Here is a 57,671-nt window from a genome sequence, read left to right on the forward strand (position 1 = left end):
TCTATAATTATAATCTAAAAAGCGGAGTGAAGCTTAATCTAAAATCTACAATCTGAAATGGCTCATACAGTCCACCTCTATACCGATGGCGCAGCAAAAGGAAATCCAGGCCCGGGTGGCTACGGCGTTGTGCTGGAGCAGGTAGGTACCGGCTACCGCAAGGAATTCTACGAAGGCTTCCGCCTGACAACCAATAACCGCATGGAACTGCTGGCCGTTATCGTTGGCCTTGAGAAGCTGACAAAGCCCGGTACCAGTGTACTGGTTGTATCCGACTCGAAATATGTAGTCGACTCCGTGCAAAAAAACTGGGTGCTGGGCTGGGAAAAGAAAGGCTTTGTAGGCAAAAAGAACCCCGACCTTTGGAAGCGTTACCTGAAGATCGCCCGCCAGCATAAAGTCGACTTCCAATGGGTAAAAGGCCACAACAGCCACCCGCAAAACGAGCGCTGCGACCAGCTTGCCGTAATGGCATCAACACTGCCAAAGCTGAATGTGGATGCGTTTTATGAGGAAGAGGGGAAGAAGATGGATTTTTGATTCTGAAAATTAGTAGAGGAAGGGAGTCGAATGTGTCACGTTTTTGAATAAAATAGTATCGACCAATTCTTTTTTCAAAACATTTCCCGCTACTGTTTTACAAAATTATGGTGATTCATTTTCCTCTTGCTATCACTATAGTTGTTGTTGTAAAAGTAAAAATTGGCATTAAAAACCTTGTTATAAAGAGCTCTGTTAAAACGGTCGTATGAAAGCGCGGAACATGTGTTGAGTTGTTTAAAGACTTCCATGATTTTTGGAAACACTTTAGGTTCATCGTCAATATTCAGCCTAAAGCCCAGAAAAAACATATCGTTTTGGTCATCCTCAGATTTTTCTAAGTCAAAATAAGAGAATACGTTCCGGTCTTTTTCGGAGTGAAAAACTTCTGTATCATTGCTGGAATAATATTTTTGGACAATGGTATTTTTATCGAAAGGAATTTCTAAAATATCCAGGATTGCTGAAATTTCAGAACCATCTAAATTAGTTTCCCATGAACTGCCTTCGTCCGGGAAAACTTCATAAAAACAGCAGCTAAAATAAACTTCAATATAACTAAGGGGTTTATTGGTCATAAACGAACACTGTTAGCAGATTAATAGGAACAGGATATTAAAAATCCCACGAGAAAGACCCGAATATAATAGCGGTAAATACAATGAGCACCACAACCTCGGCTGTAATATAACGGCCAACAGGCAGCTGCTTTTTACGGCGGGAAACGAACCTGAAGATATTAAGGAGGGTAGGGGGAATCAGTATCAGGGCGAGATAAATGTAAAAGTTGGTATCGCTGAACATAAAGCTCCCTTTCCCGGCACCCCACATTTCCATTGAGAATACCGGATAAAGATGATGCACAATGAATATCCAGGCTACCTCCAGCAGGAGGATGCCCCATCCGCCCATATAATCAGTTTTGGCTACAGGTTTCTTTTGTTCAGTTTCTTCCGGATTTTCCATTTCCACGTAATGTTTCCCCAAAAATAAGCAAAAAGCGGCTGACAAGCTTTGTAACCCTGCGACTTTAAAATTTTGACTTTGCCACTACGCCACTTGGGACTTTAAGACTTTAAAACTTTGCCGCACTGCCACTTTGTAACTTTGCAACTTATACACTATCTTTGCACCTTCAAAATCAAAACCCCTTATGAATAAATTACTGATCGTTGGTACTGTGGCTTATGATGCTATCGAATCGCCTTTTGGCAAAACCGATAAAATACTCGGCGGCGCAGCTACCTATATTGGCCTTTCGGCTTCGTTTTTCAAAGTGCAGTCGGCCATCGTATCTGTAATAGGTGAAGATTTTGAGCAGGAGCATATCGACCTGCTAAAAAGCAAAAACATCGACCTTACCGGCCTTGAAACCGTTAAGGGTGGCAAAACGTTCTTTTGGAGCGGCCGTTACCATAACGACCTTAACTCGCGGGATACGCTGGTGACCGAACTGAATGTACTTGCTGATTTTAATCCTGTGGTTCCGCAGCATTTTAAAGATGCCGACGTGGTGATGCTGGGCAACCTGCACCCGATCGTACAGTCTGGTGTATTGGACCAGATGGAGGTAAAGCCAAAACTTGTTGTATTGGATACCATGAATTTCTGGATGGACTGCGCACTGCCGGAACTGCTTGACGTAATGAAGCGTGTAGATGTAATAACTATTAATGATGAAGAGGCGCGCCAGCTTTCGGGAGAATACTCGCTGGTTAAGGCAGCCGCCAAAATACACACTATGGGGCCGCAGTATGTGGTGATCAAAAAAGGGGAGCATGGTGCCTTGCTTTTCAACAACAAGCAGGTATTCTTTGCACCGGCATTGCCGCTTGAAGAGGTATTCGATCCAACAGGGGCAGGAGATACTTTTGCGGGAGGTTTTGCAGGTTACCTTGCCCAGAGCGAGAACGTTTCTTTCGAGAATATGAAGAATGCTATAATTTACGGTTCCAACATGGCATCGTTCTGTGTGGAGAAATTCGGTACAGAGCGAATGGCAGCGCTCACAAAAGAAGAGGTGCGGGAACGCCTGCAACAGTTCAGGTCGCTAACGCAGTTTGACATTGCGCTTGAAGAAGAATAAACAACACTAAGGCCTCATTGCGGGGCTTTTTTTAATTATAAACAGCAACGACTACAACACAACAACAACTATGAGTGACGCTTTGAAACACGAATGCGGCATCGCACTATTAAGGTTACTTAAACCTTTGGAATACTACAAGGAAAAATACGGCTCGGCTTTTTATGGTATACAGAAAATGTACCTCCTGATGGAAAAGCAGCACAACCGCGGGCAGGACGGCGCAGGGTTTGCCAGCATCAAGATGGATGTGAAGCCGGGGCAGCGCTACATCAGTCGTGTACGTTCCAACCAGCAGCAGCCCGTACAGGACATATTTGCCCAGATAAACGACAGGATCAACGAGGAGCTTACCCTTCACCCGGAATATAACGACAGCGCTGCATTGCAAAAAGAGCATATACCTTATATAGGTGAACTGTTCCTTGGGCACCTGCGCTACGGCACTTTCGGAAAGAACAGCATTGAGAGTGTACACCCATTCCTGAGGCAGAACAACTGGATGCACCGTAACCTTATTGTGGCCGGTAATTTCAACATGACGAATGTTACCCAGCTGTTTGCCAACCTTGTTGAGCTTGGCCAGCACCCGAAAGAATTGGCCGATACCGTGACCATCATGGAGAACATCGGGCATTTTCTTGACGATGAAGTATCCGAACTGTACCAGGCCTGCAAGAACGAAGGCTATACCAAGCAGGAAGCATCGGCAGTAATTTCCGAAAGGTTGAACATTGCCCGCATACTGAAACGCGCCTCCAAACAATGGGACGGCGGCTATGCCATGGCGGGGCTGTTAGGGCATGGCGACAGCTTTGTATTCCGCGACCCGGCAGGGATACGCCCGGCCTACTATTACCAGGACGACGAAATTGCCGTTGTAGCTTCAGAAAGGCCTGCAATACAAACGGTATTTAATGTACCGTTCGAAAAAGTACAGGAACTTGATCCCGGTCATGCGATCATCATTAAGAAGAATGGAAAAGTATCTGTCGAGGAGATTATTCCACCAGTAACGAAGAAGGCATGCTCATTCGAACGCATTTATTTCTCAAGGGGAAGCGATGCCGAAATATATAAAGAGCGTAAAGAGCTTGGAAGGCTGGTGTTGCCACAAGTGCTTGAGGCGATTGATGCCGATACTGACAATACGGTATTCTCTTATATCCCGAATACCGCAGAAACCTCCTTCTACGGAATGGTAGAAGCTGCGCAGGACTTCCTGAACCAACGTAAGAACAACCACATACTGGAAAACAGGCATACCCTTACGGCAGAAACGCTGGAAGAACTGCTGAAAGTAAAGATACGTACCGAGAAGATAGCGATTAAAGACGCCAAGCTGCGCACCTTCATTACCGAAGACAGCAGCCGCGACGACCTCGTAGCGCACGTATATGATGTAACCTACGGTGTGATACAGCCGGAAGATAACCTGGTTATAATTGATGACTCCATAGTTAGGGGAACCACACTCAAGAAAAGCATCATCAAGATGATGGACAGGCTTAACCCTAAGAGCATTGTGATCGTGTCCTCGGCGCCGCAGATACGCTATCCTGACTGCTACGGGATCGATATGGCCAAGCTGGAAGGCCTTGTGGCTTTCAGGGCAGCGCTGGAACTGCTTCAGGAAAGAGGGTTACAGCATATTGTGGATGAGGTGTATCAAAAGTCGAAAGCGCAGGAAGACCTGCCCGACAGTGAAGTGATCAACCACGTGAAAGAGTTCTATGCACCGTTTACCGACCAGGAGATATCGGATAAGATTGCGCAGATGCTAAGTTCTGAGGATACTAAAGCAGCTGTGAAGATCATATTCCAGACAGTGGATAACCTGCACAAAGCCTGCCCTAAGAATCTGGGCGACTGGTATTTTACAGGCGATTACCCTACGCCGGGCGGCAACAGGGTGGTAAACCGGGCCTTTATCAATTTCTATGAAGGGAATGACGCAAGGGCATACTAGTGTTAAATAGTTACTATAAAGTGTAGTTTAACGGGTTTAGTACACAGTTCATCTAAAATAATTGCGGCATACAAATAACCGCCTTATGTTTGTACCAGAAAATAGCATTAGTAAATTTAATTTTACGGTATTTTTGGGGGCAAAAAAAGGGAAAACCAAATCGTTTTCCCTTTTTTATTTTATATATTTCCCTAAACACTTATCAAAAAAATCCAGTCTGACTTTTTATTAAAAAAGTTAAAATATAATACTATGCGTGCATTTCAACGAGTTTAAGTTGCATTTCATCAGATTTATTTTGCAGTAACAATAATCTGTATTATGTTTGTCTCAGAAAATAGCATTAGTAAATTTAATTTTACGGTATTTTTGGGGGCAAAAAAAGGGAAAACCAATCGTTTTCCCTTTTTTATTTTTTATCCAATTACATTCTATCTTAGATGCGTTCGAACGTCAATCCAACATTCCCGAATTGCGTTTTGAACGTATTACCGTTATAACCCAACACCGGCCTTTTGAAAGAGAGCTCAAAACTTTCATTCACCTGATAATGATGAAGGAGATAGCCATTTTGTAATGTGACATACGTTTGGCGCACGGCGATCTCCAGCTCCTCTTTCGACACATAGTCATACACCTTTGCCAGGCAGGTGAATTTATGGAACAGCTCGTCATGTTTGGTGATCAGCAGCCGTATCCGCGTACCAAGCGGGGTGAAGTCGGTCATGTTATAATTGATCCTGAGCTGTTCGGTCTCGAACGTTGATATCCATTCGCCTGCCAGCTCCTCGATCCCAATGTCGGCAGGATCATAGAGCGAACGCTGCTTCAGTGCTTGCTGCAATAGTTCAAAATGTGTCCTGAGGTCAGAGGCATCATCGAAAGAAATATTATCCGAAAAGAATCTTTGTACGGTCTCCTCTTTAAAAGGTTTCAAAGCCTCACTGGCTGATACCATTGCGTTAATTTCATCCCTCAACATCGAATGCCTGCTAAGCATATCGGCAATGATGGCCGAGAACCGGTCTGTATTTTCATCGTTAAGAAAACTATCGAGGTTGAACCCGTCGCCTTCCAGTCCGCCACCACCGATGTGATACTCCCGAAAATAGTAATGTGCAATGTGGTCATAGGCTTCGGGGAATGCTTCCCTGAAAGCGCTATCCGACAGCAGGTAGAACTTCATCCAGACTATGATGTTGGCCGGGGTAAAATATACTTGGTCCTTAAAGGTAATAATTTCGTTTTTTGCCATACTATATGTGCTTGTCTTGTTGGCCTCCATAGCCAAGTGAAATAAAAAACGGGCGCCTTCCGGAACCCGTCTTATATTGTAATATCGAAATATTATTTCTCTACTGCAAAACGCCTTGCAACTTCTTCCCAGTTCACCAGGTTGAAGAAAGCCTCGATATAGTCGGGCCTCCTGTTCTGGTAGTTCAGGTAGTAGGCATGTTCCCACACGTCAAGGCCAAGTATCGGTGTACCGCCGCAGCCTACTTCCGGCATCAATGGGTTGTCCTGGTTAGGTGTTGCACAAATGTCAAGCTTGCCGCCCTTTTGCACACAAAGCCATGCCCATCCGGAACCAAACTGCGTAGCCGCCGCTTTCGCGAACGCTGCTTTAAATTCTTCAAAAGAACCGAAAGCTTTGTCGATAGCCGCCTCTAGCTCACCGGTAGGTTCGCCGCCGCCCTTTGGCGAAAGTATGGTCCAGAAAAGGTTGTGGTTATAGTAACCACCGCCGTTATTCCTCACAGGCTTATTAGACATGTCGAGGTTGATAAGGATATTCTCTATGGTTTTGCCTTCAAGATCGGTACCGGCAATCGCTGCATTCAGATTGGTTGTATAAGCATTGTGGTGCTTGGTATGGTGAATTTCCATGGTGCGGGCATCAATGTGCGGCTCCAGGGCATCGTATGCGTAAGGAAGTTTTGGTAATTCAAATGCCATAAGATGGGTATATTTAAAAGATTAGTACTAATTTTAAATCCAAATTTACAGATTTATAGCTTCATAAAAAATAAGATTTTAGAATAATTTAGATAATCAAATTGTAATCCCTTCATTTTAAGTGGCAAAAACTGCTTTTTCAATATACAACGCCTCTGCCGGCTCGGGCAAAACCTATATGCTGGTAAAAGAATACCTGAGCATATTGCTACAGGCGCCAACAGATGATGCCTACCGGAAGATACTTGCCATAACGTTTACCAATAAAGCGGTTGAGGAGATGAAAGGGCGAATCATCCTGAACCTTTCCGATTTCGCAAAAGACGAACCCGGTGAAAGGGCTGAAGCGCTGATGAAAGAGCTTTCAAAAGAAACAGGGCTGTCTCTTGCTACGATAAAGGATAAGGCAAGGGCCATTATCAAGAATATTATTCACAACTATGCCTCGTTCGACATTTCGACTATCGACAGGTTTACCCATAAAGTGATACGTGCCTTCGCGCACGACCTGAACCTCTCGGTTTCATTTGATGTGTCACTAGAAACCGACATCCTCCTGCAGGAAGCCGTAGATGCCATTATTGCAAAAGCGGGCGAGAACGAGGTGCTTACACAATTGCTGGTCGACTTCTCCTTAGATAAGACCGACAACGACAAAAGTTGGGACGTTACCCACGAACTTTTCGAGACCGGAAGGTTGCTCATAGATGAAAACAACCGCAACGAGCTGCACCAGTTCAAGGACAAGTCTATCGAGGAATTTCTTTTTATCAGGGAAAAGCTGAAAGAGACTATTGCAGTATTGGAACAGGAGTGCAAAGCACTGGGGCATGAGATGCACGGAATACTGGAAAGCAGTGGCATTGACCCAGCATCCTTTTCTAGGGGGACATTCCCAAACCACATTAATTATATAAAGGAAGGGACACTCAACAATACCCACAAAAAATATTACGCACCTGAGGATGTCCAGATAAATAAAACAGCAAAAGACAGGGCTCTTATTGATGGCCTGCTCCCGCAAATGCTTACACTTCTCGATAAGTCGTATAAGAATTATGAGAAGCGTAATTTTTACCAGGCGTTCCTTAAGAACATAACGCCGTTATCGCTTCTTAATTCGATAGGGCAGGAACTGGAGCGCATCCAGAAAGAACAAAATGTGCTTTCGATATCCGAATTCAATGCCATTATCCATAAAGAGATACAGAACCAGCCGGCTCCGTTTATTTACGAAAGGTTGGGCGAACGCTACCGTCATTTTTTCATCGATGAGTTTCAGGACACTTCGCAAATGCAATGGCAGAACCTTATCCCGCTTATTGATAACTCACTCGCTTCTGAAGATTTGCAAGGTGTAAAAGGATCACTAATGATCGTGGGCGACCCCAAGCAGTCCATTTACCGCTGGCGGGGCGGGAAGGCGGAGCAGTTCATTGAACTGGGTAAAGGGCACAACCCGTTCTCCAACCCGGACTGGGGTAAGATTGAATTAGGGACCAATTACAGGAGCTACAGTGAGGTTATTAATTTCAACAACGATTTCTTTTCCTTCCTTTCGGGCGAATTTGAAAATGAAGATTACAAAGCCATGTATGCCGGGAGCACACAGGATCATAATACCAAGAAAGGCGGCTATGTGAATATTTCCTTCCTGCCGGAGATACAACAGGATCCCGAAGAAGAGATCGATAAGAATGAGCTGTACCTAAAGGCAACGCTGGCAACCATAGAAAAACTTCGCGCGCAGGGTTTTCAATATAAAGACATTGTACTGCTTACGCGAAGGAGGCAGCCGGGTATCCTTTTGGCAAATTACCTTACGGAGAATGCGATACCGATCCTTTCATCAGAAACACTACTGATAGAAAATGCTACCGAGGTAAAGCTCATCATCTGCCTGTTGCGCTACCTGAAAAGCAACAGCAACATTGAGGCGAAAGCCCACTTCCTGTATTTTGCCTCGACCACACAAAGCCATAGCCTGGGTGTACACGACTTTATCGCCGAAGGCATGCAGCAACCCGATGAGGAAATCCTCGAAACCTGGCTCGGTGCGCACGGCATACATATATCGTTTAAAAATTGCAGGAAACGGTCGCTGTATGAAGCCGTGGAAACCATTGTGGATGCCTTCATCAAAGAAAAGAGCAACCAAAGTTATGTGCAGTATTTCCTCGACCTGGTTTTAGAAAGAGACATCCGCACACAATCGGGCATTGCCGATTTTCTCGAGTATTGGGATAATAACGGCTCCAAGTTTAGCATACCATCGCCTGAAGGAAACGATGCCGTGCGCATTATGACCATACACAAATCCAAAGGGCTGGAATTCCCGGTGGTTATATTTCCGTTTGCAGAGGAGGACTATGCCAGGGCTCGCCGCGACAAGCTGTGGCTGGAACTGGACGATGATACCTTTGAATTCCAAAAGGCGCTTATCGACAGTAGCCGTGCCGTAGCAGAATATGGCGAAAAGGCCGCCGAAATGTATATGATAAAGTCGCAGGAAGAGTTGCTCGATAACATTAATATATTATATGTGGCGCTCACCCGTGCCGAGGAGCAGCTTTATATCATTTCTAACAGGAACTTTACATCAAGAGGCGAACTGACGAACAATATGTCGTCTTACTTTATAAAATACCTTACCGATAAAGGCGTGTTCGATAACACAGTCGCTGAATACGCCTTTGGTGCACCTGAAAAATTATCAAAAGAAGAAGATTATTCCGAACCACAACAAACCATAAAGGTAGTGCAGGAGCGCTTCAACCCCCGGGCGGTAAAGATAGCGCAGCGCGAATCGCTGATGTGGGGCACAACACAACTGATGGCTATTGAATTTGGTAACGTAATGCACGAAATATTATCCTTTGTAAAAACCGGCAATGATATTCCGCTCGCGGTTATGAAGGCCGTAGAGGAGGGCCTAATCGTCCATTCGCAGTCGGACGATGTGGCAACAATGCTAAAGGAGGTTATTTATCACCCGGAGCTCGCAGACTTTTTCGCAGAAGGCACTGTGATTTTCAGTGAGCAGAGCATCATCAGTAAAGGCGCGCAAACCATAAAACCCGACAGGGTAACGGTACGCGACGGCAAGGCGTGGCTACTGGATTATAAAACGGGTGTGCACCTTCCCAAATATGAAAGGCAGCTGGCCGATTACCAAAGAGCGCTTGAAGCAATGGGTTTACAGGTGGTAAAAAAGGCATTGGTATATATAGGAAGCCCCCTAGCCCCCGAAGGGGGAACGAGCTTCACTCATGCAGCCCAAACAAATAATGAAATACTTTATATACATTTGCAATCTCCATCTGGTGAAACTCGTCCCAGTGAGAACTATCGGCATGAGTGAAGTTCCTTCCCCCTCTCCTTTGTAGAGGGGGCCGGGGGGTGAGGACTAACCGCCAAGTGAAGCTCGTTACCACTTCGGGGGTTAGGGGGCTTCCGGCAGGGGGCTTGGAAACTAAACAACAAACAAACTATAAAATGTACGGAAAAATCAAAGAACACTTAACAGCCGAGCTTGAGAGTATCAAAGAGAACGGCCTTTACAAAAAAGAAAGAATAATCGCTTCCCCGCAGGGCGCAGAGATAACCCTCGATAGCGGGCAGAAAGTTTTAAACTTCTGCGCGAATAACTACCTGGGGCTTTCATCGCACCCCGAAGTTATACAGGCAGCCAAAGACGCAATGGATACCCACGGTTTCGGGATGTCCTCAGTGCGGTTCATTTGCGGCACGCAGGACATTCACAAAGACCTTGAAAAAGCCATTGCCGATTTTTACGGCACCGAAGACACTATATTATATGCAGCTGCTTTTGATGCCAATGGCGGTGTATTCGAGCCATTGCTTGGCGAAGAAGATGCTATTATCTCTGACAGCCTTAACCATGCGTCTATTATAGACGGCGTTCGTTTATGCAAAGCGGCGCGTTACCGCTATGAGAACAGCAATATGCAGGAACTTGAGGAGCAACTGATAAAAGCCAATGAAGAAGGCAGGCGCTTCAAGATCATTGTTACCGATGGCGTATTCTCTATGGATGGCCTTGTGGCTCCGTTAGATAAAATATGCGACCTTGCCGATAAATATGATGCCATGGTAATGGTAGACGAGTGTCATGCCGCCGGATTTATAGGCGCTACAGGCAAAGGTACGCTGGAAGCCAAAGGTGTTATGGGGCGGGTAGACATTATTACCGGTACCCTTGGCAAAGCGCTTGGAGGAGCTATGGGCGGGTATACAACAGGTAAAAAAGAGATTATCGAATTGTTAAGGCAACGGTCACGCCCTTATTTGTTCTCCAATTCGCTTGCACCGGCTATTGTAGGCGCCTCTATAAAGGTGTTCGAATTGCTGAAGAAGGACACGTCACTGCGCGACAAACTGGAGTGGAATACGAATTACTTCAAGGAAGGCATGAAAAAAGCAGGCCTTGATATTATAGATGGCGATTCGGCTATCGTGCCCGTAATGCTTTATGACGCTAAGCTCTCTCAAACCATGGCAGATGAGCTTCTGAAAAAAGGTATTTACGTTATAGGATTTTTCTTCCCGGTAGTTCCAAAAGGTAAAGCAAGAATAAGGGTACAGCTTTCGGCGGCTCATACACAGGAACATTTGGATAAAGCTATAGCGGCCTTTACCGAAGTTGGCAAAGCTTTAACACTGATTTAACTACATTTTAGGCGTATTAGTAGGATAATTAGTAATAAAACGTTTTGCTGTTATGGTTTAACACTGTAAATTTGTCCCATATAACCTTTCGTAATTAAAACAAAAAAAAGTATGAGACATCTTAACAAACTATTCGTAGCTGCACTGCTAGCTTTGGGGTTGAACGCCCAGGCGCAGGACGAAGACAACCCATGGGCAATCTCATTCGGTGTCAATGCGGTAAGTACGCGCTTCGGTGCAGCTTCAAAATTTGAAGACCAGTTCACCCACTATTTCAAATTCAAGGAAAGCTGGAACATTTTGCCATCGGTATCGTACATTAATGTGTCAAGGCACATTGGCGATGGATTTTCAATCGGTCTTACCGGTTCGGTAAACAAAATCGACAAAGTAGTTACCCGTACGCCAGGTACACAGGATTATATGGTAACTAACCCGGGCGATCTTACGTACTACGGAGCAGATGCTACAATCAAATATGGCTTTTTGAACAAAAGCTGGTTTAACCCATACCTGCACTTAGGCGGAGGTTACACATGGTTGGACAACAATGGTAATGGTACGGTAAACGGTGGTGTTGGTGTTAACTTCTGGTTTACAGAAAATGTTGCACTTACAGTACAGTCTACTTACAAACACACATTCGAAGACCAGGCAACAGCTAATGTTCCAAGGCACATACAGCACTTTGCAGGTCTTACCTTCAAATTTGGCGGTAAAGATACTGACGGTGACGGAATATATGACAAAGATGACCAGTGTCCTACAGAAGCAGGTCCTAAAGAATTTATGGGATGTCCTGACCGTGATGGCGACGGAATTCCTGACAAAGATGACTTATGTCCGGATGAAGTTGGTGTAGCTGAGTTCCAGGGATGTCCTGATACAGATGGCGACGGTATACCAAACAAAGATGACTCTTGTCCGGATGTTGCAGGTCCTAAAGAATTTATGGGATGTCCTGATACTGACGGTGACGGCATAGCTGATAAAGATGACAACTGTCCTCAGGTTGCAGGTCCAAAAGAAAACAGGGGATGCCCATGGCCGGATACTGACGGCGACGGTGTACTTGACAAAGATGATCTTTGCCCTAACGTAAAAGGTACTTCTGCAAACCGTGGATGTCCTGAAGTTACTGAAGAAGTGATCAAACGTCTTAACGAGTTCGCAAGGACTATCCTTTTCAACAGTGGTAAAGCTACATTTAAAGAAGAAACAATGCCGGTATTGGCTTCAATGCTTGCAATCTTCAAAGAATATCCAAATGCTGACTTTAGCATAGAAGGACACACTGACAGCGATGGTAGCAATGCGCTTAACCAGACACTATCTGAAAACAGGGCTGCAGCCGTAAGGAACTTCCTTGTAGAGAATGGTATCGCTGCTGACAGGTTAACATCGACAGGTTTTGGTGAAACTAAACCGATCGCTACCAACAAAACTGCTGCTGGTAAAGCACAGAACAGAAGGGTAGAAGTTAAACTTGTAAAAAGAGGATAATTTCTGAATCCAGAAAATAATTAAGGAAACGCCCCCGATATGTCGGGGGCGTTTTTTATTTGAACCCATCCCTGGTTTTTTGATTGCAGCGAAAAATAAAGATTTTTATTCCAAATTTTAGCTTTTTTGCACGCTATAGCAATGCTACAGCGTAAAAAAAAGATGAAATTTGGGGCAAAAAGAGTATTTTGCAGCCAATCTAAAAAACCCGGGATGGGTTCTTATATACCATGGCAGACATGACTTTCTTAGACCGGCTTAGCAGTGAATTAGTGACGAATTATGGGAATTCGCTATCCGGGATCACTATTGTGCTGCCCAATAAGCGGGCGAAGGTGTTTTTGATAGAAGCGCTGAAAAAGCAATTGGATGCCACGATCTTTGCACCTGAGATCATCAGCATTGAAGATTTTATACAGGATGTTGCCGGCATACGCTCTATAGATGCTATCGAACTCCTGTTTGAGTTTTATACTATTTACCTGGAACTTACGCCAAAAGAAAAGCAGCAACCCTTTGAAACATTTGCGAACTGGGGCAAGACGCTCCTTCAGGATTTCAATGAGATAGACCGCTACCTGCTTGACCCGAGGCATGTACTTACCTATCTCGAGAACATCCAGGAAATAGAGCACTGGGCGGTAGATGTGGATAAGCGGACTACCATGATCGAGAATTACCTCGAATTCTGGAAGCTATTGCCGTTGTATTACAATACGCTTTATAATCACCTGCTCAATAAAGGTGCCGGATACCAGGGGCTCATTTATCGTGAAGCCGTAAATAACATCAACCATTTTTCTAACGCTTTCAAAAAAGAGCAGCTCATCTTTGCAGGATTCAATGCGCTCAATGCCGCCGAGGAAAAGATCATACAGCACCTGTTGTCGGTAGGGCAGGCAAGAATCTACTGGGACATCGACCAGGCTTTCCTGAACGACCCATATCATGATTCAGGGCTCTTCATACGACGATTCAAAAAAGAATGGAAACAATACACCTCGCATCCGTTTGAATGGATCGTGGACGAATTCAGCCTTCAAAAAAACATCAGGATAATAGGCACACCAAAAACAGTGGGGCAGGCAAAGATCGCAGGAGAAATAATAGAGCAGCTGCAAAAAGATGGCCATAGCCTCGATAAGACCGCATTGGTTTTGGGCGAAGAAAACCTCCTGATACCAATACTGTACAGCCTTCCTGCCAGTGTGGGAAGCCTGAACATTACTATGGGCTACAGCAGCCGCAACAATCCGGCACAGATACTGGTCCAAAAACTGTTCAAGCTGCATACAAATGCCATAGGGCGTAATGAAAAGAGCTACACGTTGTATTACCGCGAGGTGCTGGACATACTGACCCACCCTTTGGTAGAGCCTTATGCAGGCGCCTCCTATCTGGTCGAGGTCATCAACCGCAACAACTTTACCTTCTTTTCGTTAAGCAAATTGTTTGAGATACATGGCGAGGCTTCGCCGTTTTTCAGGCTGCTTTTCGAAAGATGGGAGAATAATGCGGGACAGATATTGGGCAGGTTGTCGGAAATATTGCTGTCGCTGAAGTCCTTTCTCAGTAATGATGATGAAGAGGACAAGATAACCAAGGCATTTTTGTACTCGATATTTAAGGTCATCAACAAGCTCATAAATTATTATGAAGTGCATCCGCAGATGGATAACATCACAGTGCTTCATACCATTTACAAACAGGTGATCGAACTCGCTGAGGTATCGTTTGAAGGGGAGCCGCTGTCCGGGCTGCAGATCATGGGCGTACTGGAAAGCCGCGTGCTCGATTTTGAGAATGTGATCATCACCTCTATGAACGAGGGCAAATTCCCCGCCGGGAAAACCCAGAATTCATTCATACCCTACGATGTAAAAAAAGAACTTGGGCTGCCGACATACAAAGAAAAAGATGCCATCTACAGCTACCACTTTTACCACTTGTTATTAAGGGCTAAAAATGTGTACCTGCTCTATAATACCGAAAGCGAAGGCCTTGATGCAGGGGAGCGAAGCCGTTTCCTTACCCAGCTCGAAATAGAAAAGAAGCCTGCACACAACCTCGAAAGCGGCATATACAATGCCTTCCTGCCCGATAAAGCCTACGAACCCATGACGGTCCCCAAAACCCAAAAGGTAATGGATCGCCTCAAGGAGATCGCTACGGGTAAAGGTTTTTCGCCATCGGCATTAACGGGCTATATCCGTAACCCGATACAGTTTTATTATCAAAGGGTACTGCGCATCCGAGAGGCTGAAGAAGTAGAGGAGAGCATCGCGCTAAACACCTTGGGAACCATTATCCACGGAGCGCTGGAAAACCTTTACACACCTTACATAGGTAAATTTCTTGCCACACACGATGTAGATAATATGGCTGCCCTTGTTGATGATGAGGTAATGCGGCAGTTCGTACTGGTATACAAAGAAGGCGAGATACGCAAAGGGCGTAACCTTTTGGCTTTTGAGGTGGCAAAGCGTAATGTACATAACTTCCTGAAGCAGGAAAAGCAGGGCCTTACAGCAGGGGATGCCGTAAAACTACTCGCGCTCGAACAGCGGTACGAACGCTGGCTGGAAGATGACAGGCTGCCTTATCCTGTGCTTATATCCGGGAATATCGATCGTATCGAACAACGTAATGGCAGGCTCCGCATCATGGACTATAAAACAGGCAAGGTAGAAAAGCGCGACCTTGTGCTTAAAACATGGGAAGGGCTTTCGGGCGATATAAAGAACGAAAAGATTATACAGCTGCTCACGTATGTTTTCATGTACGAACAGCAGGCAGGGAGCCTGGAAACCGAGGCAGGCATCATCTCCTTCAAGAACATGAAAAACGGGTTTATGAGTTTTAGTTATAAAGACAGTTTTGGTAAAAGCGACCCGGCAAGGGATATTGTTGACAGCGAACTGCTTGAGGAATTCAAAACGCAGTTGATCATCCTTATTAATGAGATATTGAATGAGGGAGTTCCGTTTGTGGAGAAGATTTAGTTTTACCCTGTGTCATTCTGAGCGTAGCACAGCGGAGTCGAAGAATCTCAATTAACGTGGGATCCTTCCTTCGTCAGGATGACAAAAAGATACTGGAATATGTCCGTGGTCATCTGTCTAATCAGTTCTATCCGTGTTCCCTCAACAGCCTTTAAAAAACTCCAAAACCTCCTTCAGTAATTTATCCCGGCTTTCAATATGGCTCATGTGCCCGTAGGGGTAAGTAACCAGCTTTTTATCGGTGCCCTCGATCTGGTCGGCGTGCTCATCATAAATAAGGCTTTGGTCTTTTTTGCCCAAAACCAAGAGAACAGGATAGGGCGCAAAATGCAATATCACCTCACGGTCTTTACGGACTTTCATTCCCTCCAGCGCTGCAACAATTCCCTGCAATGGGGTCTTGAGCGCTTCATTACGCAATGCATCAATTTCAACGGCAAATTTCTCCCTGTTCTCTTCGCTGAAAAGATTGGCTATAGACAGGCGTACAAACCCCTCATAATTCTGCTTAACGGCTTTAATTGCACGTGTCCGGTTGGCTTTGCGTTCCTCGCTGTCAGCCCGTGAAGTTGAGTTTTGCAACACTATCCCCTTAACCATTTCCGGGTACAATTCGGCGAAAGCTAAAGCTACATACCCACCCATCGAATGCCCCATGAATATCGCCTTACGGATGCGCAGCTCATGCAGCACGAATTGAACGGCATCTGCCATATCTTCCATCGTGTGGATGTATCCAAGACACTCCGTCTGCCCATGCCCAAGCAGGTCGATAGTAATAACGCGATACTTTTTGGCAAACTCACCCGCAAAGAAATCCCACATGGTGCTGTTCTCCAAAAAACCATGCAGCAGCACAATAGCGGTGCCCTTCCCGGTATCGGAATAGGTGAGATTTATATTCTTGTAGTTTAAAAGTTTCAAGTTTAAGGTTTAAAGTTGCTCACTCTTGAAGCAGGACGATGTCGATGGTACAAAAATAAAGGTTATTAAAGAAATTCCGTGTTATAATAAACAAAAAAACAGTCCGCAAATGCACGGACTGTAATGTTATCAGCAGGAGTAGGCAACTTTAAACCTTAAACTCTAAACTTTCGAACTAGGCGTTCATCAACTCTTCAATCTCCTCCACTTCAATAGGAATATTTCGCATCAGGTTGAACGGCTCGCCACTGGCTTGTACCACAACATTATCCTCAAGACGGATACCAAAACCTTCCGCAGGGATGTAGATGCCCGGTTCTACGGTAAACACCATATTGGCCTGCATCGTCTCAGCTAAAAGTCCGTAGTCGTGCGTGTCCAGCCCTAGGTGGTGTGATGTGCCGTGCATGAAATATTTTTTATACGCCGGCCAAGCAGGGTCTTCGTTCTGCACATCGGCTTTGTCGATCAGGCCAAGGCCCAGCAGCTCGGAGGTCATTACTTTACCAACTTCTACATGGTATTGTTTCCAAAGCGTTCCCGGCACCAGCATTTTGGTTGCCTCGTTCTTTACGCGGAGCACAGCGTTATAAACGTCCTTCTGCCTTTGCGTATAGCGCCCCGAAACCGGTATGGTACGGCTGAGGTCGGAAGAGTAATTGGCATATTCGGCGGCAACATCAAGAAGGATCAGTTCGCCGTCCTTGCATTGCTGGTTGTTTTCGATATAATGCAGCACATTAGCATTTTTACCCGAAGCGATGATTGGCGTATAGGCAAACCCTTTAGAGCGGTTACGCACAAATTCGTGTATCAGCTCGGCCTCGATCTCGTATTCCCAAACGCCCGGCTTAACAAAGCCCAACAGGCGGCGGAAGCCTTTCTCGGTAATGTTGCAAGCATTCTGAATCAAATCCAGTTCTTCCTGTTCTTTAACTGAGCGCAGCCTTTGCAGTATCGGGTTGCTTTTGGCTACCTGGTGCGCAGGGTATTTATCCTTCCACCATTTAATAAAACGGTCCTCGCGCGTTTGCGTTTCCACGGCAGAGCGATAATGCTCATTTGTATTGATGTACATGGTGTCGCAGTAGGTCATTACCTCAAAAAGCGTTTTTTCAAAGTCCTTTAGCCATACAATATTTTTGATCCCGGATACTTCGGTAGCGCGCGCCTTGGTCAGTTTCTCGCCTTCCCAAATGGCAATATGCTCGTTAGTTTCCCGAAGGAACAATATCTCACGCAGGTGCTCATAAGGCGCATCAGGGCACAGCAGCAATATGCTTTCCTCCTGGTCGGCGCCGCTCAGGTAAAAGATATCGCGGTGCTGCTGGAACGGTATAGTACTGTCGGCGCTTATAGGGTAAATGTCATTGGAATTGAATACGGCAACGCTTTTCGGCTTCATTTCGGCCATGAACTTTTTACGGTTCTTAATGAAAAGGGTGCTGTCTATCTGGTGGTATTTCATGATATAGCTTTTTGTTTGGACATCAAAAATAGGAAGATTATTGGGAAAATGTCCTCTACTGGATGTTGGTTATTTGATTATTTTTATAGAAAATAAATAGTCGATGAGATGTTTAGTTATAATGATATTATTCCCAGTAATGCTTTTTGCCCAGGAGAGCATTTATAAAACCAATTTACAAACCTTTGATAATTGCCCAACTTGCCGTCCGAAAGAGAAGATAGAAGGCCCGATAACAGAATGGATGGACAAGGATATTCGGCATATTCACCAAATGTTGAACAAGGTCCCGGGACTTTTGCCGACAATAGATAGTTATCGTGAAATATTTCCTTCATTGCTTTCGGCTAATGGAAATGTGAGTACTGAAAGGATACCGCTTCCAGATCAGCTTGAATATATAAGGCATCAGGTTTACGGTGGCTATGGGAGTATTTATGCCAACGTCTTGGTCTTTCACGACAATATAATATATTCTGAAGTTTCCATTGTTGCGAACAATGATCTTTTCAGGGATTATTACCTGAAAGAAATAACTGTTCCCCTACAATGTTCAGGCGATACGATGTGGTGGGACCGTATCTATGATGATAATGTATCGCTTTATAGGAACGTGCATCCGGATTTCTTATGGGAATTGGAAAATAATAAGCGATATGAGCCCCGCGAACTGACGATTTTTTATAATATGAATACGCCACAATATCTTAGTAAAGAAGGTACTATATATCATGTAGATGGGGATTATATTTATTTTGCTGAATTGAACCTGAAGTACCTTTTAGAAGAGAAGAAGTATAATATCATTGAGAAGCTATTGTTCTCGGTAAATCCGGTTGGAAGGATGTATGCTTGTGCTGCGCTGGATTCCGTTGTACTACATAAAGGTTATAAGCCAGATAGTAAGATACAAACGCAAATGGCCATTATACGTGAGGGCGGGATGCGATTTGATTCAGGGATCATAAGCTGTTGGGTCAACAAGTTTGAATATGACCATTTTGATCTGGTAAAGAATAATCCGTTTATGTAATTATGATTTCCTTTATCTTTATATGTCAATAATTTACAAATGAAACGCATAGCAATATTACTTCTGGCAACACTTACCCTCACGAGTTGTTCCTTAATGCGCAGGGAAGACCGTATGGCCCGCAGTGGCGATGTCCTCAACCGCTTTTCGCGCACTGTGCTTGTTGCGGAGCGATCCGAAAAAATGGCGCTGTACAAGCTCAAGCTCAGGAAAAATGGGACTTTTGTGTTTCGGGAGAATTTTCTCGGAGTTAACGCCTCCTACTATTGCGGCCGCTACTACCTTGAAGGGAATGTGCTGCTGCTCGAATTTGCCGAAGGCCGCCAGCCTGCCGAAGTAGACCGGGTGATGCTGGTTACCGCCAAAAACGGCATGCCTTATTTTAAAGGAGTCCATAATGGTATGTACATAAAAACAACCAATGACCTTAATGATGCGGTAAAGTCGATTAAAGAAGAATTAAGCTTTAATCCACCCACTCATAATATCGCGCCCCAAGCAAATTCGGGTTTTGCTTTTCAATATGATGAAGCACCCATTCGTTTTTAGCGTGAAGTATGCTCTTCTTCAACCCCTTTTTATGCAGTTGCAGATAAGTTTCAAAACCGATCTCATGGCTTTCGCCTAATATTTCAAAGAGCTGCGTTTTATCAACAGCTTCTTTCCAGCCCGGCTGAATTGTCCCTTCGAAAACTTTCGACTTCGAGCCGCTGCCATATGCCAGGAACCCTAATTTCTTACCGGAAATATCATTGCCGTTTTTCGAAAATTGGCTTAAAGCCGAAAGCAGCCCCATAAAGATAGAGCCCGTGTATAAATTCCCGATCAGCGATGATGCTGTCTCGGCCATCTGCAATTGTTGGTTTACAAAATCCCTGTATGCTTCCGATTTGGCGATCTCCTTTACTTTATTCTGATGATCCGAAGATTCCTCATTGTCGGTAAGCAGGGGAGTAGTAGCATCAAGCGCGAAAATTTCCGCAAACATCCTGCGTCCCTGGAAGGCGTAGGGAAGATGCAGGAGTATGGCTTCCCAGTTTTCATATAATGATCCTTCCGTTTTCGTCATTTCCTTAAACCGGAAATAGGCCTCTCTCGTCCTGTCAGTATAGCATTGGTTGGAATATTGCCCATCAAAAACAGGCTGGTCTTTATGGATCTCTATTTCTGCTTCTAATACATCATGCCACGGCTCATTTTCGGTAGTTCCGGTTATATCGCTTTTCGAAAAAGAACGATAGGGTTTGAAAAAATCGAACACGCCTTTGGTGCTTACCGCAAATTCGCCTGAAAAGGAGATGATGCGCGGATCGACAGTAACCAGCATTGCCAATGCCCCTGCGCCCTGTGTGTATTCGCCCGTCGATTCCAAATCGTACTTTGCAATATCGGTAGTCACAACAATAGCTTTCTTTTCAGGATTTAGCCTGACGAAATCCAGGCAATTGTGCAGCGCATCCACCCCGCCAATACAGGCGAACGTAATATCGAGCGTGTCGCAATGTGATAATATACCCTCGCCAAATTTTTGTTCCATGAGCGAGACCAGGAACGACCCGATAGGCTTTGAGCTGTCGATGCCGCTCTCGGTGCCGACATATATCCGGTCGATCGCTGTAAGGTCAATATCATTTTGGATGATAAGCTTTGTCAATGCGTTAGCGCCAAGTGTCACCACATCCTGATGCACATCCGGCAGGGTCATTTTAAATAGTCCCAATCCCTTTTCGAGTTTTTCAGGGTCAATGCCGCGGGCATTCGCCAAAGTGGTTATAGGGAGGTGCAGTTTAGTAACATCAAAAGCGATGGCATCAATTCCAAAAGTCATGGTAAAGTTGTTTTGAAAGGTAAAATTATAAAGCTTCAACGGTAAAAAGCCAAACAACTTTCAGGCAGAATGAATTTTTAGGAATTATAAAGAAAAGAGACACTAAAATTTCCGATTTCTCAAATTTACAATACGTAAATTACACCCCAAGGACACATTCCGGCAGAGTGGGGCTGGTCCCCTCTCCTTTGCTTCGCCAATTCGGTCTTCAGCCCCGTGTGGAGAGGGGTTGGGGGTGAGGCCAGAAATCCTTACTTTTACCCCGCAAATCAACATCCCAATGAAACTCCACATACTCCTTACTACGCTTTTCATATCCGCATTATCCCTGGCCCAGGAGGGTCAGCCCTACCAGCTTTATACCAAAGAAGGCAAAAAAACCACCTATAAAAAACTCCTGAAAGCTGCCGGAGATACGGAGGTTGTGCTGTTTGGCGAACACCATGACAATTCCCTTATCCACTGGCTCGAACTGGAACTGGCAAAAGGGCTGTCGGAAACCAAACCGCTGGTGCTTGGTGCCGAAATGATCGAAGCGGACAACCAGAAACAGCTTGACCAATACCTGCGCGGGGAGATCGACCAAAAGGCATTCGACACGCTGGCGCGCCTTTGGCCTAACCACAAGACCGACTACAAGCCATTAGTGGATTTTGCTAAAGAAAAGAACTATCCGTTTGTGGCGGCCAATGTTCCGCGCCGCTTTGCCAGTAAAGTTTATAAAGGCGGATTCGAAGCGCTTGACGGGCTTACAGCCGAGGAAAAATTCTGGGTAGCGCCATTACCCATTGCCTATGATGCCACGCTGCCCGGCTATGTAAAGATGATTGAAATGTCGGGCGGCCACGGCGGCGACAACCTCCCGAAGGCACAGGCAGTAAAAGATGCCACGATGGCGTATTTCATTGTAAAGAACCTGAAGCCCGGCACCATATTCATTCATTACAACGGCACCTACCACAGCGATAATTTCGAAGGCATCGGCTGGTACCTCAAAAAAGCGAAACCCGGCGTAAAGGTCATTACCATTGCTGCGGTATCCCAAAAAGATATTTCCAAATTGGAAAAGGAAAACCAGAACCTTGCTGATTTTATACTGGTAGTAGATGAGGATATGACGAAGACGTATTAGCAAGTTTTCAGTCACAGTCGCAGTTTTCAGGCATGCAGGTTCTGAATTTACGACAATGGACACAGAGTTTTTTCACACGGTTCACACAGCTTTGTGTCCATTGTGCAGGTCTTAGTGAACCTTGTGGTTAAATTTTCGGCAGTCGCAAGAAAATCCGTGGTCATCCGCCTAATCCGTGTCATCCGCGTTCCATTTCTCGTAGAAATTATCGTAATTTGGGTTTTCCAAAAGATCATCAACCAAAAAATTCTATTATGTTTCAAATCAGGACAAAAGCAGCAGCCGGGATAGCGGTATTACTACTAGCAGGGCTTGCGATAGGCTGCGGTTCCGCATCCAAAACAAAAACACCCGATGCGGGATTATGGGTAACCATGCCCGACAGATCAGCGATGCTCCAACAGCAACCCGTAACCAATGACCCGGCCACAAGCCATATCCGGCTTACCATAAACCCTGAAGTGAAATACCAGGAAATGGATGGTTTCGGCTTTACCCTGACGGGCGGCAGCGCTATGCATATTTCCAAAATGGACAAACAGTCGAGGGCAGAACTTTTGAAAGAACTTTTTGGTACCGGCGCAAATGATATCGGCGTGAGCTACCTGCGCATCAGCGTTGGTGCATCCGACCTTGACGAACTATTGTTTTCCTATAACGATCTGCCTAAAGGAGAAACCGACGAGAACATAGACCGCTTTTACCTTGGTTACGACAAAAAATACCTTATCCCGGTGCTACAGCAAATACTGGCAATAAGCCCGAAGATAAAGATCCTCGGTTCTCCATGGTCACCACCCGTATGGATGAAAACCAATGGCGATACCCGCGGCGGCAGCCTGAAACCGGAATACTATCCGGCTTATGCCAAATACCTCGTGAAGTACATTCAGGAAATGAAGGAGTATGGCATTACCATTGATGCGCTCACCGTGCAGAATGAGCCGCTGCATCCCGGCAACAACCCAAGCCTGCTGATGGAGGCCGCCGACCAGAAAGTATTTGTGCGGGATCATTTGGGGCCTGCCTTCAAAAAGAATAACATAAACACCAAGATCATCATCTACGACCACAATGCCGACAGGCCCGACTATCCTATATCTATCCTGGACGACAAAGAAGCGGCTAAATACATAGATGGATCAGCATTCCACCTGTATGGCGGGACGGTAGATGCCATATCGAAAGTGCATACGGCGCACCCCGACAAGAATTTATATTTTACTGAGCAATGGGTAGGCGCACCCGGTGATTTTGCCAAAGAGCTTACCTGGCATACCGAGAACCTGAGTATCGGCGCGCCGCGTAACTGGTGCAAAACTGTATTAGAATGGAACCTTGCCGCCGATGAAAAGCAGGAACCGCATACCGACAGGGGTGGATGCGACCGCTGCCTTGGCGCTGTAACTATAACAGGAAACAAAGTGACCCGCGAACCCGCCTATTACATCATTGCGCATTCGTCCAAATTTGTGAGGCCGGGATCGGTGAGGGTAGAATCGAATATAGTGGAAGGCCTTCCTAATGTAGCCTACAAAACCCCTGGCGGTAAAATCGCAGTGCTGGTTCAGAACACCTCTGAATCGGACAAAACAATTGATGTTGCTGCCGGCAAAAAGAAAACGACCATAACGCTAAAAGCCGGGATGGTGGCTACGCTGGTGATGGAGTAGATATACGGTTTATTAATTCCCTACGGGAAATTAAGAGCCGGTGTGGAAACTTTGGCTACCGAAATTAGTTCCCTACTGGGAAGTATTCCTATCGCGTAGCGATTTAATTTCGGTAGAAGAATGCGTGTTTGCGTTGGTTTCCCATAGGGAATTAATGAACCACCCACAATGATAAAATTCGTGAAATTTGTGTAATTCGTGGCAAAAGAATCTATGAAAATATCTCTCATTCAAACCTCCCTTACCTGGGAAGACCCGCAGGCCAACCGCGCCAATTTCGAAAGGCTCATCAACAGTATCGGGCAAACCGACCTTATCCTGCTCCCCGAAATGTTCGCAACGGGGTTTACCATGAAGCCGCAAGCTGTGGCAGAAACCATGGACGGAGAAACTATTGCATGGATGAAGGAAATGGCCGCTGCTAAGGATTGTGCCATTACGGGAAGCCTCGTTATTGAAGAGAATGGCAGGTATTACAACCGCCTTGTTTTTGTGTTCCCGGGCGGTGATATACAAACGTATGATAAGCGCCACCTGTTCACACTGGCGGGCGAAGACAAAGCCTATACCGCCGGGACCGAAAAACTGATCGTGGAATATAAAGGCTGGAAAATATGCCCTTTAGTGTGCTATGACCTGCGCTTCCCGGTCTTTGCAAGGAATGTTGAGCAATACGACCTGCTGCTGTATGTTGCCAACTGGCCTTCGCCAAGGGTATTTGCGTGGGATACGCTGCTAAAGGCACGTGCCATAGAGAATATGTGCTATGTAGCGGGACTTAACCGGATTGGTCACGATGAGAACGGGCATGCCTATCCCGGGCATTCTCAGGTATTGGATTGCCTTGGCGGAATTATAACTGATGCTTCGGGTAATGAAGGTGTTTTTACGGCGGTGCTTGATAAGGAAAGCCTGCTGGAGACCCGTAAAAAGTTTGGGTTTTTAAACGACAGGGATAGCTTTACCCTCCGAGATTAAAGGGTTGCTCTACGTCCCAGTTCTCCCGTACATCTACTTCTTTCGGGAAATAGATCACCTCTTCGGGCTGGCGCCTGTCAGGATAATAGCCACTGTCCCACTCGCGGTTCTTATTATTGTCGTAAATAACCCGTAAAAGGTATTTATCGGGGAGTATAGCATCGAAATTAATCTGCGTTTCCCCCTCTGAATAATAGGAAGCCTGAACCTCTCCTTTGACATTGGTGATTTCCAGTAGTAACGGGAATCGGTTTACATTTTGCAGTTGTATTCGCAGGTTGCCATATTCGGCATACGTTTTTGTAACGATGGTGTATTTTAAGGAATCGTTCTGCGTACCGTAATAATCTATAAGGGCCCCCGGCAACATCCTGAAACTATATCTCTGGCTCTCTTCTTTTACAAAATCGAACTCCAGTTCCTGCTTAAATTCGTCATACGCATAAGTAAACGGTACAGCCAGTGAGTCTTTGTTGATAAGGGTTATCTTGCTATTGTCAATAGTAACAAGCGGTGTCGACGGCTTCAGTGTGAATTTTTCCCGGAAATGGAGCCCGCCTTTCTGCACCGCCTCGATTTTTAGGGAATCGGCGGTTTTGAGCTCTTTAAATTTCATGACAAAATCCTTTACCGAGTCACGGTGGGTTACCTGCACCTGAAGCGAGTCGGCTTTAATGCCCCGCGGTATCCATACATTCACCGAATCTTTGTCGGGTACTTTTGTGACCAGTGACCGGATATCTTCGGCACCGTTCTTCACCTTTACTTTTATCCCTCTCGCATCGCCCTCATAGCCCACAAAGAATCTGTTGGATGTCTCAAGTGATGGCTTGAAAGGCCTGAATGGTGGCGTTTCCTGGAAAAGTTCCAGCTGGTAGCCGGCAATAAGGCTGTCCGGGACATTTACTATATCATTCAGAAATGCTATCTTGTCGGTCTTAGGGTCGTATTTGTAATTATTGTTCTTATCCTTCAGTGCAAAAAGGTGGTATTTACCCTCTTTAATATTTTCCAGTGAAAAACTAACCATACTGTCAAGCGTGTTGGTCACATACCTTGGGCGCTCTTTGTAAATCGTAGAATCGTTAAAGGTTTCATTGGCCTCATACATCATAATCGTTACAAAATTGTCTGTTTCCAGAGCGTAAGCATCTTTTATAGTCCCTTTTAGCGAAAGTGAGTCGATGTATGCACCTGTAGAAAATATGAATTTGAACTGCGAATACGGATTGCCTTCGTTATTGTCGGTAATACTTTGCCCGAAGTTAAAACTGTACGTCGTGTTTTCCTGTAGCGTATCCTTGATCTTTATATTGATGAATTTACTGGCGCTCCCGGCAGGTACTATTTCCGGCGTGTACTTCATCGGCGGAGAAATGATCAGCTGTTTGTTGATGTCTTTTATCTTGATGTACTCGTTAAAGTCGATATGAATCTCTTTGCCTTTAAAATCGGTGCTCATGTTGCGTGGTGAGCTTCCTGTAATGGTAGGGGGTATCGTGTCTTTTGCCCCGCCGGTGATGCTGCCGCGTTTGGCACATCCGGTAAGGGAAAGTGAAATGAGCACTATATAAAGGAAAAATCTACTTTTCAGCATATTGAATTCTTTGACAGCACAAAATAACAATTATAATTGATGTTATTGAAATGTTTATTCAAGAAATTCTATATAACGATTAGTAAGGACATCTCATAAGCATTTCTTTAAGGCGATTTCTTAATTTAATACTGCCCATACAATCTAATATGCTTAAATTATCTAATGCTGGTATTTTTTGAAATATTATTTGATTGCAATAGGCGTCGCCATAAATTCCAACAACGGTTGCTGAAATATCAGTTTCGTTATTTAGTTGTTTTAATAAAATTTGCTGTGACGGTGAATTAGTCCAGTCATTCATATATAAGGCTGAAAACATTCTCCACGCTTCTTCTGTATAATATTGCTCTAAATTATGCATTTACTAGGAGTATTTATGAATGCGCATAAGCCATAGTCACAATGCTGACCTTAGCGCCGGGGATTTTCAGCAGTTCCCGCCCGCAGGCTTCCAACGTCGACCCTGTAGTGATAACGTCATCGATGAGTAAAAAGTGTTTTTCTGCATCTGCATCCGTATAATTGATATCGAAAGCGTTGGCTATGGCGGCACGTGCAGCAAGGTTCTTTTTTGTCTGGGTTTGGGTATGCACTTTCTTTACCAAAATAGCCTCATTGTAGTTTTTGCCCAGCCCTTCGGCTAAAGCTTTCCCGAATTCCGTTACCTGGTTGTAGCCGCGCTGGCGTAATTTTTTCGGGTGCATCGGTACCGGAATAATGTCGGTAACATCTTTAAGCGCTTCCACGGTTTTAAGGTCTTCGGCATACAATTGCCCTAAAAAGCGGCCTACATCCTGCTGCCTGCGGTACTTCAGGTTGTGTATCATCTGCTGCACCATGCCTTCTTTATGGAAATACACAAATGCCGAAGCATGTTCCAGCGGCAGCCTCCCGTAGAACTTTTTGAAGGTCTCATTCTCCGGGTTCAGGTGGTGTAGCGTAAAAGGCATATCGTGGCGGCATGCGGTACAGATAACATCTTCACTTTCCAGCAACAGTCCGTCACAGCCATTACAGGCTTTCGGGAAGAGGAGGTTGAAGAGGGAGCGGAGCATTATATTGCTTTTTGGATAAAGATATAAAACTTTTTATTTCTGTAACACCAGCCTGATTTTCTGTATAAATTACTGCGCTTATATAGTTAGGTTTTATATTTTTGCACCACTATGGCAAAACAAGAAGATCAATTTAAGAATGTTATTTCGCACGCTAAGGAGTATGGGTTCATTTTCCAGTCCAGCGAAATATACGATGGTTTAAGCGCGGTGTACGACTACGGGCAGAACGGCGCAGAGTTAAAGAAGAACATCAGGGAATACTGGTGGAAGAGCATGGTGCAGATGCATGAGAACATTGTGGGGATTGATGCCGCGATATTCATGCACCCTACCACATGGAAGGCTTCGGGGCACGTGGATGCGTTCAACGACCCTTTGATAGACAACAAGGATTCCAAAAAAAGATACAGGGCGGACACGCTTATTGAAGATTATGCCGAAAAGCTGAACCAGAAAGCCCAAAAGGAAATAGAAAAAGCACGCGCGCGTTTTGGCGATGCCTTCAATGAGGAGGAATTTGTTACGACCAATGCCCGTGTGATGGAATATAAAGCAAAGCAACGCCAGATACTGGAGCGTATGGCTGCATCATTGGGCAGCGAGAACCTGGCCGATGTAAAAGCCCTAATCGAGGAATTGGAGATCGCCGACCCGGAAACGGGTTCGCGTAACTGGACCGAAGTAAGGCAGTTCAACCTGATGTTCGGTACCAAGCTGGGCGCGGAGGCTGCCAACGCAATGGATCTGTACCTTCGCCCCGAAACGGCGCAGGGTATCTTCGTGAACTTCCTGAACGTGCAGAAAACCGGACGTATGAAAATACCTTTCGGTATCGCGCAGACGGGCAAGGCTTTCCGTAACGAGATCGTAGCCAGGCAGTTCATCTTCCGTATGCGCGAATTTGAGCAGATGGAAATGCAGTTCTTTGTGCGCCCGGGTGAAGAAATGAAATACTATGAGTACTGGAAAGATACCAGGCTGAAATGGCACCTGTCACTTGGCCTTGGCAGGGAAAATTATCGTTTCCACGACCATGAGAAGCTGGCGCATTATGCCAATGCCGCTGCCGATATCGAGTTCAACTTCCCGTTTGGGTTTAAAGAACTTGAGGGAATCCACTCCCGTACCGACTTCGACCTTAAGGCACACGAGGAGCATTCAGGCAAGAAACTCCAATATTTCGATACCGAACTTAATGAGAACTATGTGCCGTATGTAGTGGAAACCTCTGTCGGGCTTGACAGGATGTTCCTTGCGGTATTCTCCACAGCATTAAAAGAAGAAACTTTGGAAGATGGCTCTGTACGTACGGTACTAAGCCTTCCATCGGTACTGGCACCTACAAAAGCTGCGGTACTGCCATTGGTTAAGAAAGACGGCCTCCCGGACGTGGCACGCAAGATAATAGAAGACCTTAAATGGGACTTTAACGTGGCGTATGATGAGAAGGATGCCGTTGGCCGCCGCTACAGGAGGCAGGATGCACTGGGCACGCCTTTCTGCATCACGGTAGACCACCAGACGCTCGAAGATGAGACCGTGACCATCCGCCACCGCGACAGCATGAAGCAGGACAGGGTAAAAATATCTGACTTGAGAAGCATCATCAACGAAGAAGTTTCGGTACGGAACTGGCTGATGAAGATGTAATATAATAACGCCTCCGGAAGGGGGCGTTTTGTTTTAACGGCAGATATGAAAAAAATAATTTTCTTTGTTGCAGTTTTATTCTTCACATGCTTTTCTGTTATAGCACAGGACGGCAGTATCCTATTTTGTAGAGATGGCAACAAAACTGTTCGCCTTGAATTCGAAACGGGATTTCCCTATCTGAAAAGAAATAAGCCCACAAGACTTAAAATTTATGTTGAGAATATCGATCTTAAAGAGTCTGCAGTCGTTGGCAAAGGTATAAGGCCTTTAGGTAATAGCCATAAGGATGAATTCTTTTTATGCTCAGTAACCGTTAATAGGGAAAGCGTAGTAGATGGTAAATTTTGAGATACGATTCAGGTATCTTTTTGCTGAGGATGATTATAGGGTATGCACATTTTTAATTCCTGTAAAGCAGTAATGGTACCTGTAATATTTGCAGTAAAACTGTAATGTTTAGGGATAATTTCATAAAAACATTCCTGCCGAATGCTTTTTTTGTGTCAAAAATTTACCCTTAATTAGCGTCCTCAAAAAAAACCAATTAGCTTTTATGAAAAACAAATTCCTATCCGCCCTTTGCCTGACGGCAGTGCTTGCTTTTACAAGCTGCAGCGATGATTCGTCAGATGATTACAACAATGCCAATAACGGCGAAAAAAAATACATTACCCATGTAAGCGTGATCCCGTCCAGCAGCGATGAAGTTGCATCCTCTTTAACCGTGGTCTATGATGCCAACGGAAGGGTGACCAGCGCTACTGACGGTGAGGAAACCAGCATGTTCGCTTATGAGAATGGCGGTCTTGCCAACATTAGCGGAAGCAACGATGTACTTACTACCAGCGACCTTTTTGTTGACGCGTACGATGGTTACGAATTTGGCGAAGTGCTTGACTATGACACCCACGGCAACCCGATTAAGCTTAGGCTTTTTGAAAGGGATTATGACGGGACGGTCATGGCAGAATATACTGCCGATATTACGTACGACCAAAAACCAAACCCGTTCTTCGCTACGCTTGAGGCGGCAGGAATAATTGAAGTGCTGGACAATATCGACCTTAACTTCAGCGCTACGCCACAGGCAGAAGAGCTTATAAAAGCCAAATTGCTGCTTCCTGTAAACAACCCGAAAAAAGTGGTTATAAAAAATGAGGCCGGTGAAGTACAAAGCCAGGTGGTTGCAGATTATGTATATAACAGTGCAAACTATCCTACAACGGCTACGTTTACAAAAACAGGAGGTGAGGATGGGACTCACATTTATGCTGCTACGTATACATACAAATAGTAATTTCTACAAGATCCAAAAGAAAGTCCCGGCGCGAGTCAGGACTTTTTTTATGTTTTTATAAGGCGTATGCGTAACTTCAGGAGCAATGCCAGGCACAGCAGGAAGTCAACGGCATAATAAGGCAGTACGATATAATCGAAGAATACCCTTGGATCCTTTAAAATTAATGGGAGCAGCAACAGCCCAAAAAGCAATGCTTCCAGTATAAGGGTCATTTTGCGCGGAAAAGGCTTTTTCAATATAAGTCCGGCAATCAATAAAGCCCCGAGCCAAAGCGGCATGTGCAGGATAAACCCGTGAACATAAGAACTGACCTTACTGTAAGAACCCATGGGTTGACTATAGGCCATTGCCGAGACGAAAAACAGCGAATAGGCCAGTACCGCTGTTAAAAAGACCAGGAGGCAAAACGTAAGGAAGTTTTTATTTTCAGGTTTCATGCTATAAATATAGGAATTTACACAATATAAATACAAAACATCAAATCCTTGCACTTTCTATATAGTATCTTGTACTACAGTATCCTGTGAGTATTATCTTATACTTTTAAAAAAGGTTGGTTATTCTTTTGTAAAGAGGTTTTCACAATAGAAATTAATTCTATCTTTGAAAAAATTTAACATTTAAGTATGCTGTTCAATTCTTACGAATTCGCGCTGTTCCTGCCCATAGTGTTTGTGCTGTATTGGTTTGTCGCCAATAAGAACCTGAAGCTTCAAAACGCTTTACTCGTTGTAGTAAGTTATGTTTTTTATTGCTGGTGGGACTGGAGGTTTGGCTTCCTTTTGGCATTTTCAACATTATTGGATTTTTATTCAGGTCAGGCTATCGAAAGGAGCACGTCAAAGGCAAATAAGAAACTTTGGCTTATTATCAGCGTAGGGATCAACCTGGGCTTTTTATGCTTCTTTAAATACTACAACTTTTTTGCCGAATCTTTTGCCGAAATGCTGGAAATGATGGGCTTCACCGTCCACATGAGCACTTTGAATATTATATTGCCGGTTGGTATCTCCTTCTATACATTCCACGGATTATCCTACGTTTTTGATATATACAACGACAAAGCCAAACCGGTTGATGACCTTGTTACCTATGCGGTTTTTGTAAGTTTCTTCCCCCTCCTTGTCGCCGGGCCTATAGAACGTGCATCGCACCTTTTGCCGCAATTTATGGTAAAGAGGAACCTTGATTACAACCGTGTTATTGACGGCAGCTTCCAGATCGTATGGGGGCTTTTCAAAAAGATAGTTATTGCCGACAGTGCAGCTTCCCTCGTAGACGGCATCTTTGGCGATGAGGTGGCTTCAGGCAGTATCAGGGCGCTTGGCGCGGTGTTGTTTGCCTTCCAGATCTATTGCGATTTCTCAGGATACAGCGACGTTGCACTGGGTGTGGCGAAGTTTTTCGGCATAAGCCTCATGACCAACTTCAAATACCCTTATTTTTCCAGGGATATTGCTGAGTTTTGGAGAAGGTGGCACATATCGCTCTCTACATGGTTCAGGGATTACCTGTATATACCTTTAGGTGGCAGCAAAGGCGGTACGTGGATGAAAGTAAGGAATACCTTTATAATATTCCTTGTGAGCGGTTTTTGGCACGGGGCCAACTGGACATTTGTATTCTGGGGATTCCTTAATGCACTGTACTTTTTACCATTGCTCCTCACCAACCGTAACAGGAATAACCTGGAAGTTGTAGCGGCCAATAGCGCCCTGCCAAGCGTAAGGGAGTTTTTTGGTATCCTGATCACATTTATACTAACGGTATTCGCCTGGATATTCTTCAGGGCCGCATCGATGAAAGCTGCCTTTACTTATATTGGCCAGATGCTGCAGCCGTCACTCCTGAAATTCCCGAAACTGAAGGGTGCCGACAATACAACGCTCCTTATTGTTGTACTGATGATCATCATAATGCTTTCTGTAGAATGGCTATACCGCAGGAGAGAATATGCTTTTAACGGCATATACCTTAAAAAGCTTCCGTTGCAGCTGTTCATCATTATGGCGCTTGTATCCCTTATCTACCTATTTGGTGGAGAGCAGGCAAGTTTTATTTATTTCCAATTCTAAAAATACCTCCCGATGAAAACAACTATTGTCCGCCTGCTTACCTTTTGCTTTGCAGCTTTTGCTACAGTAGTGGTGCTTACCTATGCCCAGCCTTTTTTTTACAGGAAATTCAACAGCAGCGATAAGCGTTTCCTTACCCTGCTGGATAACGTTCATAAAAAGGATGATAATATACTGGTATTTGGCGACAGCCGTACGGTGCTGGGCGTCGATACAAAAAGGGTTAAGGCAAAGCTGGGCACGCCGGCTGAAATATACAATGTAGGGAACTTTAGCCAGGACATGTACCAATCCGGCTATTTCTACGGAATGGTAGGGGACAACACAAGGATGGTGGTTCAGTGTACCACAACGGCATTTTTCTCTAAAGACAAGCCGGTTGATATCCCTGATGCCAAAACAATACCAATGTTCCTTAGCGGCTACAAGCTCAACGACGCTACAAGGTCGGTAATGGGTAACACTAAAAGCTTTTTCGATAATTCCGACTTTGAGAATAATTTGAAATCGAGGGTGTATTTCGAGAACTATATCACGACTGCCATCAGGCCTTTACTGGATAATGAGAAATATGACGAAGGCAGGATCATGGACCCGTATTTCCCGCATATCTATGTGGAACAGCGCTCTCCTAACTACCCGGTTCAGCCTATCGGGTGCGATAAGTACAAGCCGCAATCGAAGCCGGTTTCGCAGCTGGCCTTCCTGAAAAGGGCACGCGATTATTTTAAAAGCAAAAACATTAAATATGTAATGGTACTGATGCCTATCAATCCGGACGATTGCGATAATGCCGCGGGATACAGCGCGGAGTTTGCAAAAATGATCCGCAGCGAAGTAGGGATCGATGTGATCGACCTTACCACACTCGTTAAAGTCCCTGATTTTTATGATGCGGTACACCCCAACCACAAAGGGGCCGAAATAGTTTCTGATGCTTTTGCAGCGCAGTTAAAACAACTGGTTCCGGAAAAGAAATAGTTAGAAAGTAAAAAGAATGAAAATGCCGCATTGAGCTTAGTCTAAATGCGGCATTTTTATTTTTGAGTATTCAGGTGTTGAGTATCCGTTACAATTGGCAACCCGAAACCCACAACTCCAAACCCGGAACTAAATAACTATTCCTCTTCCTGTAATGCATTCCATCCCCTTGCTTTCAAAGGGATCTTGGTATTGGCACGTGTTACGAGGTGGATGCCTTCGCTTTCCTGTGTCATGTGACCAATGATCGAGAAATTTGGGTTGCCCTTTATCTTTTCGAAATCCTCCATACGGATGGTAAATAGCAGTTCGTAATCTTCGCCGCCGTTGATAGCCACCGTAGTGCTGTCGATATTGAACTCCTCACACACATTGATCAGCTGCGGATCGAGCGGCAATTTGTCCTCATACAGATTACACCCTACGCCCGATTGCTTGCACAGATGGATGATCTCTGACGATAGCCCGTCCGATACATCGATCATCGAAGTAGGTTTTATCTCCAGCGCTTTCAGCAGTTCCTTCACGTCCATACGGGCTTCCGGTTTCAGCTGGCGTTCTATTAAGTAGGTATAGGCATCAAGGTCGGGCTGGTTGTCCGGGTTCACCTGGAACACCTGCTTTTCCCTTTCGAGCACCTGCAGCCCCATATAGGCCGAACCCACATCGCCGGTAAGTACCAGCAGGTCGGTATCCGTTGCGCCCACGCGGTAGGTAATATCATCCTCGTCAGCTTCGCCAATGGCGGTAATGCTCAGGATCATCCCTTTTTGAGACGATGTTGTGTCGCCCCCGATGATGTCTATGCCATATACTTTGGCAGCATGCTTAATGCCGTCATACAGCTCGTCTAAAGCCTCTACGGGGAAACGGTTGGATACTGCTATCGAAACCGTGATCTGCGTTGGTTTGGCGTTCATGGCACAAATGTCGGATACATTCACCACAACGGCTTTGTAGCCGAGGTGCTTTAGCGGCATATAGGCCAGGTCAAAGTGTACGCCTTCAATAAGCAGGTCGGTCGATACCACCACTTTCTTATCCTTAAAATCGAGCACGGCCCCATCGTCCCCAATGCCTTTTATAGTCGTTGGCTGGTTGATCTCGATATTTTGGGTAAGGTGCTCTATAAGTCCGAATTCGCCCAGGTTAGAAAGGCTGGTGCGCTGCTGGTTTTTATCTTCTATCATTTCTTTTGAGTTGCAAAGTTTAAAGTTGCAAAGTTACAAAGTTTAAAAGTAGGAGCAGGGGAAAGTTTATGATAACGCGATAGTAGATACACATTGAATGTGTATCGCATAGTTCATGGAATTTTATATTAATATATTAGACACATTAAATGCGTGTCTCAACTTTTACAGTCTTTTTACGACTTCATCCCAATCTAAAAGGCGTTCAGGATTTTTTTTAGCATTAGCAATCCTGTCTAATACTAACCGCTGATGTTCAGGAGGTATTGGGTTTTCTTTTTTCATTATGCTTTGAATTTACGGAAAGCTTGGACAAAAAATAAGAGGCCATTGGCCTCTTATTCATCTCTTTTTATTAAAGAAGATATTTCTTGTACCATCTTATTAATTTCAAATTGTTTCAAATTAATAACATAAGTTGGTTGTAATGATTCGATATATTGTTGGCAAGTGACTTTTTCACTACAGCAATTGCAGCTGTAACTAATAGAATGCGAAGGTTTTACCTGCGCATCCAATTTAATAACTTTGATATTTTTTTCAGTATTGTGGCTCATTGGTTTGACGATCTATTATCCTTTGGGCTGCTTGTGTTTCTAGAAAAATTAGTGCCTGCAAAGATATATTATTAATTGGGTTCAGTTTCGTTTTGTCAAAATTGTTTACCAGACTTTTTCCTAATCTTTTTCTGTTTCTATTTTGATTAAAAAAAGTTAAATACCTACGTGGCGCAACACCATCAAACACTAGTAATTGTACTTTATTGTTTACCTTTTCATTCTCAGTAATTGAATCATCGTGTAATTCTGGAGCTTTACTTTTTATATAAGGCTCAATATAAATGACTTTTTTTATTCCAGCAGCAATAATGTGTCTTGCACAATTATGGCAGGGATAAGTTGTACAATATAATACGCCGCCTTTAATTTTATTCCCGTCCAAATTTCCTGCATTTATTATAGCATGCATTTCCGCATGTACAGATCTAGAAAACTCTATTAGATTTCTAATGCCAGATTTATCTAATCTTTCTTTTATAAAATTAGATAAATTTTGTATTATACCAAAATATTTTGAAGAATCAATTTCGCTAGTACCCTGTAAAATTTTTTCCAAATCAATTGTATTTTTGAAGTCTTCAATAATATAATTGACTAAAGAACTTTTATTAAAATCATTATGACACTGCCCTGTAACAAAACATCTATTATCATTAGGGGATTCACTAGTATATAAATTTCCGCCATATTTTGGAACGTCATTCCAGCCTGTTGAAAGTAAATTGCCTTCACTGCAAGTTATAGCTGCTCCAACCTGACGAGATAAACAAGCAGAATTAACTGAAGCCGATTTTGCTTCATACATCGCTCGTTCATGTGTTGTTGGAGATTCTAATCCATAGCCAAATAATAAATTGATGTATCTTCTTGTTTTTTTATGAATATCTTTTTCGGTATTTTGATCCACCCTAAGAAAAAAATCCGCATTTACAAATACTTCCCTCACTTGTTGTCCATAAGGATTTTCTTCATATTGATCCTTATGTATCAGGGTTTCTGCCTCTTCTCGGCTTAAGGAGGGTATAGATAAATTGTTAATTCGTTCTTCTATAGGAGTATAAATACTCATCAAATAGAAGATGTCTCTATATACATCTTTAAATGTGTTTAGTTCCTCAGTGTGTTTGATAGAGTCAATTATATAACATATGCGTCTAGATTTTATCTTACTAAAGTCTTTTTCATCTTCTACCAGATAATGTTTTTTCTTTTCATGCGCAATCTGAGTGATTGCTAAATTAGCCAAATAATCTTCTCCAAAATTTTCTCTAAGCTCATTTCCAGTATCAATTTTAGAAATTAAATTAGTAAACCTTTCTGTCTTGCCGACTTGAGGTGCTGAAGAAGTCTGTTGGTTAGTAATAAAATCACTCAGCTTAATGATCTTCACAATATAATTAAATTCTTTAAGATATTTTTCTATACTGCTTATCACTAAATCCTTTTTTGCACCAATTTGAGAGCAAATCCCGATAACAATCTCATCTGTTAAAGTTTCTTTGACTCTTTGAGAAGTACTTCTGTTATAATTTACATTTTTATTTTCGTTATTTGCTAATTTACGCGCTTCCATATTTTAATTGGTTATTTGTCAAATATATAATTTTTTTGTTAAATACTTAATATTAACAAAAAAACCCGCAACACCTCTGCTACGGGTCTCTCATCTAAAATCTCTCATCTAAAATCTATTCGTCTTTCTCATGCTTGTTCTTCATTATCCAGTAGAAGAAGTTGGGGAATATCAGCAGGGTAAACAGCGTTGCGGTAACCAGTCCGCCGATGATGGCAACGGCAAGCGGTTTTTGCGATTCGGAGCCGATACCTGTTGAGATCGCAGCCGGCATAAGGCCTATCGCTGCCATAAGCGCCGTCATGACCACGGGGCGGGTACGGCTTTTTACGCCCTCAATGACAGAGGAGGCCAGGCTCATTTTCTTTCGCAGGTTGGAATGGAACTCTGAGACGAGTATCACGCCGTTCTGGATACAAATGCCCAGCAGCGCAATAAAGCCCACCCCAGCCGAAATGCCAAAGTTAATACCCGTGATCTGTAAGGCCAGTATACCGCCGATGATGGCAAACGGGACATTGACAAGCACCAGCAGCGAATCTTTTATATTGCCGAACATGATGAACAGCAGCACAAATATCAGCACCAGCGAAATCGGTACTACCTGGGCGAGCTTGGCGCTGGCACGTATCTGGTTCTCGAACTCGCCTGTCCAGCCTATGGTGTAGCCCTGGGGCAGTTTCATGCCTTTTACACGGGCCTGGGCATCGGCAATGGTACTGCCCAAATCACGGTCACGCACCGAGAATTTCACCCCGATGAACCTCTTGGTATTGTCGCGGTATATAAACGCCGGCCCGGTAGCGGTATTCAGCGATGCGATCTCCTTGAGCGGAACTTTGGTGCCTCGCAGGGTAGGGACCATAAGGTTCATGATGTCTTCTTCATCCTTGCGGTAGTCCTGCCTGTAACGCAGCCTGACATCAAATTTTTTCTCGCCTTCATATTTCTGTGTCGCGGTTTTGCCGCCTATCGCCATTTCTATAATGCTCTGGGCATCGCTTTTCTGCACGCCGTAGAGCGCCATTTTTTCTTCGTCGAAACGGATGCTTATCTCCGGCTGCCCTACGTTGCGCAGGATGCCAATATCCTTAATGCCATCTACGTGCCCTATTTTAGCGATCACCTCATTGGCAAGTTTATCGAGCGTTTTCAGGTCGTCCCCATAAATTTTCACTGCGTTGCTGGCATTCATACCCGCCACGGCTTCGGCTACGTTATCAATAATAGGCTGCGAATAATTGAAGTTGATCCCCTGGAAGTTTTTCAGCTTTTTGTCCATTTCTTCCACCAGCCCGTCCATCGTAATCTTGCGCTTCCATTCTTCTTTCGGCTTCAGGTTCACTTGCATCTGCACATAATAGAAACCGCTTGGGTCGGTACCGTCGTTGCTGCGGCCCGTTTGCGAAAGCACGCCGTTTACTTCGGGAAAGGTTCGCAGTACTGTACGCAGTTCGGCCACGCGGTCTACGGTTTCGGTAAGCGACTGGCTCATAGGGAATTTGGCCTCCACCCAAAGCGCACCTTCATTCAGCGGCGGCAGGAATTCGGTACCCATAAACTTTGCCGACACCAACGTAAGCCCCAGGATAACCAACGACACAATGAACGAAACCTTTTTATGCCTAAACGTAAAGCCCAAACCTTTGGCTACCGAATTATTGAAAAACTCCACGAATATGTTGTGCTTTTCCTTTACATTTTTATTTAAAAGGATGGAGCACAATACCGGTACCAGCGTAAGCGTGAAGATAAGCGCGCCAAGCAGTGCAAAGCCCAGTGTCCAGGCAAGCGGCGAGAACATTTTGCCTTCCACTTTTTCAAAAGAGAAAATAGGGAGCAGGGCAGAGATGATAATCAGCTTGCTGAAAAAGATAGCCACTCCCAACTTGGAACCGGTTTTACGTATAAGCCCCAGTTTGGCCAGCTTGTTGAAGCGCTTTTCGCCCACGTTATGCTGCAGTTGGTCGAGTGCGACAAAGAGCCCCTCGACCATGACGACGGCACCGTCTATGATGATGCCGAAGTCTACTGCACCAAGGGAAAGCAGGTTGGCGCTCATGCCCTTGAGCCTGAGGCACAGGAAGGCAAACAGCAGCGCCAAAGGTATAATGATCGACACGATGACCGTGGTACGCCAGTCGGCCATGAACAGGAATACGATCAGGGTAACGAGCACGATCCCTTCGACAAGGTTGTGCGTTACCGTATGGGTACAGTATTCCATGAGGTTGTCACGGTCGTAAAAGGTAACCATCTTTACATCCTTAGGCAGCACATTGTCCTGCACATAGGCGATCTTTTCTTTAAGGGCAGTGAGTACTATCGACGGGTTCTCGTTCTTCCGCATCACTACAATGCCCTCAACCACATCGTCATTGTCGTCAAGCCCTACCTGGCCCACGCGTGGCACATTGCTTTCCACCACTTTTCCAATATTCTTGATGAGGATGGGGTTGCCGTTGTATTGGGCGACAATGGTATTCTCTATATCACTGATGCTTTCCAGAAGCCCGACACCGCGCACCACATAGGCCTGGCCGTTCTTCTCGATAACATCGCCTCCCACATTAACGTTGGCTTTGCTAATGGCATCATAAACCTGCGGCGAACTGAGTTCGTATTTTTGGAGCAGGATAGGGTCTATCTCTACTTCGTAGGTTTTTTCGCGCCCACCAAAGGCCACCACATCGGCCACGCCGGGCACGGAGCGCAGCTGGCGGTCGATCACCCAGTTTTGCAGGGTAAGCAGGTCGCGGGTATTTTTATCCTTGCTTTGCAGCGTATACCGGAATATCTCTCCGGTGGGCCCGTAAGGAGGCTGCACATCGGGCTCTATGCCTTCGGGCAACTCTACATTGCGCAGCTGGTTGTTCACCTGCTGGCGCGCAAAGAAGTCGTCTACATCATCGTCGAAAATAATTTTTATTATCGAAAGCCCGAACATCGTGATACTGCGCACATTGGTTTTCTTTTGTACGGAGTTCATCGAGATTTCTATAGGAGAGGTTACAAAGCGCTCCACTTCCTCGGCACTGCGGCCTTCCCATTGCGTTACAATGATTATCTGGGTATTGGTAACATCGGGAAATGCTTCAACCGGTATATTTTTATAACTGATAACACCTGCTATCACTACAATAGCTACCCAAAAAAAGGTAAATAGCCTATTGCGAAGGGAAAACCCTATTATATTCCTTATCATTTTTATCATGGCTGCTGCAATTAATCGTTAATGGCATCATAGATGAGCAGGTTGTTCTTTACAATAACCTTCTCACCCGCCTTAAGCCCCGATGAGATGTAAGTTTTATCGTCAAGTGCACGGTATACCGTAACCTCCCTGGTCTCAACATTATCCTTTGCATTGAACACCATGACGAAGTTCTTGCTTTTATCAAAAACCACGGCCTCGCTTGGTATGGCTACGAATTTCTTGTCGTCCGGAAAATGTACGGTAACGGTGGCATTCATTTCCGGCTTAAGCGCAACATCGCTATTCGGTACGCTTATGAGGGCTTTTGCCGCCCTGGTATCGGGATCGATTACATTGAATATCTTGTCTATTTTGCCTTTAATGTCTTTGTCAGGATAGGCTATGGTATGGATGTCTACTGCCTGGCCTGTCTTTATCTTGTCGAGGTCGCTCTCGTTTACATTGGCAAGCACCCACACACGGTCCAATTTTGCAATTGTAAATACCGCACTCTCGCGGTTGCTGCTCAGCATTTCGTTAGGGCTGATGTCCTTGGCTACAATGTACCCGCTTATAGGTGCGTACATATTGTACACCGACCCACTTTTCAACCTGTATATCTGGTTCACTTCTCTCATCCTGCGTTGCTCCGCCTTGGCCTTATCAAGCTCTTTCTGGGCCATTACCAGTTCTTTTTCGCTGGCGAGCTTTCCTTCATACATGTCCTTCGCGCTTTGCAGGTTGCGTTCGGCAATGCTCACATCTGCATCTGCGTCGCTTGCCTGGCTCTGGAAGCCTGCGATCTCGGTACTGCGCACACTGGCCAGCAACTGTCCCTGTTTTACATAGTCGCCCAGCTCGGCTTTTATTTCTATCACGCTGCCCCCCACGGCCGGGAATACCTGGCTCATGTTATTGTTCTCTGCGCTTACTTTGCCAAAAAGGCGTATTTCGTTCTGCGCATATTCTTCATCGGCGGTGGCAAAAGTGCTCCCCTTGTACATCGTGTCGGTCATCACAAATTTTTGCGGTGCCTCCTCTTCGTGGTTCTCTTGTTTTTTAGAGCAGCCCGTCATCATTATTATCACGGCTGCGCTCATCAATACTATATAGCCCGGTGTTTTCATTTTTTAAAAGTTGTTAGTGCCTGTTACAAAGTTTATCCCTGCAGCGGCGATTGCAAGTTGTTTTTTAACTCTTTCCACTTCAGTCTGCGCTTCGTTGTATGCCTCAAAAAAATCGGCAAACTCGATCATTGATACATTGCCTTTCTGGAAATTGGAATTGATACCGTTGAATACTGTATCAAAATCCTGGTTGATAAGCGAATTAATGCGTTTGTATTCCTCAACGCTACGGGTAAAGTTCTGGTAAGCGGCGAGAACCTCGTTGGTAACTTCCAGTTCTTTGTAGCTTACATTTTTTCCCGCTTCAAGCTGTCCTGTCTTAGCTTTTTGGATATTACCCTGGTTTCGGTCAAAGAACGGCAGCGATATCGCGAGCCCCATATTGTACTGGTTCCTGAAGGCATCACCCTGCTGGTTGTAGCCACCGCGGAGCGTTACATCAGGAATGGCCAGGCTGCGCTGCAGCTTAAGGTTAAGCGTCGCCGATTCGGTGGCGATCCTTGCCTGGTTGAGGTCGGCCCTGTTTTTCAGGGACTGGCTCAGTATTTCATCGTAAACAAAACTTTTGGCAGCAAAGCCTTTGGCATCGTCAGAGCTGTATCTTGTTTTTATAGTAGCTGTGGTGCCTAGCAAAATATTCAGTTTTTGCTGTTCCTCAATTAGCACCTGGCTTTCTTCCGACTTGTCGTTATTAATCTTTACATAAACCGACTTCAGGCGCACCAGGTCCTTTAGAGCTACATTGTTTTTGGTTACCTGTACCTCATAGCTGCTAATGAGTTCCTGTAGCTTTTGCAGGAGCATGTCATATTTTTTTATGATCTTTTCCTGGTTGTGCAATGTGTAGAAAGATTGCCATATCTGGTATTGCAGGTTGCGGGTCAGGTCGGTCAGGTCGGCTTCAGCCATTTCTTTATCCTTTTTAGCTAGTTCGATACCGGCTTTGCGTTTACCTCCAAGTATAATTAGCTGTTCGATGCCTGCGGCAAAGTTGCCACGATTGCCTGTAGGGAAGTAAAGATTGTTCTGACCTTGGTAGGCAATCATATCGGCGCTTACCTCCGGATTTGGGTACACTTTACTCTGTATTATGGCCGCATCGGCTTTGTCAATACCATACTGGCCGGCAAGCAGTAAAAAGTTATTTTTAAAGAAAAGCTCTTCAGCCTGCTTTATGGTAAGGTCTAGATTTTGAGGGTTTTGCGCAGCCATATTGGCCCAGCATAGCGCTATTGCCATGCAGGACATTATCTTTTTTAATGTCATGTCGATTATTTTAATACTATTTATTTAGACTGGTTTGTATACAGATACAAGCCGTGCCGGGAGCATAGGTAAAACCCATGCGAATAACATTACACTGCCAATAAAGGCAATGCTCCGGATTTTAAAAATGTAAATAGTATTAAGCCTCGGGAGGAGGAGAGAATACGGCCAGATAGGGCGAATAATATAATGAATGGCGATAAAATGTATCGGGAAGCACCACCCTGAAGTTCGGCTGGTGAACAGATTCAAAAACGAGATCTTCCTGTTGCTGCGGGAAGATCCATGTGGTTTTTTTAAGGTTTAATTTGTGGCCAACGGGAGATTTTGTATGGTGCTCGGGAATCGCGTTTTCAATATGGATCACATTTTCAAGTACAAGCTCTACTACACTATCCACCTCTTCAAAATCCTCATCAACAACATCACTGTCACGAAGGGTATGGGGGTTGTCAATACTGAAATTGAGTATATGGAGCGCTATAAGCGCCCATAAGATCCGTTGATAAATATGTACTTTGTTTGTTTTCACAACATTTCAATTCCGTCAATGCAAATGTATAGTTTTTTCTGTAACATAAACCTTGCCAATTTAACATTACTAATGCTGAAAATTACTACATCGTTTGATGCTGTAGCTTAATGGCTATGACATTTCTTATAGTATTGCAGCAAGATTGATTTTATTAAAAAACCCGTAACATCGCTGCTACGGGCCTCAATTCTAATATCTCAATTCTCAATACAGAGGAAAACTTAGTCATTCAGTTTCAACACCGCCATAAAGGCCTCCTGCGGTATCTCTACGTTGCCCACCTGGCGCATACGTTTCTTACCTTTCTTCTGCTTTTCGAGAAGTTTACGCTTACGCGAAATATCCCCGCCATAACACTTGGCAGTAACGTCTTTACGCAGGGCTTTTATGGTCTCGCGAGAAATTACTTTCACACCGATGGCTGCCTGGATAGGGATATCAAACTGCTGCCTTGGGATAAGTTCCTTTAGTTTTTCGCACATTTTCTTGCCGATGTTGTAAGCATTATCCGCATGGATAAGCGCCGACAGTGCATCCACGATCTGGGCGTTTAATAGTATGTCTACTTTTACAAGGTTCGACGTACGCATACCGATAGGGGAGTAGTCAAACGACGCATAGCCTTTAGATACCGTTTTCAGCCTGTCATAGAAGTCAAATACGATCTCTGCCAGCGGCATGTCGAAGTTCAGCTCCACACGCTCTGTGGTCAGGTACGTCTGGTTGGTAATGATACCACGCTTTTCGATACAAAGGCTCATTACGTTCCCCACGAAATCCGACTTTGTAATAATAGTCGCTTTGATATAGGGTTCCTCCACGTGGTCCAGCCTTGACGGTTCCGGAAGGTCGCTCGGGTTGTTTACGATCAGTGGGGTAGTAGGGTCTTTTTTAGTATAGGCCAGGTAAGATACGTTGGGCACCGTAGTGATCACCGTCATGTTAAACTCGCGTTCCAGGCGTTCCTGTATGATCTCCATGTGGAGCATTCCCAGGAACCCGCATCGGAATCCAAAGCCAAGTGCCGCCGAGCTTTCCGGTACAAATACCAGTGAGGCATCGTTCAGTTGGAGCTTCTCCATAGAGTTGCGCAGCTCCTCATAATCTTCGGTGTCTACCGGGTAAATACCGGCAAAAACCATTGGTTTTACGTCCTCGAAACCGCTCACCATATTCTGGGTTGGGTTTTTGGCATCGGTAAGTGTATCACCAACTTTTACCTCTTTGGCTTCTTTTATACCCGATATAAGGTAACCCACATCGCCCGCACCAATACTGGTCTTGGGCACCTGGTTCAGTTTCAGGGTGCCTACTTCATCTGCAAAATATTCGTTGCCGGTGGCCATGAATTTTATCTTCTGCCCCTTGGTTATCTTACCATTTATAACCCTGAATATAACCTCGATCCCACGGAACGGATTATATACCGAGTCAAATATCAGTGCCTGCAATGGCTCATCCGGATTACCTTTTGGGGCCGGTATGCGCTCAATGATGGCAGCAAGTATCTCTTCCACACCCAAGCCGGTTTTGCCGCTGGCCGGGATAATGTCTTCCAGCTTGCAGCCTAGCAGGTCTACAATATCGTCGCTTACCTCTTCAGGATTCGCGCTCGGAAGGTCAATCTTATTTAGTATAGGGATTATCTCAAGGTCGTTCTCCAGTGCCAGGTACAGGTTGGAGATAGTTTGTGCCTGTATGCTCTGGGCCGCATCCACGATAAGCAGGGCTCCTTCGCAAGCGGCAATGGAACGGGAAACCTCGTAGGAGAAATCCACGTGGCCGGGAGTATCAATAAGGTTCAGGATATATTCCTCTCCTTTATAGGTGTACTCCATCTGTATTGCATGACTTTTTATGGTAATGCCGCGTTCGCGTTCCAGGTCCATGTTGTCCAGCAATTGTGCCTGCGATTCGCGTTTTGTAACGGTTTGTGTGGCATCAAGCAGGCGGTCGGCAAGGGTACTCTTTCCGTGGTCAATATGTGCAATAATGCAAAAATTCCTTATATGCTTCATCTTCGTCAATTATCAATTTTCTATGTATTTCGCCCCAAAATAAGGAGGATAACGGCGCTTACCTGTAAAGGTAGCGTTTAATCGGCAAATATAGACAAAGTTAGCGAGTTGCAAAGGGATAATTACGCAATGCAAAAAACGATTTTGTTTAAAAAAGAAACAGTGCATAAAGGGGGCTTTATGCACTGTTTTAAATAGCTTTGTATTTTACGGAATATTGCTGCTGCTATCAACCAGGAGACAGTTATAGATAGCATAAAATATTTCTTAAACTATTAAGCAAAAGAACAAATTTATTTGAAATCTGATCATTGCACAAATGTTAAAATTATGATGATTCTTTTCAATTTAACACTACAACGTTGTAGAATTTGAGTTATCCTTAAGAATACGCGTTTTAGCTAGTGATATTATATATTTATTGAATAAAAATATTTAATAAATAACTAGATATATACCTGTCTATAATACAAAACGGGGACTTTATGGCCCCGTTTTGTTTACTATTGGATGCTAAATCTTTTTATGAAAGTTTTGCCTCACGTTTTATCATGAGATATCCCAATACACATCCTGTAACCAGCGCTATGGAAACATAACCGTCTATAGGCGCTTCGTCATTTACATCGTCGCCACCGCCATCACCCTCATCAAATTCCTGGGCTGTTGCAAGCAAAGGCATCATAAAGAAGAAAAACAGTAACAGGGATTTATATGTATTTTTTATAATTGAATTGTTCATAGCACTTTTTATTTTATAATTAATTTTTTTGTCACCGTTTTTTGGCCATTGTTTATCGTTAGTGTATAAACACCTTCGCTCAAAACAGTTACAGGAATAACCTTTACAACATTGCCTGATTCTGTGCTTACGGATGCGCCTACCTCCTGCCTAACGATATTATACAGGGCCACAGTTGTCTTTTCTGCTGTTGAAGGCATCTCTATGAAAAATGCACCGCCTGTTGAAGGGTTAGGGTATACTTTAAATGAAGCCGAATCAAAATTATTATTGCCCAGCACGGTTGCCTGGAAAACAATATCAAATCGGTTTTCTGCTATGCTTAGAGGGTTCGTGTCGTCAATATTAAAATTGTATAAGGTCTGTCCTTCATTCTCCAGTTCAGTCATCGTATCATTAAGCTTGTCATGCAGGTAAGCTGTCAGTCCATTCGCCATCCCGGTAACATCTATAGCGTATTTATAGGCCGTTTTCCTGTACTGGTTGTTGAACAGGCGGATAACATCAGTAAGTACCGGGTTGGCCCTGCGCACTACACTGTATCGGTCTGTGCCTTCAAGTATTGCTACGTTTTCATCCTGGTTGCCCATCTTCGGGGCGTCCATAGCGTCTATGTCATTAGAATAGTCTGAACCAAAGTCGATAATAAGCCCGTCAGATGGTGTATCGTTCTGGCCGAATGATGCCTGGTCATACATTTTGAGCATTATCCTTGTGTCATTGCTCTCATCTATACCGTAAACATGCGGTGTAACATTGGTAAGCAGCGATTTGTAGCTTTCCTTAAAGGTTAAGGAGGCTGACCCACTGGTTAGCGTTTGCACAAAGAATGCCTGGTTTGCCTGTATGTATTTTGTAGCCGCTGATCCCGAAGTATTGATGCCGTTTGGTAAAAGTACCGTCACATAGGCACCCCTTCCACCAGGCTGGCCTACTGTTGGTGTCCCGCCAAGTGTAGGATCCCAAAAGTAATAGAATCCGGTATTAAGGTTGGTCGAGCCGGCCATTACCGCGCTCATATCTACAGGCGCCTGGTACGGGTTGCCCACAAAACTGTATTTTCCTGCTTCCTGGCTAAGGCTTGTAACCGTCACATCGCCTGTTTTTATAGTCCCTGTAGACCTGAGTGTCGTATTCGTGGGAGCAGAAGCATTCAGTGCCTGGTTGATGGTCCTGTCGCCCCTTATCAGCATACGCATTGGCTGCCCTGCAATCAGGTTGTTTGTAAGTGTGCTTGTAACTGCATTCCATGAAGTGCCCCCTGAATTATCAAAAGTGAATAGCGAAGGGTTGTTGCTGCCCGATGCGTCAAATCCGTTTGCGCCAGGGTTAGCGCCGGTAATATCGGTACCCCATCCAACGATTTCTGCGCCGTTTTCCTGCCAGTTGGCGCGTATAGACCCGCCATTTACAGGGGAGCTTATCAGCCTGAATGCCCTGCGTGCCGGTATGTAACGCTCAATGGTCATTGTACCGCTGACGCTTCCTGTTACCGGAGCTACCATAGCGGTAGTTACAGCATTGCTTTTCAGTGTAAGATTGTTCCCTGTAACGAACTGTCCTGCAACCGGGTTCAGTATTCCGGTAAGGTTAAGCGCATCCGTTAACGTAACTCCCGAAGCATTATTGATAGTAAGGTTCCTGACATAATTGTTGAAGAACGAATTGCCGGAAACAGTTTGTGCTCCTGTTGTCCCTATAAATAATACAGTACCGTCCTGTGCATCAAATTTACCACTGTTGCTCAGCGATCCTGCAATACGGATTGTACCTGCACTATTATTATTCATGGTTACACTCGCGCCATTGTCAATGGTCAGGTTAAGGCAGTCTGCCAGTCCGTCGGTACCGGCTATTATTGGGTAGCGATTGGATGCTACAACAGGTATGCGTGCGTTCAGCACCAGGGTAGGTACGATACCGCAGGCCCAGTTGCCGGGGGTATTCCACATAGTGCTTACAGCGCCAGTCCATACATTTGTAGTGGTAACGGTTATAACTATTACCGTGCTTGTTGCTGTGCTGCATATCCCATTCGTCACTTTCGCCCTGTAATAGGTTGTCGTTGTTAGCGCCGGGGTTGTATAAGTGGCTGCAGTAGCGCCGCTTATTTCAGTCCACGCTGTATTATTGGGAGAAGATTCCCATTGTATTGTTCCGGTATATCCGCTTATGCTTATACTCGCTGTACTGCCCGAGCACAAGGTCTGATTTTCTGATACCGTACCCGCATTTGAAGATGCTGTAACGGTTACAGGGATTATTGCCGATGTTGCCGGTGCACATGAATATCCGTTAGGGTAGGCCCTCACCAGATAGTTTTTTGTGCCCGCCGCTGTTACCGGCGGCTGGTAGGTAACACCTGTTGCACCCGAAATTGCAGTAGCGCCCGACGTAGAAGTTGAGGTGCCATCGTTTGCAGTGAGGTACCATTGGTACTGGGGCACATTTCCTTCGGCAGATGCGGTAAGTGTGGTTGCAACATTCTGGCATGTTGCGGCGCTTGCAGTATAGGTAAGAAACACTGAGTTCAGGTAGGCACTGTTACTGAAAGCCGCTCCTGCACTGTTGGTTACAACACAACGGTAAATGCCATAATTCCCTGTAGCTACAGGCGAAACGGTAAGGGTAGCCGTAGTAACGCCGCTGTAATTTCCGGTATTGGTAAGGGCTATACCATTGCGTTCCCATTGGTAGGTAGGCTGTTCTGTTCCTGATCCTGTAACAGCGACCGAAACTGTAAATGTAGCACTCCCGTTCGGGCATACCGCCTGGCTTACAGGTTGTGTCGTGATCTCCGGGGCCGGTATCTGGAAACTGTCCCTGTTATAGGCCATAAATGCCATGTCATCAGCGCCGCTTGGCATTACTATAAATTTTGTAACTCCGGCCTTGTTGTCTTCGGTAATGCCAAAATCAGACAGTTTATAGGCAACAAGCCTGATATCACGCGTAGGGCCGCCTGGATTTCCGGTGCCATTAACAACAGCAGCATTCAAAGTTGTGTTATTCAGCGTAAAAAAATCGCTTTTATAGGTGCCTACCTTAGTAACGCTGGATGTTGTTACCCTTACAGGCTTGCCCACGATGTTGCCTGCACTGTCAGTAAAATAATAAAGGGAATAGGATCCTCCGTCGGGGTCCGCCACCTGGGTCACAAGGATATCGGGTTTTTCATCTCCCGGTGTATACTGTACGATGTTGCTTGCCTGGAAAGTAAGCACATTTGTGGCAGGAAAGTTGGTAAATCCTGTGCCAAGTCCAAGGCCGCGTGTGCCGTCAATAAGTACGTCGCGGCAGCCCAGTCCTACTACAGATGGTGCGGTATATACCGAAGTTGTTGCACTCCCGTCTATAAGAGATCCTAATACAATATATTGAGATGAGCCTGAAGTAATATTACCCGTCAGGTTGTTGATAGGCAGCGCCCTCCAGTTTGCCTGGGTATACTGGCCTGCAGAAGACCCGAGGCCGCTGGTGTAACCCGATGTTGACAACGCATTCATGAGCGAAGTATCTCCGGCAGCGTTATTCCCGGTGCTGTATAAAACACCGCCGTACCTGAAAGCAGCAAGGGAGTGCTGGGTATCCGGCTGAACAGTACTGGTGGGGTAGGTGCCGCCGGAACCTGTATTCCAGGCGCCATTATAGTTGGTAATGATCTGGTTTACATAAGAAGCACTGCTGGTAGAAGCCGGGGATGCGTAGCTATATGATGCTTCAGGGCTATATGCTACAGGAGGGCCTGACTTTACCACACGAAGATATTTGGTTGTAACGCCCTGGTCTGCAGCAAGGACTGCTGGAACTACAACTGTAAGGGATGTAGCGCTTACAAAAGTAACTGATGTGCCGGGAACGTAGGCAGCAGAGCCGGTCGAAAAATCAGATCCTGTGTAGAACCTTACGGACATTTGGCCGGAAACGAATCCGGTACCGTTAATTGTAATGGTCATTCTTTCTGTAAACGAAGAGGGTGAAATGGAAGTGACCGTTTGCGCCGACAATCCTGAAGCTACAAGCAGCAGCATCGCGATTATTGGGCTTTTTAAAAGTAATTTGGTAATCATAAATTGAATATTAAATGGGGTTTTATGTTCGGTTACAAAGATAATTTTAACAAAATGTTGTGAATTATCATCCTCAATTAAATATTTATGACGTGATTGATTTTTCTTATTATAGATATAAAAGATTGATTTTAAGCTGTCTATAATTTATAATTTTTAGAAATCAAGTTGTTAGTACTATGTTTAAATCCTCCAAAACGTCTTAACTGTTAATATCTTTATAAAATTTAACAATCGAATTCTGACCGGCATCGACGACGCTATGGTACAAACGCAAAAAGCCCGCATACTGAAAAGTATGCGGGCTTTTATACGGAGTCTATTGTTTCTAAATTGAGTGCTTCTTTTTACGGATTACCTGATAAGCTAATATCGAACCACCGATAAAGCCGATTATCAGCAGCTGATTTATAGGCGCCTCTGCGGGTTCATCCTCTACGTCGTCATCAAATCCTGTTTGCGACCACGCCGGTACAGCAAAACATACATATAATAGTGCGGCATATAGCCACGTTTTTGCAGATAATATCTTTTTCATAGCAAGTTTATTTTACGATTAATTTTTTCACAGCGGTTTTTCCTCCATTTTCTACCTGTACCATATAAATCCCTGTTCCCATTTGGGCAGTTGGCGTCACGGTAAGTATATTGCCATATGCATTTGTTTTGCAGGCTACCTGCTGTCCCAGCTGGTTGTATACAGTTACAGAAGGATTATTAGCAGAGGAAAGCTGTACGGTAAATTCATTTCCTGAAGCAGGATTAGGATATACGCTGAATGCGGTCCCTTTAAGTTCACTAGTGCCAAGTGTTTCAGCAAAGACAAGGTTAAAACGGTTTTGCGCCGTACTGGCTTCAACGGCAGGGTCAACAGTAAAGTTGTATAGTGTTTCGCCATTATTTGCCAGTTCGGTACTTGTTTCGGTATAGCTGTCCTGTAGGTAGGCGGCAACATTATCAAGTTCGCTTACAGTTACTTTATAAGTGTAAGAGGTCCCTCTGTAAGTTGTATTTGCCAATGGGATTACATCGGCCGCTGTTGGAATCTGCCTGCTTTCCACGCTGAGTATTTTCCCTGAATTCATTAGTCCTACGCCTTCATCCTGGTTGGTTGGCTTAACCGCATCTTTATTATTCACATCATTGCTGTAAGCATCATTGAAACGTACCAACAATCCATCCATTGCCACACCGTCGGTGGTATCGGCATTGTACATAGCAAGTTTTATCTGTGCTTCGGCAGCATCGGCAGCTTCGTTGTATAAATTTGGCGTTGCATTCGAAAAAACAAATTTATGTGCCTCGGTAAATGTTATATATGTGGGTAAGAACGATGCTGCGGTCTGAACAAATACGGCCTGGTTGGGCTGCAGGTACCTGTTCGCCTGGGAGCCTGGCGTTGTGTTCGAGTTGGTCGCAATAACCACTGTTGTATAGCCACCCCTTGCGTTCAGCGTTGGATCCCATACATAATAAAAGTCGGTGTTCAGGTTATTGGCATCAGCCAGTACAGCACCCATATCAACAGTTGCCTGGTAAGGGTTGCCTATCATGCTAAAATCTCCCGCATCCATACCGAGATCGGTAAAGATCACATTTCCTGTAGATAGTGTGCCTGTAGTGCGGAGTGTAGTTGCTGTAGCCGGTGCAGTATTCGACCCAAGGTTAATAGTCCTGTCTCCGCGTACCAGCAGCCTGTATGGTTTGCCGGCTGTAAGCGTACCGGTGGTAGTGCTTGTTACAGCCGCCCACGTAGCAGTAGAACTAGTATGGGTAAATAGCGAAGCGTTGTTGGTAGTTGTAGGGTCAAAGCCGTTCGTGCTTCCGCCTGTGCCGGTAATATCGGTTCCGAAACCTGCTGCTTCGGACCCGCCTTCCTGCCAGTTGCTGTTTATCGTGCCACCGGTTGTCGATGGTGTGATGAGCCTGAAAGCTCTTTTTGCGGGAATGTAGCGTTCAACAGTCACCTCTCCAATGATAGCTGCCATTAGGCCCTCTACTTTATCTACCAATGCGGTCGACGAAGCAGTGCTTTTCAGTGTAAGGAAACCGCCTGTGTAAAACGGGCCGCCACTCAGTTTAAGTACCCCTGTAAGATTAAGTGTCCCTCCCAGGGTTGTAGACCCTAATGCCCCTGTATGGTAAATCGTAAGGTTACGTATCGTATTATTTAAAAATGTACTGGAAGGAATAGTCTGCGGCGTATTGCCGGCCATGATAAGGCTACCATCTGTAATATCCAGTATACCGCTATTGGAGATACCGCCGTAAACGCGCAATTTTCCGTTGCCGTTATTATTTACGAGCACAGTAGCGCCCTGATTTATTGTAAGATTGGCACAGTCAGCAATACCGTCAAAGCCCATTATTTCGGGGTAACGTGCAGCGTTTCCTGGAATAACCACATTAGTTGCCTGTGTTGGTGCCGCCATTGGCGTCCAGTTCCCCGGTGTATTCCAATTGGTGTTCACAGCTCCTGTCCATACGGATTGGGCATTGCCATAAAGGCTTCCCATAAGCAGGATAAAAACCACAAATTGTTTTTTAAGCGTAAAGATTCGGATCATATAGTAAGTTATAAAGTGATTGCTATTATTTAAATAGTAACTGCAAATGAAGTTGTTTAAAAAAAATAAATCTCCTTATCAATCGTTAATTATTGCTCTTGCGTTGTTAATTCGATATTAAAACACGGGTATTTGCCTGAAAAATTGTGAAAAATATTATGTTAATGCGGTTTAACTAATATTATACTACAGAATTGTTCATTATTAAAACACACTGAAATTGTATAATATACTGTTCAGCTAAAAAGATGTAATTTTGCACAAAATGAAGAAGATGGTTAAAATCGGTAACATAGAACTCCCTGACTTCCCACTATTGCTTGCGCCAATGGAAGATGTAAGCGACCCGCCTTTCCGCAGGCTGTGCAAAACCCATGGCGCAGACCTTATGTTCAGTGAGTTCATCTCGTCCGAGGGGCTCATTCGCGATGCGATGAAAAGCAGACAGAAACTTGATATATTCGATTATGAGCGCCCTGTCGGCATACAGATATTCGGGGGCGATGAAGAGGCGATGGCATTATCGGCACGAATTGTAGAGGCTGTAAATCCGGATATTGTGGATATCAACTTTGGGTGCCCTGTTAAAAAAGTAGTATGCAAAGGCGCCGGAGCAGGTGTACTAAAAGACATCGACCTGATGGTGCGCCTCACAAAAGCCGTGGTAAACAGTACGCACCTTCCGGTTACTGTAAAAACCCGTCTGGGATGGGACGAAAATTCCATCAATATAGATGAGGTGGCCGAACGCCTTCAGGATGTAGGGATAAAAGCATTAAGCATACACGGTCGCACCCGTGCACAGATGTATAAAGGCGAAGCTGACTGGAGCCATATTGCCCGCGTTAAGAACAACCCGCGCATACAGATACCCATTTTTGGCAACGGCGACATCGACAGCCCCGAAAAGGCCTTAGAATATAAGAACCGTTACGGCATCGATGGTATTATGATAGGCCGTGCCGCTATTGGCTACCCGTGGATATTCAATGAGATAAAGCATTTTATGGAAACGGGCGAGCACCTTGCTGCGCCTACACTCGAAGACAGGGTAGAGGCCGCAACAAATCATTTAAAATGGGCCATAGAATGGAAAGGCGAGCGTGTAGGTGTATTTGAAACCCGCAGGCATTACACCAATTACTTTAAGGGCATTCCTAACTTTAAGGAATACCGACAGCGCATGGTTACCCACGACGATGCTGCCGATGTATATGCCGTACTGGATGAGGTGCGGGAGAAATTCGGCCCCCTAACCCCCAAAGGGGGAATTCCCATCAGGATGTAATTCAAATTTATAACATAGAAAATGGGGTTGTCTTAAAAAGATAACCCCATTTTATTTATAGCTCTAGTTCCACCTTCGGGGATTAGGGGGCTCACTACACCTCCACTTTCTTCCATCTTCCCCTTTTGAACAGGATAAAGCTGGCTATCGTCATGGCAGTCTCTGCAATGGGGATAGCCCAAAATACCCCTGTAGGACCCATGTCTAATCCTTTGGCAAGCACATAGGCAAGTGGTATCTGCAACATCCAAAATCCAAAAAAGTTGACCCACGTAGGGGTTTTGGTATCGCCGGAACCATTGAAGACATTGAGCAGCACCATTCCCAGGCCATAGAATACATAACCCGCGCTCAATATCCGTATGGCTTTCACGGCGATCTCGTGTACGTGCGGGTTTTTGGTAAAGAACGACATCATGGGTTCAGCCGCCAAAAGTGTGATCGCCATAATGGCCCCCATATAAGCCATGTTGAATTTTGCCGTTACAATAACCGACTGCTCTGCCCGTTCCGGCTGTTTGGCGCCTAGATTTTGGCCTACCAGTGTAGCCGCAGCCCCGCTCATTCCCCACGCCGGGAGCATAAAGAACATCATGATACGGAGTGCGCTCTGATAGCCCGCCGAGCCTTCGTCCCCGCCCGTAGTGGCTACCAACTGTGCCAGGAACATCCAGCTGCACGACCCTATGACGAATTGCAATATGCCCGGTGCGGCTACTTTTACAAGCGCTTTTATCTGTTCCATATCAGGGATGAAGTAGGAGGCAACCACCTTCAGCATACCTTTGCCGTTGAACAGGTTGTATAATTGGTAAAGCACCCCTGTACTACGGCCTATTGTTGTTGCTATCGCTGCACCTGTAAGTCCGAAGGCAGGTATCGGGCCAAACCCGTTAATGAATATCGGGCAGAGGATGATGTTGGCAATATTGGCTATCCAAAGGCTCTTCATGGCAATAGCGGCATTACCCGCCCCACGGAAGATACCATTGAAAAGGAATAGCAGCATAATGACAAAGCTGCCGCCCATCATGATACGGATAAAGTCGGTGCCAAACACTGCCGACTCCCGTGACGAACCCATGAGCACCAGTATGTCGGTGGCATAAATAAACCCGAGTATGGCAATGACCACATTAACGGCTACGGCCACAACTATGGCCTGCATACCGGCTTTGGCTGCTGCTACCGGATCTTTTTCGCCAATGCGGCGCGCTACGACGGCTGTTGCTGCCATGCTCATCCCGATGGCAATGGAGTAAATAATAGTCAGTACCGATTCGGTTAACCCAACCGTCTGTACGGCAAAACTGCTGTTCTCAAGATGTCCGACGAAATAAAGGTCAACGAGTGCGAACACTGATTCCATGGCCATTTCGAGCATCATGGGTATGGCAAGCAATAGTACGGCACGGCGAATGCTGCCTTGCGTAAAGTCTATGTTTTCTCCGTTGAGGGATTGTTTTAATAATGTAAAAAAGCGTGACAGGGCACCAGAGGAATTTCCTTTTTGTGTCATGATATTGTATGTGATAAAATTAATAATAGGGTAGCGGCATTAGGAATAAATGCCATTATGATCTGCCGGGAAGAGGTGTCCTTGTTAGCGGGTGCGGACAGCAAACACTATCATATGTTTTGAATAAAGCACAAATATAAAAGGAAAATTTTATGAAAATGCTAAAACTCAAGAATTTTCGAGCAGCTTTTTGTTTACCCTGGCAGCCGCTATCCACGAGGCCAATACGCCCAGTGTGAGGATGGTAGCAAGCACTACAAATAGATTTTGGAAGTTGAACGTAACAGGATACGCCATGTCTGCAGTGATCATGAACAGTGAAAAATGCTGTTGCAGCAATATTACTCCTGATGCGATCAAAAGCCCGAAGAATATGCCAAGTACAGTGATAAAGATACCCTGGTATAAAAATATTTTGCGCAGGCTGCTTACTTCAGTACCCAGGCTGTAAAGGGTTTTGATGTTCTCTTTTTTGTCGAGTATCAACATGATCAGTGCACCGGCAAGGCAGAACAGCGTAAGTACTACGACCAGCGAGCAGAAAAGGTAGGTTACCAGGTTTTCTGCATTGAGCATTTTATAGAGCGAGTCGTTAAGCTGCGCCCTGTTCTTAATGATTATCTTGTTGCTAAAGATGGTTTGAAGCTGCTGCCTCACATCATCCTCGGCTGCTCCGGGTGCGAGCTTAAACTCAATAGAGGTAAGTTTGTTTGACGGGAAGTCCAACAGTTTTTGAGCGGTATCAAGGTTACAGAAAACATACCTGCCGTTCACATCGTCATTAACAGAATATACTCCTACAACGTTGAGGCCTCCTTTATTAAAAGCATCTTCCGGGGTTTGAATTGGGCCTTTTCCGGGTTTTGGCACATATACTTCAAGCACACGGTTGTAGTCAAATAGTCCTAGTGATAATTTGGTAAATATATCTGCACCTACCACTACCTGTGAGGTTTCTGTAATGGGCCACTGTCCCCCAACAAGCTTGGTCTTCATAGGGTTCACCTGCGTGAAAAGACTGTCGGTGCCCTTCAGTACGGCTACCTGCTCTTTACCGTCAAAATAAAAAAGCACACGCTCTTCGGCTACTTTGCTGTAAATAGCCACACCTTTAAGTGCTTTCAGCTGTTGTTCCTGTTGCGGGGATATAATGAAGGTTTTTCCACCGATTGGCGATAGCTTAAGATCAGGGTCGGTAGTATCGGTAAACGAAAGGCTGAAATCCTTGAGCCCGCTAAATGCCGAAAGAATAATAAACAGCGCGGCGGTGCTTGCCAGTATGGCTACAGCGGCAATTGCGGTAATGATGTTTACGGCAGTGCTCTTGCTGCGGCTTATGGTATAACGCCGTGCTATGTAAAACGGGAATCCCAAATTAAGATTTCTTGCGTTTGTCTAACAGTTCCGGGTTGGTAAGCGGGTTATTGGCGCCGCCGAGTTCGCGGTCAATGATCTCCATCTGGTCAAGGGTATCGTCCAGGTAAAATACAAGGTTCGGCACTTTGCGCAACTGTAGCCTGACGCGCTGCGAAAGGTCGTGCTTGATGAGCGGAGCATTCGATTTTACGGCTTCGAGTATTTCGCCCCCTCTTTCTGAAGGGAATACGCTCAGGTAAACTTTAGCAATCGATAAGTCGCTTGTTACATGTACCTGGGATATCGAAATAATAAGGTTAGAAATGCCGTTTTTCCGTATCTCACCCTGTAAAATATCAACTAAATCGTTCTGAAGGAGTGCTCCTATCTTTTTTTGCCTGTTCGTTTCCATAGTGCAAATGTAGCAATTATTAATGTGTCAATGTAGCAATTTGTCAATGTAGCAATTTTCTTAGTGTGGTTAATGGGGTAATTGTTACGTTGGTACATTGTCGAATTGAATCATTAACCGATTTCCTGGCACAATTCTACCAATACGCCGTTGGTACCTTTAGGGTGCAGGAAAGCCACGAGTTTATTGTCGGCGCCGCGCTTTGGCGTTTCGTTCAGTACGGTAAACCCTTCTGCTTTCAGCCGGGCTATTTCGGCATTAATGTCTTCCACGTCAAAAGCGATATGGTGTATGCCTTCGCCTTTCTTTTCAAGGAATTTGGCAATGGGGCTGTCAGGTGTAGTGGCTTCCAGCAGTTCGATCTTGTTGGGGCCGTTCATGAAAAAGGAGGTCTTTACGCCTTCGCTGGCCACTTCTTCCTCTTTGTAGGCCGGTGCGCCGAATAGTTTTTCAAAAAGCAGGTTAGATGCCGCAAGGTCTTTTACCGCTATGCCGATGTGCTCTATTTTTCTCATGCCCAAATATATTCAATATTCTTAAAAAATGCACGTGTTGCCGGAGGTAAGAAAATACCCCTTATTAGGTATTTTTTCGCCTTTCTTTAAAAAATACATTTGCTTATAACCCAATAATAATTAAACATCTACAAAAATGAAACCAACAAAAACATTAAAAAAATTATCGGCGCTGGCCTTTGTATGCCTGCTCATAGTTGTAGCCTGTAGCAAGGACGACTCTTCGGGGGGTGGATCGAACAAGCCCCTGACCGAATTTGAGTTCTCAGGGATTTTTACCGGTACACTT

Annotated in this window: 45 protein-coding genes (1 of these 45 cut by a window edge); 19 read left to right on the plus strand and 26 right to left on the minus strand. The window is 44.9% G+C overall.

From position 1 onward, the window contains the following. Positions 1–57 precede the first annotated feature (57 nt). Positions 58–540, plus strand: a complete 483-nt coding sequence (rnhA, locus tag AAEO56_RS13085) for a ribonuclease HI (protein WP_341697517.1) — start codon at positions 58–60, stop codon at positions 538–540. 89 nt (positions 541–629) lie between these two features. Here rnhA and AAEO56_RS13090 read toward each other — a convergent pair whose 3' ends face one another. Together AAEO56_RS13090 and AAEO56_RS13095 are read right to left on the minus strand one after the other, a co-directional pair. Beyond that, complete coding sequence (locus AAEO56_RS13090; protein WP_341697518.1) at positions 630–1,118, minus strand: hypothetical protein; 489 nt, start codon at positions 1,116–1,118, stop codon at positions 630–632. A 37-nt stretch (positions 1,119–1,155) separates the two neighbouring features. After that, entirely contained in the window at positions 1,156–1,506 is a 351-nt protein-coding gene (locus tag AAEO56_RS13095; RefSeq protein ID WP_341697519.1) for a hypothetical protein, read from the minus strand. Positions 1,507–1,693: 187 nt separating this feature from the next. On the opposite strand from AAEO56_RS13095, the gene AAEO56_RS13100 reads away from it, so the two are divergent. Next, a complete protein-coding gene (locus AAEO56_RS13100) occupies positions 1,694–2,626 on the plus strand; it encodes a PfkB family carbohydrate kinase (protein ID WP_341697520.1) in 933 nt (310 codons plus the stop codon). 70 nt (positions 2,627–2,696) lie between these two features. After that, the gene (locus AAEO56_RS13105) at positions 2,697–4,595 is read left to right on the plus strand and encodes an amidophosphoribosyltransferase (protein ID WP_341697521.1); all 1,899 of its coding nucleotides are present in this window, start codon (positions 2,697–2,699) and stop codon (positions 4,593–4,595) included. Positions 4,596–5,031: 436 nt separating this feature from the next. Here AAEO56_RS13105 and AAEO56_RS13110 read toward each other — a convergent pair whose 3' ends face one another. Together AAEO56_RS13110 and AAEO56_RS13115 are read right to left on the minus strand one after the other, a co-directional pair. Then, positions 5,032–5,850 (minus strand): hypothetical protein, encoded by an 819-nt coding sequence (locus tag AAEO56_RS13110; RefSeq protein ID WP_341697522.1) that lies wholly within the window; start codon positions 5,848–5,850, stop codon positions 5,032–5,034. Between the two features lie 92 nt (positions 5,851–5,942). Next, positions 5,943–6,551, minus strand: a complete 609-nt coding sequence (locus tag AAEO56_RS13115; RefSeq protein WP_341697523.1) for a superoxide dismutase — start codon at positions 6,549–6,551, stop codon at positions 5,943–5,945. A gap of 121 nt (positions 6,552–6,672) precedes the next feature. Here AAEO56_RS13115 and AAEO56_RS13120 point away from each other — a divergent pair, with 121 nt between their 5' ends. The 4 genes from AAEO56_RS13120 to AAEO56_RS13135 all read left to right on the plus strand — a co-directional run bounded on the left by AAEO56_RS13120 (position 6,673) and on the right by AAEO56_RS13135 (position 15,745). Continuing rightward, positions 6,673–9,912, plus strand: coding sequence for a UvrD-helicase domain-containing protein (locus AAEO56_RS13120; protein WP_341697524.1), 3,240 nt, complete (start codon positions 6,673–6,675; stop codon positions 9,910–9,912). Between the two features lie 134 nt (positions 9,913–10,046). Beyond that, on the plus strand, positions 10,047–11,240 hold the full coding sequence (gene kbl / locus AAEO56_RS13125; protein WP_341697525.1) for a glycine C-acetyltransferase: 1,194 nt from the start codon (positions 10,047–10,049) through the stop codon (positions 11,238–11,240). Between the two features lie 111 nt (positions 11,241–11,351). After that, positions 11,352–12,743, plus strand: a complete 1,392-nt coding sequence (locus AAEO56_RS13130) for an OmpA family protein (protein ID WP_341697526.1) — start codon at positions 11,352–11,354, stop codon at positions 12,741–12,743. Between the two features lie 230 nt (positions 12,744–12,973). Beyond that, a complete protein-coding gene (locus AAEO56_RS13135) occupies positions 12,974–15,745 on the plus strand; it encodes a PD-(D/E)XK nuclease family protein (RefSeq protein ID WP_341697527.1) in 2,772 nt (923 codons plus the stop codon). A gap of 141 nt (positions 15,746–15,886) precedes the next feature. Here AAEO56_RS13135 and AAEO56_RS13140 read toward each other — a convergent pair whose 3' ends face one another. Both AAEO56_RS13140 and AAEO56_RS13145 read right to left on the minus strand, forming a co-directional pair. Continuing rightward, positions 15,887–16,669 carry an alpha/beta fold hydrolase gene (locus tag AAEO56_RS13140; RefSeq protein WP_341697528.1) on the minus strand — a complete coding sequence of 261 codons (783 nt, stop codon included), beginning with the start codon at positions 16,667–16,669 and terminating at the stop codon, positions 15,887–15,889. A 175-nt stretch (positions 16,670–16,844) separates the two neighbouring features. Beyond that, positions 16,845–18,137: an aminopeptidase P family protein gene (locus tag AAEO56_RS13145; RefSeq protein ID WP_341697529.1), complete on the minus strand. Its 1,293-nt coding sequence runs from the start codon at positions 18,135–18,137 to the stop codon at positions 16,845–16,847. A 274-nt stretch (positions 18,138–18,411) separates the two neighbouring features. On the opposite strand from AAEO56_RS13145, the gene AAEO56_RS13150 reads away from it, so the two are divergent. Both AAEO56_RS13150 and AAEO56_RS13155 read left to right on the plus strand, forming a co-directional pair. Then, on the plus strand, positions 18,412–19,170 hold the full coding sequence (locus AAEO56_RS13150; protein WP_341697530.1) for a hypothetical protein: 759 nt from the start codon (positions 18,412–18,414) through the stop codon (positions 19,168–19,170). Between the two features lie 39 nt (positions 19,171–19,209). Further along, the gene (locus AAEO56_RS13155; protein ID WP_341697531.1) at positions 19,210–19,719 is read left to right on the plus strand and encodes a hypothetical protein; all 510 of its coding nucleotides are present in this window, start codon (positions 19,210–19,212) and stop codon (positions 19,717–19,719) included. Here the strand turns inward: AAEO56_RS13155 and AAEO56_RS13160 are convergent. Further along, a complete protein-coding gene (locus AAEO56_RS13160) occupies positions 19,637–20,998 on the minus strand; it encodes a hydroxymethylglutaryl-CoA synthase family protein (protein ID WP_341697532.1) in 1,362 nt (453 codons plus the stop codon). The two genes, AAEO56_RS13155 and AAEO56_RS13160, sit on opposite strands and share 83 nt — an antisense overlap. A 280-nt stretch (positions 20,999–21,278) precedes the next feature. Here AAEO56_RS13160 and AAEO56_RS13165 point away from each other — a divergent pair, with 280 nt between their 5' ends. The 3 genes from AAEO56_RS13165 (at position 21,279) to AAEO56_RS13175 (ending at position 24,781) form a co-directional block, all read left to right on the plus strand. After that, positions 21,279–22,130 (plus strand): ChaN family lipoprotein, encoded by an 852-nt coding sequence (locus AAEO56_RS13165; RefSeq protein ID WP_341697533.1) that lies wholly within the window; start codon positions 21,279–21,281, stop codon positions 22,128–22,130. A 254-nt stretch (positions 22,131–22,384) separates the two neighbouring features. Further along, the gene (locus AAEO56_RS13170) at positions 22,385–23,803 is read left to right on the plus strand and encodes a glycoside hydrolase family 30 protein (protein WP_341697534.1); all 1,419 of its coding nucleotides are present in this window, start codon (positions 22,385–22,387) and stop codon (positions 23,801–23,803) included. A gap of 213 nt (positions 23,804–24,016) precedes the next feature. Continuing rightward, on the plus strand, positions 24,017–24,781 hold the full coding sequence (locus AAEO56_RS13175) for an amidohydrolase (protein ID WP_341697535.1): 765 nt from the start codon (positions 24,017–24,019) through the stop codon (positions 24,779–24,781). Here AAEO56_RS13175 and AAEO56_RS13180 read toward each other — a convergent pair. From AAEO56_RS13180 to AAEO56_RS13190, 3 genes are all read right to left on the minus strand, one after another. Beyond that, complete coding sequence (locus tag AAEO56_RS13180) at positions 24,765–26,378, minus strand: Ig-like domain-containing protein (protein WP_341697536.1); 1,614 nt, start codon at positions 26,376–26,378, stop codon at positions 24,765–24,767. The genes AAEO56_RS13175 and AAEO56_RS13180 overlap by 17 nt on opposite strands. A 79-nt stretch (positions 26,379–26,457) precedes the next feature. Continuing rightward, entirely contained in the window at positions 26,458–26,742 is a 285-nt protein-coding gene (locus AAEO56_RS13185; RefSeq protein ID WP_341697537.1) for a hypothetical protein, read from the minus strand. 13 nt (positions 26,743–26,755) lie between these two features. Continuing rightward, a complete protein-coding gene (locus AAEO56_RS13190; protein WP_341697538.1) occupies positions 26,756–27,436 on the minus strand; it encodes a ComF family protein in 681 nt (226 codons plus the stop codon). Between the two features lie 111 nt (positions 27,437–27,547). On the opposite strand from AAEO56_RS13190, the gene AAEO56_RS13195 reads away from it, so the two are divergent. The 3 genes from AAEO56_RS13195 (at position 27,548) to AAEO56_RS13205 (ending at position 30,386) form a co-directional block, all read left to right on the plus strand. Continuing rightward, the gene (locus AAEO56_RS13195; protein WP_341697539.1) at positions 27,548–29,089 is read left to right on the plus strand and encodes a glycine--tRNA ligase; all 1,542 of its coding nucleotides are present in this window, start codon (positions 27,548–27,550) and stop codon (positions 29,087–29,089) included. Positions 29,090–29,134: 45 nt separating this feature from the next. Next, positions 29,135–29,440 (plus strand): hypothetical protein, encoded by a 306-nt coding sequence (locus tag AAEO56_RS13200; protein ID WP_341697540.1) that lies wholly within the window; start codon positions 29,135–29,137, stop codon positions 29,438–29,440. A 205-nt stretch (positions 29,441–29,645) separates the two neighbouring features. Continuing rightward, on the plus strand, positions 29,646–30,386 hold the full coding sequence (locus AAEO56_RS13205) for a hypothetical protein (protein ID WP_341697541.1): 741 nt from the start codon (positions 29,646–29,648) through the stop codon (positions 30,384–30,386). Positions 30,387–30,436: 50 nt separating this feature from the next. Here the strand turns inward: AAEO56_RS13205 and AAEO56_RS13210 are convergent, their stop codons facing one another. Next, positions 30,437–30,829 carry a hypothetical protein gene (locus AAEO56_RS13210; RefSeq protein WP_341697542.1) on the minus strand — a complete coding sequence of 131 codons (393 nt, stop codon included), beginning with the start codon at positions 30,827–30,829 and terminating at the stop codon, positions 30,437–30,439. Between the two features lie 189 nt (positions 30,830–31,018). Between AAEO56_RS13210 and AAEO56_RS13215 the strand changes: the two genes are divergently transcribed. Both AAEO56_RS13215 and AAEO56_RS13220 read left to right on the plus strand, forming a co-directional pair. After that, positions 31,019–32,467 (plus strand): MBOAT family O-acyltransferase, encoded by a 1,449-nt coding sequence (locus AAEO56_RS13215; protein ID WP_341697543.1) that lies wholly within the window; start codon positions 31,019–31,021, stop codon positions 32,465–32,467. A gap of 12 nt (positions 32,468–32,479) precedes the next feature. Then, entirely contained in the window at positions 32,480–33,448 is a 969-nt protein-coding gene (locus AAEO56_RS13220; protein WP_341697544.1) for a hypothetical protein, read from the plus strand. A 137-nt stretch (positions 33,449–33,585) separates the two neighbouring features. Here the strand turns inward: AAEO56_RS13220 and thiL are convergent, their stop codons facing one another. The 11 genes from thiL to AAEO56_RS13275 form a co-directional block, all read right to left on the minus strand. Continuing rightward, positions 33,586–34,638, minus strand: a complete 1,053-nt coding sequence (gene thiL, locus AAEO56_RS13225; RefSeq protein WP_341697545.1) for a thiamine-phosphate kinase — start codon at positions 34,636–34,638, stop codon at positions 33,586–33,588. Positions 34,639–35,178: 540 nt separating this feature from the next. After that, complete coding sequence (locus tag AAEO56_RS13230; protein ID WP_341697546.1) at positions 35,179–36,771, minus strand: anti-phage dCTP deaminase; 1,593 nt, start codon at positions 36,769–36,771, stop codon at positions 35,179–35,181. A gap of 115 nt (positions 36,772–36,886) precedes the next feature. Beyond that, positions 36,887–39,985, minus strand: coding sequence for an efflux RND transporter permease subunit (locus tag AAEO56_RS13235; protein ID WP_341697547.1), 3,099 nt, complete (start codon positions 39,983–39,985; stop codon positions 36,887–36,889). A gap of 11 nt (positions 39,986–39,996) precedes the next feature. After that, on the minus strand, positions 39,997–41,094 hold the full coding sequence (locus tag AAEO56_RS13240; RefSeq protein WP_341697548.1) for an efflux RND transporter periplasmic adaptor subunit: 1,098 nt from the start codon (positions 41,092–41,094) through the stop codon (positions 39,997–39,999). 3 nt (positions 41,095–41,097) lie between these two features. Continuing rightward, a complete protein-coding gene (locus tag AAEO56_RS13245; RefSeq protein ID WP_341697549.1) occupies positions 41,098–42,360 on the minus strand; it encodes a TolC family protein in 1,263 nt (420 codons plus the stop codon). A gap of 139 nt (positions 42,361–42,499) precedes the next feature. Continuing rightward, on the minus strand, positions 42,500–42,892 hold the full coding sequence (locus AAEO56_RS13250; protein WP_341697550.1) for a hypothetical protein: 393 nt from the start codon (positions 42,890–42,892) through the stop codon (positions 42,500–42,502). Positions 42,893–43,116: 224 nt separating this feature from the next. Further along, positions 43,117–44,913: a translation elongation factor 4 gene (gene lepA, locus AAEO56_RS13255; protein WP_341697551.1), complete on the minus strand. Its 1,797-nt coding sequence runs from the start codon at positions 44,911–44,913 to the stop codon at positions 43,117–43,119. Between the two features lie 523 nt (positions 44,914–45,436). Continuing rightward, on the minus strand, positions 45,437–45,655 hold the full coding sequence (locus AAEO56_RS13260; RefSeq protein WP_341697552.1) for a hypothetical protein: 219 nt from the start codon (positions 45,653–45,655) through the stop codon (positions 45,437–45,439). A gap of 8 nt (positions 45,656–45,663) precedes the next feature. Next, a complete protein-coding gene (locus AAEO56_RS13265) occupies positions 45,664–49,725 on the minus strand; it encodes a T9SS type A sorting domain-containing protein (RefSeq protein WP_341697553.1) in 4,062 nt (1,353 codons plus the stop codon). Between the two features lie 328 nt (positions 49,726–50,053). Beyond that, positions 50,054–50,263, minus strand: a complete 210-nt coding sequence (locus AAEO56_RS13270; protein ID WP_341697554.1) for a hypothetical protein — start codon at positions 50,261–50,263, stop codon at positions 50,054–50,056. A 7-nt stretch (positions 50,264–50,270) separates the two neighbouring features. Continuing rightward, positions 50,271–52,292 (minus strand): T9SS type A sorting domain-containing protein, encoded by a 2,022-nt coding sequence (locus AAEO56_RS13275; protein ID WP_341697555.1) that lies wholly within the window; start codon positions 52,290–52,292, stop codon positions 50,271–50,273. Between the two features lie 274 nt (positions 52,293–52,566). Between AAEO56_RS13275 and dusB the strand changes: the two genes are divergently transcribed. Next, positions 52,567–53,580: a tRNA dihydrouridine synthase DusB gene (gene dusB / locus AAEO56_RS13280; protein ID WP_341697556.1), complete on the plus strand. Its 1,014-nt coding sequence runs from the start codon at positions 52,567–52,569 to the stop codon at positions 53,578–53,580. Between the two features lie 94 nt (positions 53,581–53,674). On the opposite strand, the gene AAEO56_RS13285 is transcribed toward dusB, so the two are convergent. From AAEO56_RS13285 to mce, 4 genes are all read right to left on the minus strand, one after another. After that, positions 53,675–55,099 carry an MATE family efflux transporter gene (locus AAEO56_RS13285; RefSeq protein ID WP_341697557.1) on the minus strand — a complete coding sequence of 475 codons (1,425 nt, stop codon included), beginning with the start codon at positions 55,097–55,099 and terminating at the stop codon, positions 53,675–53,677. Between the two features lie 168 nt (positions 55,100–55,267). Further along, a complete protein-coding gene (locus AAEO56_RS13290; protein ID WP_341697558.1) occupies positions 55,268–56,473 on the minus strand; it encodes an ABC transporter permease in 1,206 nt (401 codons plus the stop codon). 1 nt (position 56,474) lies between these two features. Continuing rightward, positions 56,475–56,867, minus strand: a complete 393-nt coding sequence (gene rbfA, locus AAEO56_RS13295; RefSeq protein ID WP_341697559.1) for a 30S ribosome-binding factor RbfA — start codon at positions 56,865–56,867, stop codon at positions 56,475–56,477. Positions 56,868–56,980: 113 nt separating this feature from the next. Next, complete coding sequence (mce, locus tag AAEO56_RS13300) at positions 56,981–57,382, minus strand: methylmalonyl-CoA epimerase (RefSeq protein ID WP_341697560.1); 402 nt, start codon at positions 57,380–57,382, stop codon at positions 56,981–56,983. 136 nt (positions 57,383–57,518) lie between these two features. Here mce and AAEO56_RS13305 point away from each other — a divergent pair, with 136 nt between their 5' ends. Further along, positions 57,519–57,671: the 5' end (the start) of a hypothetical protein gene (locus tag AAEO56_RS13305; RefSeq protein WP_341697561.1), read on the plus strand. 1,068 nt of this gene lie beyond the right edge of the window; only the first 153 of its 1,221 coding nucleotides appear in the window; the start codon lies at positions 57,519–57,521; the stop codon falls past the right edge of the window.

Source organism: Flavobacterium arundinis (genome assembly GCF_038289855.1).
GTDB lineage: Bacteria > Bacteroidota > Bacteroidia > Flavobacteriales > Flavobacteriaceae > Flavobacterium > Flavobacterium arundinis.

Bases quoted from the DNA above. Each gene is read 5' to 3' on its own strand.
- AAEO56_RS13105 (WP_341697521.1), top strand. From the start codon at position 2,697: ATGAGTGACGCTTTGAAACACGAATGCGGCATCGCACTATTAAGGTTA.
- AAEO56_RS13235 (WP_341697547.1), bottom strand. From the start codon at position 39,985: ATGATAAAAATGATAAGGAATATAATAGGGTTTTCCCTTCGCAATAGG.
- AAEO56_RS13165 (WP_341697533.1), top strand. From the start codon at position 21,279: ATGAAACTCCACATACTCCTTACTACGCTTTTCATATCCGCATTATCC.
- AAEO56_RS13115 (WP_341697523.1), bottom strand. From the start codon at position 6,551: ATGGCATTTGAATTACCAAAACTTCCTTACGCATACGATGCCCTGGAG.
- AAEO56_RS13185 (WP_341697537.1), bottom strand. From the start codon at position 26,742: ATGCATAATTTAGAGCAATATTATACAGAAGAAGCGTGGAGAATGTTT.
- dusB (WP_341697556.1), top strand. From the start codon at position 52,567: ATGGTTAAAATCGGTAACATAGAACTCCCTGACTTCCCACTATTGCTT.
- AAEO56_RS13205 (WP_341697541.1), top strand. From the start codon at position 29,646: ATGAAAAACAAATTCCTATCCGCCCTTTGCCTGACGGCAGTGCTTGCT.
- mce (WP_341697560.1), bottom strand. From the start codon at position 57,382: ATGAGAAAAATAGAGCACATCGGCATAGCGGTAAAAGACCTTGCGGCA.
- AAEO56_RS13265 (WP_341697553.1), bottom strand. From the start codon at position 49,725: ATGATTACCAAATTACTTTTAAAAAGCCCAATAATCGCGATGCTGCTG.
- rnhA (WP_341697517.1), top strand. From the start codon at position 58: ATGGCTCATACAGTCCACCTCTATACCGATGGCGCAGCAAAAGGAAAT.
- AAEO56_RS13160 (WP_341697532.1), bottom strand. From the start codon at position 20,998: ATGACTTTTGGAATTGATGCCATCGCTTTTGATGTTACTAAACTGCAC.
- thiL (WP_341697545.1), bottom strand. From the start codon at position 34,638: ATGATAGAAGATAAAAACCAGCAGCGCACCAGCCTTTCTAACCTGGGC.
- AAEO56_RS13285 (WP_341697557.1), bottom strand. From the start codon at position 55,099: ATGACACAAAAAGGAAATTCCTCTGGTGCCCTGTCACGCTTTTTTACA.
- AAEO56_RS13090 (WP_341697518.1), bottom strand. From the start codon at position 1,118: ATGACCAATAAACCCCTTAGTTATATTGAAGTTTATTTTAGCTGCTGT.
- AAEO56_RS13230 (WP_341697546.1), bottom strand. From the start codon at position 36,771: ATGGAAGCGCGTAAATTAGCAAATAACGAAAATAAAAATGTAAATTAT.
- AAEO56_RS13245 (WP_341697549.1), bottom strand. From the start codon at position 42,360: ATGACATTAAAAAAGATAATGTCCTGCATGGCAATAGCGCTATGCTGG.
- AAEO56_RS13100 (WP_341697520.1), top strand. From the start codon at position 1,694: ATGAATAAATTACTGATCGTTGGTACTGTGGCTTATGATGCTATCGAA.
- kbl (WP_341697525.1), top strand. From the start codon at position 10,047: ATGTACGGAAAAATCAAAGAACACTTAACAGCCGAGCTTGAGAGTATC.
- AAEO56_RS13210 (WP_341697542.1), bottom strand. From the start codon at position 30,829: ATGAAACCTGAAAATAAAAACTTCCTTACGTTTTGCCTCCTGGTCTTT.
- AAEO56_RS13190 (WP_341697538.1), bottom strand. From the start codon at position 27,436: ATGCTCCGCTCCCTCTTCAACCTCCTCTTCCCGAAAGCCTGTAATGGC.
- AAEO56_RS13170 (WP_341697534.1), top strand. From the start codon at position 22,385: ATGTTTCAAATCAGGACAAAAGCAGCAGCCGGGATAGCGGTATTACTA.
- AAEO56_RS13275 (WP_341697555.1), bottom strand. From the start codon at position 52,292: ATGATCCGAATCTTTACGCTTAAAAAACAATTTGTGGTTTTTATCCTG.
- AAEO56_RS13110 (WP_341697522.1), bottom strand. From the start codon at position 5,850: ATGGCAAAAAACGAAATTATTACCTTTAAGGACCAAGTATATTTTACC.
- AAEO56_RS13130 (WP_341697526.1), top strand. From the start codon at position 11,352: ATGAGACATCTTAACAAACTATTCGTAGCTGCACTGCTAGCTTTGGGG.
- AAEO56_RS13240 (WP_341697548.1), bottom strand. From the start codon at position 41,094: ATGAAAACACCGGGCTATATAGTATTGATGAGCGCAGCCGTGATAATA.
- AAEO56_RS13135 (WP_341697527.1), top strand. From the start codon at position 12,974: ATGGCAGACATGACTTTCTTAGACCGGCTTAGCAGTGAATTAGTGACG.
- AAEO56_RS13220 (WP_341697544.1), top strand. From the start codon at position 32,480: ATGAAAACAACTATTGTCCGCCTGCTTACCTTTTGCTTTGCAGCTTTT.
- AAEO56_RS13145 (WP_341697529.1), bottom strand. From the start codon at position 18,137: ATGAAATACCACCAGATAGACAGCACCCTTTTCATTAAGAACCGTAAA.
- AAEO56_RS13260 (WP_341697552.1), bottom strand. From the start codon at position 45,655: ATGAACAATTCAATTATAAAAAATACATATAAATCCCTGTTACTGTTT.
- AAEO56_RS13215 (WP_341697543.1), top strand. From the start codon at position 31,019: ATGCTGTTCAATTCTTACGAATTCGCGCTGTTCCTGCCCATAGTGTTT.
- lepA (WP_341697551.1), bottom strand. From the start codon at position 44,913: ATGAAGCATATAAGGAATTTTTGCATTATTGCACATATTGACCACGGA.
- AAEO56_RS13150 (WP_341697530.1), top strand. From the start codon at position 18,412: ATGTTGAACAAGGTCCCGGGACTTTTGCCGACAATAGATAGTTATCGT.
- AAEO56_RS13195 (WP_341697539.1), top strand. From the start codon at position 27,548: ATGGCAAAACAAGAAGATCAATTTAAGAATGTTATTTCGCACGCTAAG.
- AAEO56_RS13155 (WP_341697531.1), top strand. From the start codon at position 19,210: ATGAAACGCATAGCAATATTACTTCTGGCAACACTTACCCTCACGAGT.
- AAEO56_RS13180 (WP_341697536.1), bottom strand. From the start codon at position 26,378: ATGCTGAAAAGTAGATTTTTCCTTTATATAGTGCTCATTTCACTTTCC.
- AAEO56_RS13175 (WP_341697535.1), top strand. From the start codon at position 24,017: ATGAAAATATCTCTCATTCAAACCTCCCTTACCTGGGAAGACCCGCAG.
- rbfA (WP_341697559.1), bottom strand. From the start codon at position 56,867: ATGGAAACGAACAGGCAAAAAAAGATAGGAGCACTCCTTCAGAACGAT.
- AAEO56_RS13270 (WP_341697554.1), bottom strand. From the start codon at position 50,263: ATGAAAAAGATATTATCTGCAAAAACGTGGCTATATGCCGCACTATTA.
- AAEO56_RS13200 (WP_341697540.1), top strand. From the start codon at position 29,135: ATGAAAAAAATAATTTTCTTTGTTGCAGTTTTATTCTTCACATGCTTT.
- AAEO56_RS13095 (WP_341697519.1), bottom strand. From the start codon at position 1,506: ATGGAAAATCCGGAAGAAACTGAACAAAAGAAACCTGTAGCCAAAACT.